A 57,671-nucleotide genomic window follows, 5' to 3' on the forward strand; every position below is an offset into this window, starting at 1 on the left:
CCAGGCCAGGGCCAGCAGGGCCAGCAGCACGGCTGCCGCATTGAGCGCGCGGTTGAGCGTGGCCGACGCGGGATGCACATGCGAGCCCTGCAGGCTGCCGTTGAGCACATGGGCCAGCATCTCCACGCTGGAGATGGGCCGCGCGCTGGTGCCCAGCGGTGCGGTGAAGCGGCTGCCCAGGCCGGTGGCCGTCGTGCCGATGAGCACGTATTTGCCGCGGAATGCCGCTGCAGGAATGCGGCCGCGCAGCACGTCGATGTAGGAATAGGTGGTGAAGGGCGAGCGGTCCCTGGCGCCTTGCTCCGGCCTGGCCTGTGCAAAGGCAATGATCTCCTGCTGGCGGCGTTGCCAGGGGGTTGCGTCGGGGTCCATGGGCGGCACGGGCTCCGGGCGGGCGCATGCGCGGCCGTTCTCGCCCACGCAGTGCAGGGCCAGCGCCATGTGCCACCAGGGCTGCTGCGCACTGCCTTCGATGGCATGGAAGCCGCGCACCGCGCCATCGGCGTCCACGGGCAGCTGGGTATGGCCCAGCGCCGCTGCCGCCTGTGCGAAGGCCGGCAGCGGACCGCTGCCTGGCGCCACGGGCAAGACGGTGCGGCCGCTGCGCTGCAGAACGCGCGCCAGCAGCAGGTCGTCACCGGGGTAGTCCAGGTCTTCCTCGCTGAGCATCACGTCCAGGCCTATGGCGCGCGGCGGTGCCTGGCTGATGCGTTCCAGCAGGCCGGCGTGCAGGGCGCGGCGCCAGGGCCAGCGGCCAATGGCGTCAATGCTGGCATCGTCGATGGCGACGATGACGATGTCCTGCGATGCCTTGGGGCGGTGCAGCCAGCTGGCCGTGTCCTGAACGAAGCCGTTGATACGGTCGAGCTGCCCGTCGCCGCTGAGCCAGAACACCAGGGACAGCAGGCCCGCCGCCAGCAGCAGCCAGTCCCGCCGCAGTCCACGGCCACGCGCAGGCGCTGGCTGCGCCGGCGTGGCGGGGCTGTCAGGCAGGGGCGGCTGGGTGGACAAGCGCGGTCAGGGAATGAACGGGCACGGCTACTGGCGCTGCAGGCGCTCTCCGTTGCCCGAATGCATCATCTCGCCGCTGGCATCGACGATCCAGCTGCCGGTGCGGAACTGGCGCGCGGCCGAGAAATCGCTGCGCAGGCCGTTGGCATCCTCGATCTGCAGGCGCAGGTAGTAGCTGCCTGCGGGCAGCTCCTCGGTGCTCCATTGCGGCTGGTCGGTCCAGAGGTCCACCAGCGGCGCGGTGAACTCCTGGTCGCGCGCCACCATCACATGGTATCGCTGGCCGGGCTCGCCGCTCCAGCGGATCTGGCGGCTGCCTTCGGCCGGGCCGTCACCCATCTGCAGCGCGCTGGCCGAGGGCTGGGGCGGAACGGCAGCCAGTTGCATGGCCTGGGCTGCGGCAAACGGGCCCTGGTCGGGCTGTCCATCGGCCAGCGTGCGAATGCTGGCGGCACGCCAGAGATAGCGTCCGGCCGGCAGGCGGGCCAGCGTGGTGGCGGGCAGTGTGCAGTCGTTCAGGTCGCGTGCATCGATGGCGGGCTCGGCAAAACCGGCCTGCGCATCGGCAGAGACGACCTGGATGCGGTAGCGCGCGGCGCCCACGACCTGGGTGCATTGCAGGCTGGCGCGGCCCAGGCCCACGGTGGCGCCGGCCTGGGGTGATTCATACAGCGGCGGCACGGGGTGGGCCTTGACGCGCAGGGCGCGGCGGCTGGCGGCGCCCGGAATGCCCTGGGCATCGATACCGCGCAGGGACAGCACGTAATCACCGTCCTCCACGCCCGCCAGGCGAAGCGGCGATGCCGTGGCCTGGAAGCTGGCGCTGCGCAGCACCTGGGTCATGTCGGCATCGCGCGACAGCTGTAGCTGGTAACGCACGGCGCCCGGCAAGCCGGGCAGGGGCAGGCTGATCCAGTTGGCGTCTTCCGCCAGCGCGGGCCACGCCGTGATGTCGGGTGCACCCAGCATGGGGCGGGGCTCGCCCACGCGGCCATTGACGGCCACGGCCACGCCCTGGCCCGGGCGCAGCAGCGCATCGCCAGTGTTCGCGCTTGAGGCGTCGGAGCCCACGGCGACAGTGCCTTCATCGACGGCGGCCGCCGTGCTGCCGGCGGCATCGGCCTGGACCAGGAAGCGGGTGCCGCGCACGCTGGTCGATGCAGCGGGCGTGCGGATCTCGAAGCGGCGCTGTGCGTTGCCGGGCTCGGGCGGCACCGAAGCCTCGACACCGCCCTCGCGCAGATCCAGCACGGACTGCAGGCTGCCGGCACGGCCCTTGCGGCGCATCTGGCGCAGCACCACATCGGACTGCGACTGCACGCGCACCAGGGAGCCATCGGCCAGGCGCACGGCGACGAATGCGTCCGGGGCCAGCTGCAGGCGCTCGCCTTCCTGCAGCGTCTGTCCCTTGCGCAGGGGCTGGCCCGCATCGTCTCCGGCCGCGCCCTGCGTATCGGCCAGGTGGTCCAGCGGGCGCGTGCTGCGTGCATCGCCCTGCACGAATTCCACGGAGGCGACAGCGGCGCGCAGCAGGCGCACGGGAATCTCCAGCACGGAGCCGGGCCGCAGGCGGTAGGGATTGGCCACGCCGTTGTGCTGCTGCAGGTCGGTCCACTGGCGGGCATCGCCCAGGTAGCGCGCCGCCAGCTGCTCCAGCGTGTCGCCGGCGACGACCCGGTGTGCCATCGTGTCGCCGTTGCGGCCCACGGGTTTGATCTGGGCCTGCGCGCCGCCCAGGCCCAGCAGGCCGAGAGCGGCCAGCATGCAGGCCCGCGATACGGGCCTGCCCAGGGCGGCAGGCATGTGTACGGTCATGATGCCTGCTGCAGCGCCTGCAGCGCTGCGTCGGGCACATCGAGGCGATAGCCATAGCCGTACACGGCACTGATGGCGTAGGGCTGTCCAGCGCGCAGGTTCAGCAGGGCGCGCAGGCGCGAGATATGCGTGTCCAGCGAGCGCGACTGCACTTCGGCGTTGTGTCCCCACACGGCTTCGCGCAGGTGCTCGCGCGACAGCAGCCGGCCCTGGTTCTGGAACAGGGTCAGGGCCAGCGTGTACTCGCGGTGCGTCACCTCGATGGGCTGGCCGTGCATTTCCAGGCTGTTGGTGGTGGTGAGGAAACGGTAGGGGCCGAACTCCAGCACGCTTTGCGTGTTCACCGGATAGGCGCGGCGCAACAGGGCGGCCATGCGCGCGCGCAGCTCGGCATGGCGCACGGGCTTGACCATGAAGTCGTCGGCGCCGCAGGACAGGCCCTCGACGATGTCGGCCTCTTCGCTGCGGTGGGTGATGATGAGGATGGGCAGCTCGCGGCTGACATGGCCACGCGCCCATCGCACCAGGTCCGTTCCTTCCATGTCCGGGAGGTGCCAGTCCACGATCAGCAGGTCGAAGCTCTCGCGGCGAAGCTCCAGTTGCAGGGCCGAGCCCGTCTGGTAGGTGTGGCAGCTGTGGCCCGTCTCCAGCGCGACCTGACGCAGCATCTCCAGTTGCAGCGGATCATCGTCCAGAGCAGCTATACGCATCCAAATGTCCTTTCACGCACGCGCCGCAATCCCGGCGCCGAGCCCGCGGGCAAGACTGCCCGCAAATAGGCGGTTTCTAAAGCGAAGCTTACCCTTACTCTGCGGCATCGCGCAGTTGCTGCAGGGCGGCCAGCACCAACTGGGGGTCTGCGGGCTGCAGCCGGGGCTGCAGTGCGGACAGGGCCGCCTCGCCTTCCTTTTGGAGCTGGCCAATGGCCTGGCCGGCTTCCTTGGGGGCGTCGAAGCCCAGGCTTTGCAGCAGCAGCTGGCCGTCGGCGGCGACGAGCTTGAAGTAGAACTTGCCGTCGGCTTCGCGGTATTGCTTGAACTGGGGCAGGGCCTGCCTGGCGGCCTTGGCCTTGGCGGCCACGGGCGCCTGTGCCAGGCTGCGCAGGCCGACGGCCGAGCGCAGTTCGCGGATCAGGGGCAGGGTCTCGCGGCGGGCCTTGGCGGCGCCGGCCTGCAGGATGTCCTCCAGCTCGGCAGGGTGGGCCACCAGGTGCTCGTAGCGCTCGCGCATGGGCGCCAGCTCGCGGTCGATGCGCTCGAACAGCTGCTGCTTGGCGTCGCCCCAGGCAATGCCTTCGGCGTATTGGCGGCGCAGCGCCTCGGTTTCCTCTTCGCTGGCAAAGCCCTGGTAGATCTGGAACAGGGCCGAGCCCTCGACTTCCTTGGGCTCGCCGGGCGTGCGCGAGTCGGTGGTGATGCTGCCGATGAGCTTGCGCAGCTGCTCGCGCGAGGAGAACAGCGGGATGGTGTTGTTGTAGCTCTTGCTCATCTTGCGGCCATCCAGGCCGGGCAGCGTGGCCACGTTCTCCTCGACCTGCGCCTCGGGCAGCGTGAAGAACTCGCCGCCGTAGATGTGGTTGAAGCTGGAGGCCATGTCGCGCGTCATCTCGATGTGCTGGACCTGGTCGCGGCCCACAGGCACCTTGTGCGCATTGAAGGCCAGGATGTCGGCCGCCATGAGCACGGGGTACATGAACAGGCCGGCGGTCACGCCGTCATCGGTCTCGGTGCCGTCCGCGTGGTTCTTGTCCACGGCCGCCTTGTAGGCGTGGGCACGGTTGAGCAGGCCCTTGCCGGTCACGCAGGTCAGCAGCCAGCACAGCTCGGGGATCTCGGGAATGTCGGACTGGCGGTAGAAGGTCACATGCTCGGGGTCCAGCCCCGCCGCCAGCCAGCTGGCCGCGATCTCGATGGTGGAGCGCTGCACGCGTGCCGGGTCCTGGCATTTGATCAGGGCGTGATAGTCGGCCAGGAAGTAGAAGTTCTCGACCTCGCGCGAGCGGCTGGCCGCGATGGCCGGGCGCAGCATGCCGGCATAGTTGCCGAGGTGCGGGGTTCCGCTGGGAGTGATGCCGGTGAGGAAACGGATAGTGCTCATGACGGGAGGCTTCGACAGGCAAGAGAGAAAAACAGGGAGCCGCAGAGACAGCCGGTGGGCCGTTCTGCAGCGCGTTCAGCGCAGCAGCGCGATCAGCGGGGTCAGCGCGAAGTCGATCACGGCGTAGCCCAGGTCCATCAGCGGGCGCAGCCACAGGCTGCCGACCACGCCGGCGATGACCAGGCCCATGACGATGAAAAAGCCCCAGGGCTCGATGCGCGCCACCCACTGCGCCTGACGCCAGGGCAGCAGGCCGACAAGGATGCGGCCACCGTCCAGCGGCGGCAGCGGAAACAGGTTGAAGGCCCACATCACCAGATTGACCAGGATGCCGGCGCGGCACATTTCTATGAAAAAGCGCTCGCCCACGCCCGATCCCACCAGAACCACCAGCAGCACGCCCCACAGCAGGGCCTGCACGAAATTGGAGGCCGGGCCTGCCAGGGCCACCCAGATCATGTCGCGCTTTGGGTTGCGCAACTGGTCGAAGCGCACGGGCACGGGCTTGGCGTAGCCGAACAGAAAGGCGCCCGAGGTGGCGAAGTACAGCAGCAGCGGCATCAGGATGGTGCCGATGGGGTCGATGTGCTTGATGGGGTTGAGCGTGATGCGTCCCATCATGGCGGCCGTGTTGTCGCCGAAGTGGCGCGCGGCATAGCCATGGGCTGCCTCGTGCACCGTGATCGCGAAGAGCACGGGCAGGGCATAGATGAGTACGGTCTGGATGAGGTTGGAGATGTCCACGGCGGGCATTGTCTCAGACGCTGGCCACCCTTGCCGCTGGCAGCCGCCAGAGCCCGTGCGCTGCGCTCTGGCCGCGTGGATATGGTGGTTTCCCGCAGATTGGCAATGCCCCATTCTGTGTTGCAAAATGAAACACCGATGGGATGATTCCCTCAACAGGTTTTTCACCAAGGCCCTCGGGCCATATGTACAAGAGGTGGCACGTGGGCGTACTGGGCTTGGGCAGGCTGCCGATAGGCTGGCGACTGGTGATTGCGTTCGGCGGTATCAATCTGCTGGTCTTCACGATGATGGCGGTCACGGTGTTTTCACTGGGGCAGGCCGAACAGGCGCTGGCGGCCGGGGGGGCGACCACGGTGGCCGAGCAGGCGCTGGTGCACACGCGCTGGTGGGTGCTGGGGCTGGGGGCTGCCGTTTGCGTGCTGGCCCTGGTGGCCTGGTTCAGCCTGCGGCGGGGAATCGTGCAGCCGCTGGGCCAGGCCATCCTGATTGCCGAGACCGTGGCGGCCGGTGATTTGAGCCAGGAGTTCTCGACCGAGCTGCAGGGCGACTTCGGCCGCCTGCTGGGCGCGCTGGGCACCATGGAGGACACGCTGACCGAGCTGGTCGGCCGCATCAAGCAGTCCACGGATTCCATCGGCCTGTCGGCCGGCGAGATCGACGCCGGCAACTCCGACCTGTCGCGCCGCACCGAGGCCCAGGTCTCGGCGCTGGCCCAGACGGCGGCCAGCATGGAGCAGCTCACCGCCACCGTGCGCCAGAACGCTGACCGCGCGCATTCGGCCAGCGGCCTGGCCGTCGATGCCTCGTCCACCGCCAGGCGCGGCGGGGCCGTGGTGAGCGAGGTGGTGCAGACCATGGAGGCCATCAGCGGCAGCTCGCGCAAGATCGTGGACATCATCCAGGTCATCGAAGGCATCGCCTTCCAGACCAATATCCTGGCGCTCAACGCGGCCGTGGAGGCGGCGCGTGCGGGCGAGCAGGGCCGGGGCTTTGCCGTCGTGGCCAGCGAGGTGCGCAGCCTGGCCGGGCGCTCGGCCGAGGCCGCCAAGCAGATCAAGGAACTGATCACCACCAGCGTGCGCCAGGTGGAAAGCGGAGCCGGCCTGGTCAACCAGGCGGGCGCCACGATGCAGGAAATCGTGGGCGCCGTGGGCCAGGTATCGGGCCTGCTGGGCGAAATGTCGCAGGCGCTGCGCGAGCAAAGCGAGGGCATCGCCCAAGTCAACACCGCCGTGGGCCACATGGACAGCGCCACCCAGGAGAACGCAGCCCTGGTGCAGCAGGCCTCGCGCGCGGCCTCGGCGTTGAGCGAGCGCGCCCAGGATTTGGAGCAGGCAGTGGGCGCCTTCAAGCTCGATGACGAGCCCGAGTCTGCGGCGGGCGCGGGGTTCTCGGCAGCGCAGGCCAGGCCCGCGCTGGCCCCGTCCGTTGCCGTGGCGCCCACAGCAAGTTTGCCAAGTTCGCCAAGGCCACAGCAGCGTGCGCCGACTCCTGCGGCCCGGCCGCTGCAGTCGCTGGAATTGGCCCAGCACTGATGTGCATCTTTCTCGTCAGCGTCCCTTCACAACACAAACGCCGGGCTTGCCCGGCGTTTGTCTTTCATGCGGTGCGGAGCATGGCCCCTGCTCGGGCCATCTTCGTCAGGCCATCTTCATCAGGCCATCTCAAGGCCCAGGGCGTCCAGGCTGCCCCTTCCCTGGCGCACCACGGTCGGCGGATTGCCCAGGGCCATGGGAACCAGGTCGATCACGGTGGTCGGCTCCGACGGGCAGGCGCCTGCATCGACGATGGCGTCAAGCTCGTGGGGAAAGCGTTCCAGGATGGCGTCCGCGTCGTGCAGGGCCTCGGTCTCGCCCGGCGGGATCAGCGTGGTGGCGATCAGCGGCTCGCCCAGTTGCTCCAGCAGCAGCTGCGTGCCCTTGCGGTCCGGCACGCGCAGGCCGATGGTCTTGCGCGAGGGATGGCTCAGGCGCTTGGGCACTTCCTTGGAGGCTTCCAGGATGAAGGTGTACGGCCCCGGCGTGGCCAGCTTGAGCAGGCGGTACTGGCGGTTGTCCACGCGCGCATAGCTGGACAGCTCCGACAGGTCGCGGCACAGCAGCGTGAGATGGTGCTTGTCGTTGATCTGCCGGATGCGGCGAAGCCGCTCCACCGCAGGGCGGTCGTCCAGATGGCAGACCAGCGCGTAGCTGGAATCCGTGGGAATGGCCAGGATGGCGCCCTGGCGCAGCATGTCGGCGGCCTGCTTGATGAGACGGGGCTGGGGATTGTCGGGGTGGGCTTCGAAGCGTAGGACCATGGTGTGCGTTGTTGGCGGGAGGAGCTCAGGCCAGCTGTATGCGCTCGCTCAGCAGTTCCCATACCGGCGTCAGCTGGCCCGGCAGGTAGGGCAGGTCGCCCAGATCGGTGTGCGATTCCTCGGGGCTGTGGAAGTCGCTGCCGCGCGATGCGGCCAGGCCGAATTCGCGCGCCATGTCGGCATAGATGGTGTATTCGCTGGGCCGGTGGCTGCCGGTGACGACCTCTACGCCCTGGCCGCCATGGGCCTTGAACTCGGAAAACAGCGCGTATTCCTCGTTGGCGGTGAGCGCGTAGCGGGCCGGATGGGCGATCACCGCCACACCACCGGCCTGCGTGATCCAGCGCACGGCATCGGCCAGGCGGGCCCAGGTGTGGGGCACGTAGCCGGGATGGCCTTCGGTCAGGTAGTGACGGAACACCTCGCCCGTGTCGCGGCAGCGGCCGGACTCCACGAGAAAGCGTGCGAAATGGGTGCGTGAGATCAGGCCGGGATTGCCGGCGAAGCGCAGCGCGCCTTCGTAGCTGCCTTCGATGCCGGCCAGCTCCAGCTGGCGGGCCATCTCGCGGGCGCGTGGGCCTCGCCCGTCGCGCGTGGCGTGCAGCCCTTCAAGCAGGGCGGGGTCGTCCGCGTCAAAGCCCAGTCCCACGATGTGCACGGTGGCACCTGCAAAGCTCACCGAGATCTCGGCGCCCGTCAGGTAGTCCATGCCGCAGGCGCGCGCGGCGGCGGCGGCGCGGTGCTGGCCGCCGACTTCGTCATGGTCGGTCAGCGCCCACAACTGCACGCCCCGGGAGGCGGCGCGTTCGGCCAGTTGCTCCGGCGTCAGCGTTCCATCCGAGACCACGGAGTGGCTATGCAGATCGGCGTTCAGATAGGACTTGGGCACCGGTCCATTGTAGGTGTCGGTGCTTTTCCGAGCCGGGCAGTGCGGCTGGGGGACTTCCCTGAGTGCGGGTTAACAGGGCTCAATAGTGACGGATGCATGACGATGATCAGCCAGGCGCCGTCAAGGGTGGACAAGAATGGTTTCCGGAGCGATGGGCGGCAGGGGCGCCATGGCCTGGCTCCGGCATTGTTATAAAAAAGATCGGTTTTTCCATGAATCTGAATCAAATCACGGTCGCCCAGAAGCTGTGGGCCCTGGTGCTGGGACTGCTGGTGAGCATGCTGGTGGTCAACGGCGGCATCCTGGTCTATCTGCACGGGGTCAACGAGAAGATCAACACCGATGTGATGACCGCGCAAAGCGGCGCCACGCTGGCGCGCGAGTGGCGGCATCTGACGCAGATGAGCGTGGAGCGCTCCATCGTCGCGGCCATGTCGCCCGACGAGACGCTGGCAGCGCAGCAGCGCGCGTTGATGAGCAAGGGCATAGAGCGCATCAACGTGCTGCAAAAGCAGGTGGGCGACCTGCAGCTGGGCACGCAGTCCAAGCAGGCGCTGGACGCCGTGGCGGCCGAGCGCCGCGAGACGCTCAAGGCCAACTCGGCGGCCCAGGAGGCGCGCAAGGCCAGCGATTTCGCCACCACGTTCGACATCGTTGAAAAGCAGCTGCGCCCGGCGGCCGAGCGCTACAACAGCGCGCAGGAAGCCTTCGTGCAGCAACTGGAGCGCCAAAGCGAGCTGGCGCGCGAGGAAGGCGTGGCCCATCGGCGCCAGGCGTACTGGATCGGTGCGCTGGCCAGTGCGGTCATCGTGGCCCTGGGCCTGTTCATGGGGGTGGCCATCATGCGGTCGATCACGCGGCCGCTGGACCAGGCCGTGGCCCTGGCCGACGGCATTGCCGCAGGCGACCTCACGGGCTCGGTGCAAAGCAACCGGGGCGATGAGCTGGGCCATCTGCTGGGCGCACTCAACGGCATGGCGCAGCGGCTGCGCGGCGTGGTGGGCGAAGTGCGCTCTGGCGTGGAGTCCGTGTCCACGGCCTCCAACCAGATCGCCAGCGGCAACCAGGACCTGTCCTCGCGCACCGAGCAGACAGCGGCCAACCTGGAGGAGACGGCGGCCAGCATGGAAGAGCTGACGGCCACCGTCACCCAGTCGGCCGACACGGCGCGCCAGGCCAACCAGCTGGCGGCCACGGCCGCGCAGGCGGCCGAGCAGGGCGGTGCCGTGGTGGCCCAGGTGGTCACCAGCATGCAGCAGATCACGGACAGCAGCCGCAAGATCGCCGACATCATCGGCGTGATCGACGGCATTGCCTTCCAGACCAATATCCTGGCGCTGAACGCCGCCGTGGAAGCGGCCCGCGCTGGCGAGCAGGGCCGGGGCTTTGCCGTGGTGGCGGGCGAGGTGCGTTCGCTGGCCCAGCGCAGCGCCGAGGCGGCCAAGGAAATCAAGCTGCTGATCACCACCAGCGTGGACAACGTGCAGTCGGGCTCGAAGCAGGTGGAGCAGGCGGGGCGTTCCATGGAGGAAATCGTCTCCAGCGTGCGCCGCGTCAGCGACCTCATCGGCGAGATCACGGCCTCGTCCACCGAGCAGCGCGACGGCATCGGCCAGGTCAACCAGGCCGTGACCCAGCTCGACCAGATGACCCAGCAGAACGCGGCCCTGGTCGAGGAATCCAGCGCGGCTGCGCTGGCCATGCAGGACCAGGCGCGGCGCCTGTCCGAGGTGGTGGCAGTGTTCAAGCTGGGGCAGGAGGGCAGCGCACTGGCGCCGGCCAGGGCACACGTGCCGACCACCGCAGCGGCACGCCGGCCGGCATCTATCGGTGCAACCGGTGCAACTGCTGCGGTGCGCCCTGCGCCTGCGGCACCCGCACGTCCAGCGCCGGCCGTGCGCAATGCACCGGCGCCCCAGAAGATCCAGCAGCCCGTGGCGAAGGCCCCCGCCAGGACAGCGGCCAAGACCGGGGCGGACGACGACTGGGAGACCTTCTGAGCGGGAGGAGCGGGGATGCAGGCCGGCGTGCAAGTCAGCGCCGGCCTGCAGGCCTTCGTCAGTTGCGCGGCTTGCCGTAGTCGGGCGAGCGCGGGCCTGGCAGCAGTCCGCGCTGCGCCATGGGCGACAGCAGGCGCTGGTTGGCGATGGAGGCGATCTGCACGCTGCGGTCGTTCATGGTGTCCAGGATCTGGTTGAGCAGTGCCGTCACCAGGATGCCGACCAGTCCGCCGCCTGAGCTTTGTCCTTCGGCGCTGGAGGCCGTGGCACTGCCATCCCACAGCTGGGTGCCGGTGCGCAGGTCCACCAGCCTGGCCTCCAGCGTGACCACCGAGGCGCTGCTGATCACCGCATAGCTGGTGCCGTAATTGCGGATGTTCAGGTACAGGGCCGCATCGGCGCCAAAGATTTCACGGAGCTTGGCCACGGGCAGTTCCTGGGCGTCGTCGGCGCTGACGATGCCGTTCTGGCGGAACATTTCCTCGGTGACCGCCACGGGCAGAACGTAGTAGCCGGCCTCGGCCAGCGGCAGCGTGATCTGGGACAGCACGCCCGCCGGTGCATTCACTTCCGGGGACTGGTTCAGCGCAGGCATGACCAGGATGGAGGCAGGCTTGGATGCCCGCAGCGCCGAATAGTCATAGGGCGCGGTGGTGGCGCACCCGGTCAGCGCCACGGTCATGGCAAGAGCCAGGGTCTTGATGTGATCGGTCAGGCGCATGTCAATTCTTGCGGGCCGTGAAGGTTTGCAGCAGCGTGTCCATGAAGGTGGCGGACTCTGGGAAATGCTGTTTTTCCTCGGCCAGTTGCTCCACCGTCTTTTCGTTGTTGCCGGTTCGGGAATAGAGCATGGCCATATGGGCGCGGTAGCCGGGCGGCAGCGCCTTTCCCTCGGCCTGCACCTTCAGGCGGGCTTCTTCCAGCTTGAGCAATTGGTCCTCGGCGCCGGTACTGCCGTCATCCTTGAGGTATTGGTAGACCTGGGGCTGGTAGTCATTCCAGGCATACAGCGGCTGGCGCGGCGCAGCGCAGCCGGCCAACGTGGCGCAGATGGCCAGCGCGGCCAGGGCCGTTGCCGAATGGACGGGGCGCTTCATTGCGCGGGCTTCCATGCGCCGCTGTCAATGCCGGCGGCCAGCTTATCCACGGCTTCGCGGATGGCCAGATCCAGTACCTTGCCGTTGAGCGTGGAGTCATAGCCGGCCGTGCTGCCGAATCCCACGATTTCGCGGTTCGACAGGCTGTATTCGCCGGCACCCTGCACCGAATAGACGACTTCGGAGGTCTGCACCCGGACGATGTTCAGGCTGACCTTGGCATAGGCCACCTGCTCCTTGCCACGGCCGAGCACGCCGAAGAACTGGCGATCCCCGACCACCTTGCGGCCGAACTCGCTCACGTCGCCGGTCACGACGTAGGTGGCGCCCTTGATCGCTTGCTCCTGCTTGTTGAAGCCCGCTTCCTGGCGGGTCTCGGACATGTTGTCGCGGTCCAGCACGCTGAATCGGCCGCTTTGCTGCAGGTGGGTTACCAAGATGGTTCTGGCCTGGCCACCGAGACGATCGACGCCGTCCGAGAAAATGCCGCGCTGAAAGCTGGAGCGGTTGTCGAATTTGCCCACGGAAATGGGGCTGCGCGGGCCTTGATAGGCGCTGGATGCAGAAGCGGGCTTGGCTGTTTCAAGCGTGCGCGATTGCTCGGTGGTGGCGCAGCCGGAAAGGCCGGCGGCCAGGGTGATGGCAATGGCCGTGCAAGGCCACAGGCGAGAGATCATGAGTATTTCCCCGGTTTTCTTGGAATGAATTTGCAATAATTTGTTGCAAAAACCGGGGATATTAACCGAGGGGCACCGTGAATGGCGCCCCGGGTCTCTAGGACGCGTCCGAATGCACTCCCTCGATCAGGAATTGCACCTTGCGCTCTCCGCGCCATTCATTGATGTCCATGCGAAAGGCAATGCAGGCCGATGGCGGCAGCGGGTCGGTATGGCCGAACCAGATTCCGTCCACGGTTTCGCCCTGATGGCGCAATTGCAGTTTCAGGTGCTTTTCACCGACCAGGCGTTGTGACAGCACTTCCAGCTGTTCGCTGAAGGTGGGCGGGGCAAAGCCCTGGCCCCAGACCGCGAGATTGAGCTGCTCGACCATTTCGGGCTTGCGGAAATCCGGGTCCAGCGGTCCGTCGGTCTCTATGCGGCGCGTCAGCGTGGCTGCGTCCAGCCATTCCTGTGCCACCTGGGCCAGGGCCTTTTCGAACACCGCGAAACCGGCCTCGGCAATGGTGCAGCCGGCCGCCATGGCGTGGCCGCCAAAGCGCAGCAGCAGGCCGGGGTGGCGCTTGGATACGAGGTCCAGCGCGTCGCGCAGGTGAAAGCCGGGAATGGAGCGGCCCGAGCCCTTGAGTTCATGCTCGTGCCCCGGCGCGCCGCTGGCGGCGAAGACGAAGCTGGGCCGGTGCATGCGGTCCTTGATGCGCGAGGCCACGATGCCGACCACGCCCTCGTGGAAGTCGGGGTCGAACACGCTGATGGCGGCCGGCGGCGTCATGCCGTCCTCGCACAGGCCTTCGGCCATGAGCAGGGCCTGCTCGCGCATGCCGCCTTCCAGTTCGCGGCGTTCGCGGTTGATGGCGTCCAGCATCTGCGCCAGGTTGGCGGCGCGGCCCGCATCGTCCGTGGTCAGGCACTCGATGCCGATGGTCATGTCGGACAGCCGGCCTGCGGCATTGATGCGCGGGCCCAGGGCAAAGCCGAAGTCGAACGTGGTGGCCGCAAAGGCCTTGCGGCCAGCGGCTTCGAACAGGGCCAGCAGGCCCGGCTGCATCTGGCCACGGCGAATCTGCTTCAGGCCCAGGGCGACCAGGCGGCGGTTGTTGGCGTCCAGCCGCACCACGTCGGCCACCGTGCCCAGGGCGACCAGGGGCAGCAGGGCCTCCAGACGGGGCTGGCTGGCCTTGTCGAAGCGGCCGCGCGCGCGCAGCTCGGCACGCAGGGCCAGCAGCACGTAGAACATCACGCCGACACCGGCCATGGACTTGCTCTCGAAGCTGCAGCCGGGCTGGTTGGGGTTGACGATGGCATCGGCCAGCGGCAGGTGGTTGCCGGGCAGGTGGTGGTCGGTGACGACCACCTGCAGTCCCAGGGCCTTGGCCTCGGCCACGCCTTCGACGCTGGCAATGCCGTTGTCCACGGTGACCATCACCTCGGCGCCGGTTTCCTTGACACGGCGTGCGATGGGCGGCGTCAGGCCGTAGCCGTCCACCACGCGGTCGGGCACCAGGTAGCTGACCTCGGTCGCGCCCAGCATGCGCAGGCCGCGCCAGCCCACGGCGCAGGCGGTGGCGCCGTCGCAGTCGTAGTCGGCCACGATGCACAGGCGCAGGCCGCGCTCTATGGCATCGGCCAGCAGCTGCACGGCGGCCTCCATGCCCAGCAGGCCGGAGGGGGCCAGCAGGCGTGCAGGCGTGTCGTCCAGTTCGTCGGCGGAACACACGCCGCGTGCGGCGTAGAGCTGGGCCAGCAGCGGGTGAACGCCGGCCTGGCGCAGTGCCGAGGCCTGCTGCGCAGGGATCTCGCGGGGGATGATTTTCATGGGCAATGTGTCAGAGCATGCGGCCCAGGTCGGGCAGGGCGCGGGGGCCGAAAAGGCCCGTCAGCCTGTCCAGCCAGCGCGGCGGGCGGCTGCTCCATGCGATGGCATGGCGTTCGCCGCACAGCGTCAGCGTGAGCGGGTGGCCTGCGCGCACGCGCTCCAGCAGGCGGGCGATGAGCCCGGCGTCCAGCGCCTTCCAGGCCTCGCGCCACGCAGCGGGGTTGCCCTGCAGGGCTGCGGCGTGAAGGTCGTCCAGGCATTGCACGGCGGCCTTGACGCCGGTGGCCGTGCCGGGCTGCAGGCGCCCGGCGCCGTGGACCCAGAAGGCGTTGATGGGCACCTGGCCGCGGGCGGCGCGGGCGTCGTTGAAGACATGGGTGTAGAGCAGCATCTGCACCTCGCTTTGCAGGCGGTGCAGGGCGCGCGCCTGCTGCGCATCGGGCAGCCAGGGCCGCACGTCGCGGCCGATGACGCGGTCCATGGAGGCCGTGGCCAGGTCATCGAACAGCGCACCGCGCGCCAGCCAGCGCTGCGGCTGCTGGTACTCCAGCACGATGCCGTCGTCAGCGAACCAGGGCGCCAGCAGGGCCAGCAGCTGGCGGGATTCCTCATCGCTGAGGGGTGTGGTGGCGGGATCGCTCTGGTGGACCTGGTCTGCGCCTATGTGCCAGTGGCAGGGCGTGACATAGGCGCAGGCCTGCGCCGTCTCACCGGCCTGCCAGGCGGCCCAGGCAATCAGGCCCGGCGCATCGGGCAGGCCCAGCGAGCGAGCCAGGGCGCTTTCGTGGGGGGGAGAAAAATCCATCTCCGTGCCGGTCTGTGCGGGCGCGGGCTGCATCAGCGCCAGCAGGGATTGGAGATGGGGCAGCTCCAGTCCGCCCCAGACGGCCGCGACGGCAGCGTCATCCGCTGCATCCGAGGACGGACCGCCGGCATAGGGAATGATCCATTCGGTCGTTTCCTCCAGCGGGGCTTGGGTGGAGGACACCAGGGGCGCGGTCAAAAGCATGGCCGCTATTGTCGGGCATGGGGTGCCGCAGTGCCGACGCCTTCGTTTTTCCCCTTGGAGCGCGGTTCAGCGCTGGGGCATGTCCCGGGCCGAAGAGACCAGGCTGACCGTGGCGTCCTCGGGGATGGGCGGCATGCCCTGGTTCCAGTCTTCCCAGGCGCTGCGCATGGCGGCCAGACGCTCGGGCGCGCGCGCTGCCTGGTTGGCGCGCTCGCGCTCATCGGCCGCAAGGTCGAACAGGTAGTCGATGCCGTCCACGCGCAGGTATTTCCAGTCGCCATCGCGCAGGGCACGTTGGCCGCGGTGCTTCATGCGCCAGTGCAGGGTGCGCGGGAATTCGGCATCTTCGGCGCGCAGCACGGGCAGCAGCGAGATGCCGTCCAGCGCATGGCCCTCTGGCGCCTGCACGCCGGCGGCATCCAGCACCGTGGCCGACCAGTCCATGCTCATGCAGTGCTGGGGGCTGCTGCGGCCCGGCGCGATGACGGCCGGCCAGTGCGCGATCCAGGGCACGCGTATGCCGCCCTCGGTCAGGTCCATCTTGCCGCCGACCAGGGGCCAGTTGTCGGAGAAGCGTTCGCCGCCGTTGTCGCTGGTGAAGACGATGAGGGTGTTGTCCAGCTGCCCGTTGGCGCGCAGCGCCTCGACGATCCAGCCTATGCCTTCGTCCATGTGGTGGATCATGCGGCGGTACTGGTGGATGTTGCCGCCGTCCAGATGGGCAATGCCTGCGCCCAGCGCCTCGGCCGTGCTGCGGTCCTCGCGCGTTTCCCAGGGCCAGTGCGGCGCCGTGTAGTGCAGGCTCAGGAAGAAGGGCGCATCGCCTTGGGCCATGCGGTGGACGAAGTCCACGCTGCGCTGCGACAGCAGGTCGGTCAGGTAGCCCTCGTCATGGTGTTCCTCCTCGCCCACCCACAGGTCGTGCTGCCCCGAGCTGCTCAGGTGGGTGAAGTAGTCCACGCCGCCCGACATGGGGCCGAAGTATTCCTCGTAGCCCGAGCGCAGCGGGCCGAAGTGCGGCGGGTAGCCCAGGTGCCATTTGCCGATCAGCGCCGTGCGGTAGCCCGCATCCCTGAGCATGGAGGCGACGGTGGGCATGTCCGGCGGCAGGCCCAGCTTCTCGCCCAGCGGCGTGCCGCGTGTCTTGCTGTTGATGGGCTCCTCGGCCGCACCGCGCAGGCGGTACTGGTAGCGCGCCGTGGCCAGGGCAAAGCGCGTGGGAGAGCACACGGGCGAGTTGGCATAGCCCTGGGTGAGCCTGAGGCCGCTGGCGGCCAGGCGGTCAAGCACGGGAGACACCGGGCCGAAGTCGGCCGCGCGGCCGCCGTAGCAGCCGAGGTCGGCATAGCCGAGGTCGTCGGCCACGATGAAGAGGATATTGGGACGGGACATGGAAATGCGCTCTGTGCAGGGTCGTGGGCGGGAAGCGGCGGCGCTCATTCCATCTTCATTCCGGTGGACTGGATCACGGTCCGGTAGCGGTCGGCCAGCGCCTGTATGCGTTCGGCGGCGGCCGGGCCGGTCAGGCCTTCGTAGAACAGGTCGTTGGCGCGCATGCGCTCGCGCAGGGCCGGATCCTTCATGGCCTTTTCCAGCGCGGACTGGATTCTTGCGACCAGGGGCTCGGGCGTGGCGGCAGGCACCCACAGGGCGAACAGCACTTCCTGCTCCAGGTCCTTGTGACCCAGCTCGCCCACGGTGGGCACGCCGGGCACCAGCGGGTTGCGCTGGCGCGTGGTCACGGCCAGCGGCACGACCTTGCCGGCCGCCACCTGGCCCAGCATGGCCGAGGAGCTGATGATGCCGCCGTCCACCTCGCCCGCCAGCACGGCCGTGCTGGCCGGGGCGTTGCCCTTGTAGGGCACGTGGCTGACCTTGGCGCCCGTGGCATGGGTCAGGATGGCCGAGGCCAGGTGGCCCGGCGTGCCGTAGCCGGCCGAGCCCAGCGTCAGGCCGCTTCTCTTGCCCTGGGCGATGAACTGGTCCAGGGTCTTGAGGCCGGTGCGCGGGTTGACGGCCACCATCATTCCCTGCGAGGCAATCATCATCACGGGACGCAGGTCCGCGCCCTTGAAGGGCATGCTTTTGTAGATGAAGGGATTGACGGTGAAGGTCGTGTCGATGCCGACCAGCAGCGTATAGCCGTCGCCGGGCGCCTTGGCCGCGTTGTCGGTGCCGATGTTGCCGCCCGCGCCGGGCCGGTTGTCCACGACGAAGGGCTGTTTGAGTTCACGCTGCAGTACCTCGCCCAGGCTGCGCGCCAGGATGTCGGCGGCGCCGGCGGGCGCGAAGGCGACGACGATGCGCACGGGTTTGGCGGGCCAGGCCGAGGCATCGGCGGCCGCATCGGCCCGGGCGCCAGCGCCGGAGCCCAGGCCCAGCAGAAGGGCCAGGCCGGCCCGCAGCAGCGGGCTGCGCAAGGCATGGGTGGCATGGGTGGCTTGGAACAGGGAAAACATGGTGGCGAACTTTCTGCGCTGCGGGGGCGCCGGGCTTTGCGAGAATCCCCAGGCCGGCTCCGGACGGTGGCTCCCGTTGTCTCCTTTCCGGACGGGGCCACTGTAGAAGTCCCCGCAGCAATTGATCTAATCAACTGTTCCCCGTGAATACCCGTCCCGCTCCCACCTCCATCCAGCAGATGCTGCTGTTTCGCATCAACCGCTACTTCGGTGCAGCGGGCGGCGTGGCCATGCGCATGTGCGAGGCGCATTTCGGCATCACGCGCCGCGAGTGGGGCGTGATGGCCACGGTGGCTGCCAACGAGGGCCTGCTGTCGTCGGAGCTGGCCGAACGCGCGCAGCTGGACCGCGCACGCACCTCGCGCGCCCTCAGCGGGCTGGAGGAAAAGGGCTGGGTGCAGCGCAGCCCCATGCCCGGCGACCGCCGCCGCGTGGCCGTGTCGCTGACCGCCGAGGGGCGGCGCATGTACGGCCTGATCCTGCCGCGCATGGCCCAGATCCACCTGGACCTGGTGTCCGTGCTCAGCGACGAGGAACTCGCACAATTCGATACCTTGCTGGCCAGGCTGCAGCGCCATGCGCTGACGCTGGAGGCGGAGGGCCGCTACGACGCCCTGCCGCGTGTGGACCGCGGACGGCACCGGCGCTGACACGCCGACGGCAAAGCCTGCCGCCATGCAGGGCCTGTGGGCGATGACACAATGCATGCCCATGCAATTTCCCTACGAACTGGCCGTCGGCTGGCGCTACACCCGGGCGGGGCGTGCCACGCGCCGCAACGGCTTCATCTCGTTCATCTCCGGCGTCTCCATGCTGGGCATCGCCCTCGGTGTGGCGGCGCTGATCATCGTGCTCAGCGTGATGAACGGCTTCCAGAAGGAAGTGCGCGACCGCATGCTCAGCGTGGTCTCGCACATCGAGATCTTCGCGCCCCAGGGTGCGGCGCTGCCCGATCTGGAGCGCACCATGCGCGAGGCGCGCGCCAACCCCGACGTGCTGGGCGCCGCCCCGTTCGTCGCGGCCCAGGCGCTGCTGGCGCGTGGCGAGGACATGAAGGGCACCCTGGTGCGCGGCATCGATCCGGCGCGCGAGGGCGAGGTCACCGATGTGGCCGCCACCAATGCCGAAGTGCTCAAGCGCCTGGTGCCCGGCGAATTCAACGTGGTGCTGGGTGTGGAGCTGGCGCGCTCGCTGGGCGTGCGCCAGGGCGACATGGTCACGCTGATCGCCCCGGGCGGCCAGGTCACGCCGGCCGGCGTGGTGCCGCGCCTCAAGCAGATGCATGTGGTCGGCACCTTCGACTCCGGCCACTACGAATACGACTCGGCCCTGGTGATGATGCATTACGAGGACGCGCAGCGCCTGTTCCGCCTGGAAGGGCCGACTGGCATCCGCCTGAAGCTCAAGGACCTGCACGAGGCGCCGCGCGTGGCCATGGAACTGGCCCACACCATCACCGACCGCCTGCTGATCCGCGACTGGACCCAGCAGAACCGCACCTGGTTCGCGGCCGTGCAGCTGGAAAAACGCATGATGTTCATCATTCTCACGCTCATCGTCGCCGTGGCTGCGTTCAACCTGGTGTCCACGCTGGTGATGACGGTGACCGACAAGCGCGCCGACATCGCCATCCTGCGCACGCTGGGCGCCTCGCCGTCCAGCATCATGGGCATCTTCATGGTGCAGGGCGCCATGGTGGGCGTCATCGGCACCTTTGCGGGCCTGCTGCTGGGCCTGGGCATCGCCTTCAACATCGATGTCATCGTGCCGGCCATCGAGCGCCTGCTGCACGCCAACTTCCTGCCCAAGGACATCTACCTGATCAGCAAGATGCCCAGCGATCCGCAGTACAGCGACATCATGCCCATCGCCGTGATCTCCCTGGTCCTGGCCTTTGTCGCCACCATCTATCCCAGCTGGCGCGCCAGCCGCGTGAACCCCGCCGAGGCGCTGCGCTATGAATGAAGTGAATGTGATGCCCGGTTTCGAAGTGTCCCAGCAGGGCGCCGTGGTCCTGGATGCGCGCGGCCTGACCAAGCGCTTTGCCGAAGGACGGCTCAACGTGCAGGTGCTGGCAGGTGTCGACCTGCAGGTGCGTGCGGGCGAGACACTGGCCATTGTCGGCGCCTCGGGCTCGGGCAAGAGCACGCTGCTGCACCTGCTGGGCGGGCTGGACGCCCCCACCAGCGGCAGCGTCACCCTCAAGGGCGAGCCCCTGCATGAACTCAGCGCCCAGAAGCAGGGCGCGCTGCGCAACCGGCACCTGGGCTTCATCTACCAGTTCCACCATCTGCTGCCCGAATTCAGCGCCCAGGACAACGTGGCCATGCCGCTGCGCATACGCCGCGACGACAGGGCCGAGTGCATGGAGCGCGCCGCACGCATGCTGGCGGCCGTGGGCCTGGGCGAACGCATGCTGCACCGTCCGGCCGAACTGTCGGGGGGCGAGCGCCAGCGCGTGGCCATTGCCCGTGCCCTGGTCACCCAGCCGGCCTGCGTGCTGGCCGACGAGCCCACCGGCAACCTGGACCGCAGCACGGCCGACACCGTGTTCCGCCTGATGCTGGAGCTGGCGCGCAGCCATGGCACGGCCTTCGTCATGGTCACCCACGATGAGCAGCTGGCGGCGCGCTGCGACCGCATGGTGCGCCTGGTGCAGGGCCAACTGGCCTGACCGGCAGGCCTGAGTCTGGACTCAGGCCATGCGCAGCAAGGTGCCCGGCAGGCGCTGAGCGCCTGCGGGAAGCACGGCCGCTGCCGGGGCCGACTTGATCTGCGGCGCAGCGGGAACGATGGATGCCGGCAGCGGCTTGCGCTGCGCCTGGTCCCTGGATGCATCCGCGACGGCCGCGCTCTGCGCCGTCAGGTCGGCCGTCACCTCGCGCAGGCGTGCCGACTGGGCCATGGACGCCTGCACCACATCGCCCATGATGGCCGTGACCTGGTGGGAGGAGTCCACGATCTCCTGCATGGTGCCGCCGGCCTGGCGCACCTGATTGGCGCCCAGTGCCACCTGCTCCACCGAGGTGTGGATGAGCTGCTTGATTTCCTTGGCGGCGGCGGCGCTGTTCTGTGCCAGTGCCCGTACCTCGCCCGCCACCACGGCAAAGCCCCGGCCCTGCTCGCCTGCGCGGGCCGCCTCCACGGCAGCGTTGAGCGCGAGGATATTGGTCTGGAAGGCGATGCCGTCCATCACGCCGATGATGTCGCTGATCTTGCGCGAGCTGGCGCTGATGGACTCCATGGTGCCCATCACCTCGTGCACCGTGCGTCCGCCCTGCTCGGCCACCAGGCAGGCCTGGCGGGCCAGTTCGTTGGCCTGGCCTGCGTGCTCGGCGCTTTCGCTCAGGCCCTGCATGGCCTCGCCCAGGGTCTGCGCGGCCGTGAAGCGGCGCGTGATATCGCGGGCGTACTTGACCACCTTGAAGGGCCGGCCGTCGGCATCGAGGATGGGGTTGTAGCTGGCCTCGATCCAGACCTGGCGGCCGTGCTTGCCGATGCGCAGGTACTGGCCCGCATCGTGCTGGCCGCTGGCCAGCTTGCGCCAGAACTGCGCATATTCTGGGCTGTGGCGTTCATGGGGCTGGACGAACATGCTGTGGTGCCGCCCGACGACCTCGTCCAGCGTGTAGCCCATGGCCTGCAGGAACAGGCGGTTGGCATGCAGGATGTTGCCCTGCAGGTCGAACTCGATGATGGCCTGCACCTTGGAGATGGCGGCCAACTGGCCTTCGGCGTCGGCGTTGCGGCGCTGCTGCTCGGTGATGTCGGTGGCGTACTTCACCACCTTGAAGGGCCTGCCATGGCGATCGAAGATGGGGTTGTAGCTTGCCTGCAGCCAGACATCGCGCCCGTCCTTGGCAATGCGGCGGTAGCGCCCCGCGTCGTGGATGCCGCTGCCCAGGCGCTGCCAGAACGCGGTGTATTCAGGCGACTCGCTCATCTGGTGGTCCACGAACATGCGGTGGTGCTGGCCGATGACCTCGTCCTCCTCATAGCCCATGGTGTCCAGGAAGTTCTGGTTGGCGGCCAGCACATGGCCTTGCAGGTCGAACTCGATCACCGCCTGGGACTTGTGTATGGCGGCCAATTGCCCGTCAAGCTCCGCCTTGCGGCGTGCGCCACCGAGGTCCAGGATTCGACTCCATGCTGAGCGCTTCATGGGAATTCCTCTCTCCAAAGCATGCCGGCCGGTGATGCGGGAGCCCGATGCGGGGTGTAAGTGTTACTTTATGTATTTTTATGGAGGCGCAAGCCATTCGTGTATTGATTTTGTCAAACGGAGCCGACTCGCAATAAGCCAAGGGTTTGCCCTTGCTCCGGGCCTCGTCTGCCCCTTGGACGGGCGCCGCCCGGGCCGGTGGCATGATGCGGCCATGCCCGCCTGGATAGACACCCACTGCCACCTCGATGCTCCCGAATTCGACGCCGACCGCGACGCCGTGCGCGCGCAGGCGGCCGAGACAGGCGTTGCGCATCTGGTGATTCCGGCCGTGGCGCGCGAGCACTGGGACACGGTGGTGGCGCTGGCGCGGCGCCATGGCGACAGCTATGCGCTGGGCATCCACCCGCTGTACACGCCCAATGCTCGCGAGCAGGACATTGCCGCATTGCGCGAGACGCTGGCGCGGCTGCGCGGCGATGCGCAACTGGTGGCCGTGGGCGAGATCGGCCTGGACTTCTTCGTGCCCGGGCTGGATGCGGAGCGGCAAATCTGGTTCTACGAGCAGCAGGTCGCGCTGGCGCGCGAGTTCGACCTGCCCGTCATCCTGCATGTGCGCAAATCCAGCGACCGGCTGCTCAAGACCTTGCGCGCGAGGCCTGTGGCGGGCGGCATTGCCCATGCCTTCAACGGCAGCGGGCAGCAGGCCCAGGCCTTCATCGACCTGGGTTTCAAGCTGGGCTTTGGCGGGGCAGTGACCTATGACCGGGCGCTCAAGCTGCGCGAGCTGGCAGCCGCCCTGCCGCTGGATGCGCTGGTGCTGGAAACCGATGCCCCCGACATTCCGCCGCACTGGCTCTACACCACGGCCGGGCAGCGTGCCCAGGGCCAGGCCCAGGGCCGCAACACGCCGGCCGAGCTGGCAGGCATTGCGGACGTGATTGCGCAGTTGCGCGGCATCACGCCCCAGGCCCTGGCCGAGGCCACGGGCCGCAACGCGCGTGCCGCGCTGCGAGGCCTGCCCGCCATGGCCTGAACCAGGCTTGAGCGGAACCTGAACCTGAGCGGTCTTGCCGCCCGCTGCCAGCAGCCCGGCGACCGCTGGGCGACAATGCCGGCCATGTCCTTGACCGTTCCCGACCTGCCGCCCCCCGGCACCCCGCGCTGGCAGGGCCTGGCGCCGGTGGCCGATGCGCGGACCCGGGCCCTGGTGCTGGGCAGCTTTCCGGGCCTGCGATCGCTGCAATTGCAGCAGTACTATGCCCATCCGCAAAACCAGTTCTGGCCCTTGCTCCAGGCCCTGTGGCCCGGGCATCCGCAGCCCGGCCGCGACGACTATGCGGGCCGCTGCGAATGGCTGCTGGCCCGCGGCCTGGGCCTGTGGGACGTGTATGCCAGCTGCGAGCGCGAAGGCAGCCTGGACAGCGCCATCCGCGCGGCCGAGGTGAATGATTTCGTGGCGCTGCGCACGCATTGTCCGCAGCTGGCGCTGGCCCTGCACAACGGTGGCGAGAGCTTCAAGCATGCCGGCCGCACGCAGGCCCTGGGCCTGGCCGCCGTGAAGCTGCCATCGACCAGCCCGGCCAACGCGAGCTGGAGTTTCGAGCGCAAGGTCCAGGCCTGGCGCGAGGTGCTGGCTGCCCATCAATTGCTCTGATTTTTTGACTGTTCCCGACGTGATACGCAAGACCCGCGGCGCCGCCAAGGCAGCCCCATCCTCTTCCTCCAACGGCACCACCGCCGCAGACATCGAGCTGCCCGAAGTCAGCGTCTCTGACGATGGCGATGTGCGCCACCTGCACCTGGGCACGCCCTGGATCCAGGGCTCCATGCGCATACGCGAGCCGTTCGAGATCGAGCTCGAATACGTGCAGCGCATGATGGGCTGGCTGCTGTTCATGGAGCCCGCCAGCGTGGCCGGCCGCCATGCCATGCAGCTGGGCCTGGGCGCGGCCGCCATCACCAAGTTCTGCCACAAGAAGCTGCGCATGCGCACCACGGCCATCGAGCTGAACCCGCAGGTGCTGGCCGTGTGCCGCAGCTGGTTCAAGCTGCCGCCCGACAGCGACACGCTGCGCGTGGTGCTGGCCGATGCGGCCCAGGAAATCCGCAAGAGCCAGTGGCTGGGCACGGTCGATGCGCTGGCCGTTGATCTCTACGACCACGATGCGGCCGCGCCCGTGCTGGACAGCGCCGAGTTCTATGCCGACTGCCGCAATCTGCTGACCGAGGACGGCATCATGACGGTCAACCTGTTCGGCCGCACCTCCAGCTACGAGCGCAGCCTGGCACGCATGGCCGAAGCCTTTGGCGAAGAGGCCATGTGGGCCTTCCGCCCCACGCGCGAGGGCAACACCGTGGTGCTGGCCCAGCGCACGCCGCGCGCGCTCGACCCCGCTGCGCTGCAGGCTGCCAGCGCCCAGGTGCAGGCCCGCTGGGACCTGCCCACCACGCGCTGGCCCAAGATCTTCGTGCGGCCCTGGTAGAGCCGCCCTGGTAGAGAGCGGCTGGTCGGGCAGTGCGGCCGGCAGGCTTACCATAGGGCGCAGTTCAGCTTCCGGCCCAACGCCATGTCCGATCCGACCTCCACCACGCAGCCCAAACCCGCCGTTGTTCCAAGCAATCCTTCGGGGCCCCTGGACTGGCGCAGGCTGGTGCAGTGGCTGCTGGCCGATGGCGTGATCACGGCCGAAGAGGCCCAGCGCACCGTGGCGCGCTGCTCGCAGGCCGAGAGCACCCAGCACCCGCTGGTCCGGCTGGCCAACGTGGGCGTGGCCCGCGCCGGTGACGGGCGCGCGCTGGACATCGAGGAGCTGACCCAGTACCTGGCAACCCGCAGCGGCATGGCCTACCTGCGCATCGACCCGCTGCGCGTGGATGCGGGCCGCGTCGGCGAAATCATGAGCGCCAGCTATGCCGAGCGCCACAAGGTGCTGCCCGTGCAGGTATCGCCGCAGGAAGTGGTGGTGGCCACGGCCGAGCCCTTCATCGACGACTGGGTGGCCGAGGTCGAGCGCCAGGCGCGCCGCAAGGTGCGCCGCGTGCTGGCCAGTCCGCTGGACCTCAAGCGCTACACGGGCGAATTCTTTGCGCTGGCCAAATCGGTGCGCGCAGCCGAGAAGGCGGGCGGCGCAGCCAGCGCGGCCAGCTTCGAGCAGTTGGTGGAGCTGGGCAACAGCAGCAAGCAGCTCGACGCCAACGACCAGGGCGTGGTGCGCGTGGTGGACTGGCTGTGGCAATACGCCTTCGACCAGCGCGCCAGCGACATCCACATGGAGCCCCGGCGCGAGCAGGGCGTGATCCGTTTTCGCATCGACGGCGTGCTCCACCCGGTCTACCAGGTGCCCATGGGCGTGCTCAATGCCATGGTCTCGCGCGTGAAGCTGCTGGGGCGCATGGACGTGGTGGAAAAGCGCCGCCCGCAGGATGGCCGCATCAAGACCCGCAACCCGCGCGGTGACGAGGTGGAAATGCGCCTGTCCACGCTGCCCACGGCCTTTGGCGAGAAGCTGGTGATGCGGATCTTCGATCCCGACAACACGGTCAAGGACCTGGATGCACTGGGCTTCACCAGCCATGACGCCCAGCGCTGGAACGAGCTGGTGCGCCGCCCGCACGGCATCATCCTCGTGACCGGGCCCACGGGCTCGGGCAAGACCACCACGCTGTACTCCACGCTCAAGCGCGTGGCCACGGAGGCGGTCAATGTCAGCACCGTGGAAGACCCGATCGAAATGATCGAGCCCAGCTTCAACCAGACCCAGGTGCAGCCGCAGCTGGACTTCGGCTTCACCGAGGGACTGCGCTCGCTGATGCGCCAGGACCCGGACATCATCATGGTGGGCGAAATCCGCGACCTGGCCACCGCCGAAATGGCCGTGCAGGCCGCGCTGACCGGCCACCTGGTGTTCTCCACGCTGCACACCAACGATGCGCCCAGCGCCGTGAGCCGGCTGATGGAGCTGGGCGTGCCGCCCTACCTGATCAATGCCACGCTGCTCGGTGTGCTGGCCCAGCGCCTGGTGCGCACGCTGTGCCCGCAGTGCAAGCAGCGCGACGAGGAGACCTCGGCCGCCACGCTGGCCGAGGCCGTGCGGCCCTGGAAACTGTCAGGCAGCTACCAGCCCTACAAGCCCGTGGGCTGCGTGGAGTGCCGCATGACGGGCTTTCGCGGGCGCATGGGGCTGTACGAGCTGCTGACCGTGAGCGAGGCGCTCAAGCAGCAGGTCCACACCTCGCCTTCCATGGATGCGCTGCGCCGCCAGGCCGTGCAGGACGGCATGCGCCCGCTGCGCCTGGCAGGTGCCCTGCGCGTGGCCGAAGGCGTGACCACGCTGGACGAGGTCATGGCCAGCACGCCCTTGCTGGGATGATGGGCAGGCGATTGGTGGGTTGGAGCGTGAGTGCCTGCTCTGGCGCAGGCCTTTGAAATGGATGGATCGGGTGCCCCCTGCTGGCACCTTTTTTCATTCATGCGGGTAGGACATGAGGGTATGCCCTTTGTAGGTGGAATCCACATCCAGACACAGTTTTTCTGAACGCAAAATCGCCGGGTCGTGATTCCGTAAGGAGACATTCTCGTGAAAATCAAGAGTCAGAAAGACTTTTTTTCGGGCGTGATGTTTTTGGTTATCGGCCTCGCTTTTGCGATCGGCGCTACCAACTACACCGTCGGCACCGGTGCCCGCATGGGCCCGGGCTATTTCCCGCTGATCCTGGGTGTGCTGATGTCCATTCTGGGCACGGCCATCTGCTTCACCGGCCTGACCAAGGGTCCTTCGGGCGGTGACAAGATCGGCAAGTGGGCGTGGAAGCAAGTGTTCTTCGTCCTGGCTGCGAACTTCGCGTTCGGCGTACTGCTGGTCGGCGTTCCCAATCTGGGCATTCCCCAGTTCGGTCTGATCGTCGCCATCTACGCGCTGGTGTTCATCGCCAGCCTGGGCGGTCATAGCTTCAAGTTCAAGGAAGTGGCAATTCTGTCCACCGTCCTTGCTGTGGGCAGCTATGTGGCCTTCGTGTGGGCACTGAATCTTCAGTTCCCCGTCTGGCCCAGCTTCATCACCGGTTAAGCAGGAGCATCGTCCGTGGAACTTTTTCAGAACCTGGCGACCGGCTTCGGCGTCGCCTTCACTTTCCAGAACCTGATCTACTGCTTCGTCGGCTGTCTGCTCGGTACGCTCATCGGCGTGCTTCCAGGCATCGGCCCCGTGGCAACGATCGCCATGCTGCTGCCAGCAACCTACGCCCTGCCTCCGGTGGCGGCGCTGATCATGCTGGCCGGTATCTACTACGGTGCGCAGTACGGTGGCTCGACCACCGCCATTTTGGTGAACCTGCCTGGTGAATCCTCGTCCGTGGTGACCGTGATCGACGGCTACCAGATGGCAAGAAAGGGGCGAGCGGGACCCGCTCTCGCTGCCGCAGGCATAGGCTCGTTCTTCGCAGGTTGCGTGGGCACCGTGATCCTGGCCGCCTTCGCGCCTCCGCTGACGGAAGTCGCCTTCAAGTTCGGCCCTGCCGAGTACTTCTCGCTGATGACCCTGGGCCTGATCGGCGCCGTGGTGCTGGCTTCGGGCTCGCTGCTCAAGGCCATTGCCATGATCGTGCTGGGCCTGCTGCTGGGCATGGTCGGCACCGACGTGAACTCCGGCGTTGCCCGCTACAGCTTCGACATTCCCGAGCTGACCGACGGTATCGACTTCGTCGTGATTGCCATGGGTGTGTTCGGCTACGGCGAAATCATTGCCAACCTGTCCAAGCCTGAAGACGAGCGCGAAGTGTTCGCCGCCAAGGTGACGGGCCTGATGCCCACGAAGGAAGACTTCAAGCACATGATTCCGGCCATGCTGCGCGGCACGGCCCTGGGTTCTGCCCTGGGTATCCTGCCCGGTGGCGGTGCCATGCTGTCGGCCTTTGCTGCCTACACGATCGAGAAGAAGACCAAGCTCAAGCCGGGCGAAGTCCCCTTCGGCCAAGGCAACATCCGCGGCGTGTGCGCTCCCGAGTCGGCCAACAACGCCGGTTCGCAGACCTCCTTCATCCCGCTGCTGACGCTGGGCATTCCGCCCAACGCCGTGATGGCGCTGATGGTGGGCGCGATGACCATCCACAACATCCAGCCGGGCCCGCAGGTGATGACCAGCAACCCCGAGCTGTTCTGGGGCCTGATCGCCTCGATGTGGATCGGCAACCTGATGCTGATCGTGCTGAACCTGCCGCTGATCGGCATCTGGATCAAGCTGCTGACCGTGCCTTACCGCTGGCTGTTCCCGTCCATCGTGCTGTTCTGCGCGATCGGCGTGTACGGTACCAACAACAACACCTGGGACGTGTGGATGGTGGGTATCTTCGGCTTCGTGGGCTATGTGTTCCACAAGCTGGGCACTGAACCGGCTCCCTTGCTGCTGGGCTTCATCCTGGGCCCGATGATGGAAGAGAACCTGCGCCGGGCGCTGCTGCTGTCGCGTGGCGACTGGAGCGTGTTCGTGACCCGTCCGATCTCGGCCGGCCTGCTGCTCGCCGCCGTGGTGCTGCTGGTGGTGGTGCTGATGCCTGCAGTGAAGAACAAGCGCGAAGAAGCATTCGTAGAGGATTGATCGCCTCAGCGTTGCAACCATGTTGCTTGACGGCCCTTCGGGGCCGTTTTTTTTTGGTCAACAAGCGATCCCGGTGGAAAGCTGTTGATCCCGGATGCCTGGGAGCCGACGCGCCCGTGACTGCACAATAGCGCGCAGTCTTTCGAGGTCACGATGTCCCCACTACTGTCATCCCAGCACCCGCAGCGCGTGCTGCTGCACAACGAGATCCACGCCCGCCCCGCCGAGGAGATGCAGGCGCCGCTGGCCATCACCCACGTGGTGATGCTCACCGATGCGGCCCAGCGCGAGGCCAGCCGCGCCCATGTGGCCACCCTGCTGCGCAACCACCACCTGCCGCCGCCCGATGCGGCGACCACCCATGTGTTGATCGACCTGGGCGCCTTTCACCTGCGCTGGGAACTGCACACGGAGTTCGTCTGCTGGACCTTCAGCAAGCCCATGTCGCAGGCCGGCATGGACGATGTGCGCGAGCCCGAGGCCGCCATCGACTACGTGCCGCGCGACTGGCTGGCTGCCTTGCCCGGCCAGTGCCTGAGCGGCCTGCACCTGTGGGCCTTGCAGGAGCAGGCAATCAATGAGCCGCATCTGGTGCGCCACCTGCTGCAGGAAGACACGCTGGTGGGTGCGCGCGTGGCCGGCGATGCGGGCAAGGTCTACACCGACTTCGCCATCCATGCCGATGGCTTCTCGCGCATGCTGCTGCTGGCCGGCGAGTCATTGTCGCCACGCCGTCTGGGGCGGCTGGTGCAGCGGCTGCTGGAGATCGAGACCTACCGCATGGCGGCCCTGCTGGGCCTGCCGGCAGCCCGCCAGGCAGCTGCCGTACTGGCCACGGCCGAGCGGGATCTGGCGGCCCTGGCCCATTCCATCCGTCTTGCCGACCGCGATGCCGAGCCGGCACTGCTGGACCGGCTGACACGCCTGGCCGGGCAGGTGGAGAGCGAATACGCCACCACGCATTCGCGCTTTTCCGCCAGCGCGGCCTATTTCGAACTGGTGGACAAGCGCATTCAGGACATCCAGGAATCGCGCATCGACGGCATACAGACCATCCGCGAGTTCATGGACCGGCGCCTGACGCCGGCGCGCAGCACCTGCGAATGGGCAGCGCGGCGGCAGAACGCGCTGTCCGAGCGCGTCTCGCGCGTCAGCAGCCTGCTGCGCACGCGGGTGGAGATCGAGCAGCAGCAAAGCAGCCAGCAGTTGCTGGGCGCCATGAACCAGCGCCAGGACATGCAGTTGAAGTTGCAGTCCACGGTGGAAGGCCTGTCCGTGGCCGCCATCACCTACTACTTCACGGGCCTGATCAGCTACCTGGCCAAGGGCGCCAAGACGCTGGGCTGGCCCTGGTCGCCGGAGAGCACGGCCGCCGTCGCCATTCCCGTGGTGGCACTGGGCGTATGGTGGTCGCTGCGCAGGCTGCACCACAGATTGTTCCGTGGCCAGCACGGGTCCGGCACGCACTGAAGGGAGCTCCCGCAGCCCCGTCCATGCGCCTGTGTTCCCCTGCACCGGCGTTTTCGCGTTTTCACACGTTTGGCGTGAAAGCATCGAAGCCTCGCGCACAATGTGCGCTGCCGTTCTGCAAGGATCGAGCAAGGCTTTTTTTGTTCAGGAGTGAGACATGGATCTGGGAATCGCGGGCAAGTGGGCCCTGGTATGTGGCGCCAGCAAGGGCCTGGGCTTTGGCTGTGCCAAGGCGCTGGCGCAAGAGGGCGTGAACCTGGTGATCAATGCGCGCAATCCCGAGGCCCTGCAGGAGGCTGCGGCCAGCCTCGCCGCCCTGGCGCCGCAGGTGAAGGTGCTGGCCGTGGCGGCCGACATCACCACCGAGGAAGGCCGCGCCGCCGTGCTGTCGGCGGCCGGCGGCCCGGGCGTGGATTTCGACATCGTCGTCACCAATGCCGGCGGCCCGCCGCCCGGTGATTTCCGCGACTGGGACCGCGCGGCCTGGCTCAAGGCCGTGGATGCCAACATGCTCACGCCCATCGAGCTGATCAAGGCCACGGTGGACGGCATGGCGGCGCGCGGATTCGGCCGCATCGTCAACATCACCTCCAGCGCCGTGAAGGCGCCCATCGACATCCTGGGCCTGTCCAATGGCGCGCGCAGCGGCCTCACGGGCTTTGTGGCGGGCCTGGCGCGCAGCGGCATCGCGGCCAAGGGCGTGACCATCAACAACCTGCTGCCCGGCAAGTTCGACACCGATCGCCTGCGCACCACCTTCACGGCCGCCGCCAACAAGAGCGGCAAGAGCCTGGACGATGTGCGACTGGTGCAGCAATCCCAGGTGCCGGCCCGCCGCTTCGGCACGCCCGATGAATTCGGCGCCATCTGCGCCTTCCTGTGCAGCGCGCACGCAGGCTACATGACGGGTCAGAACATCCTGCCCGACGGCGGCCTGTACGCAGGAACCTTCTGATGCGCCGGTGCACTGCCTCCATGAACGGGTCCAGGGCCGGCAAGGCCCGGGAAATGGTCCCTTGCATGGCTGCGCAGTGCCGAGCGGTCCATGGGCAGGGGCGGCCTTGAAAGTCCCGTTCCTGCATCGTGGCCAGCGGCCTTGCCGCAGCCTGCCCATTCCAAACGCCATGCAGGGAGCCCGGAGATGACGGGCCAGCCCCATCAGACGGACTGGGCAGCGGCCGACCCCGTCCGCGCGCCCGGCCCGGCAGCGGCCGCAAGCCCTGCGGGCATGCGCCATACCCTGGCGCTGATGCTGGTGCTGCTGACGGTGGCCCTGGCGGCCGCCATGGTCTGGCTGCTCAGCGGCATGCGGACCACGGCGCAGGAAGAGGCTTCGCTGCGCCTGGTGCGCTTTGTGCTGGGCACCGAGGCGGCCATCAGCCGCAGCCTGGAATCCCTGGATGCCCTGGCGCTGGGCGTGGACGAACTGCTGGGTTCGCGCAACCCCGCATCAGCATCGCAGCCGCAACTGCAGGAAATGCTGCACACCATGGTGCGGCAGAACACGCTGGCGCAGCGCGCCTCGGTGCACGATATCCAGGGCCGGGAACTGGCCGCTTCGGGCGATGGCCCGTTCATCGACCTGCCTGCGCAGGCCTGGGAGCGCCTGGCGGGCCAAAGCCGCTCCGAATTGCTGGCAAGTCCACCCTCCGTTGCGCCGCAGGTGCCGGGTGGCGAGCGCATCCTGTACCTTGTGCGGCCCCTGAGCCGGGCGGAGCAGGGCGGCTATGTGCTGATGCAGGTGCCGGCTGCGGCGCTGGGCGCCGTGCTGGCCCAGGGTGGTGTGCTGGACGGCCTGGAGGTCACGCTGGAGCAGGGCAGCGGCGAGCTGCTGCTGTCCATGCCCCAGTATGGCGATGTCGCCGCTGTGCGGCTGCTGCCGACGACGTCGCAGCTGCCGTCCAGCGGCGTCATGCACATGGCCGCACGCCTGAGCCGCGTGCCCGCCCTGGTGGCTGCGCATCCGCTGCCCAAGGGACATCTGTGGGTCACGGCCAGCCTGCCCATGTCCTCCGTGCTGGCCAGCTGGCGCGTGGCTGCCTGGCTGATGGTGCTGGCCGTGATGATCTTCGGCGTGCTGCTGGCCGTGCTGGGCTGGACTGTGCACCGCTACATGGACCGCCTGCATGCCGCGCGGCGCCAGGCCCAGCGGTCCGAGCAGTGGCTGGACCAGGCGCTGGACAGCATGGTCAGCGGCTTTCTGCTGCTGGATTCGCAGCAGCGCGTGCTGCGCTGGAACCGCTGCTACGAGGAAATGTTCCCCTGGCACGCGGACCAGCTGGAGCCTGGGCGGCCCCTGCAATCGCTGCTCGATTCCTGCCCCAGCGCCGTGGGTCTGGCGGCGGCGCCGGCGCAGGCCGACGAGGCCAAGGACCTGCACCGCCAACTGGTGCTGCGGCCTGGCGTGCCCTTTGAGCAGCAACTGCCCAGCGGCCGCTTTGTCCAGATGACGGCACGGCTGGCCGCCGAGGACGGCGTGGTCATCACCTACAACGATGTCACCGATATCCGGCTGGCCACGGCCGAGATCGAGAGCCTGGCCTTCTACGATCCGCTGACCAGCCTGCCCAATCGCCGCCTGCTGCTGGACCGCCTGGCCCAGGCCACAGTGCTGGCCGCACGCGAAGGCTGGACCGGGGCGCTGCTGTTCCTGGACCTGGACCAGTTCAAGATGCTCAACGACACGCTGGGCCACGAAGTGGGCGACCAGCTGCTGCAGCAGGTGGCGCACCGCCTGCGCAGCGCCGTGCGATCTTCGGACACGGTGGCGCGCCTTGGGGGGGATGAGTTCGTGGTCATGCTCTGCGAGCTGTCGCACGAGCCTGCCGAGGCGGCCACGCTGGCCCAGCGCATCGGCGAGAAGATCCTGGCGCGGCTCAACCAGTCCTATGTGCTGGGCGCCCACCTGCACCGCAGCGCCTGCAGCATTGGCGCCACGCTGTTCGGCCGCCAGCCGCAGTCGGCGGCCGAGCTGCTCAAGCAGGCCGATATCGCCATGTACCAGATCAAGGCGCGCAACGGCAGCGGCCTGTGCTTCTTCGATCCGCAGATGCAGGTGGAAATCCACCAGCGCGTGCGCATGGAAGGCGACCTGCGCCAGGCCCTGGCGCAATCCCAGTTCGAGCTGCACTACCAGCCCCAGTTCACGCTGGCCGGCGAGGTCATAGGCGCCGAAGCCCTGCTGCGCTGGCGCCACCCCGAACGCGGCCTGGTGCCGCCCGGCATGTTCATTGCCGTGGCCGAGGAAAGCGAGATCATCGTGCCGCTGGGCATGTGGGTGATCCGCACGGCCTGCGAGCAACTGGCGATCTGGCAAAAGGATGCGCGGCTGCGCCATCTGCAGGTGGCCGTGAATGTCAGTGCCCGCCAGTTCCGGCACCAGGACTTCGCCTCCCAGGTCATCGAGCAGGTGCGCAATGCCGGCATTGCGCCCCATCTGCTCAAGCTGGAGCTGACCGAGTCGCTGGTGATCGAGAACGTGCAGGAGTCCATCGACAAGATGAAGCAGCTGCGCAGCCATGGCGTGTGCTTTTCCATGGACGACTTCGGCACTGGTCACTCCTCGCTGACCTATCTCACCCAGTTGCCGCTGAACCAGCTCAAGATCGACCAGTCCTTCGTGCGCCACCTGGGCTTGCGCCATACCGATGACGTGATCGTGCAGACCATCATCGGCATGGCGCGCAACCTGAACCTGGATGTGATCGCCGAAGGCGTGGAGACCCTGGAGCAGCGCGCCCTGCTCGCGCACTACGGCTGCGAGTATTTCCAGGGCTACCTGTTCAGCCCGCCCGTGCCCATACGCGCGTTCGAGCAACTGCTGGCCAAGGTGCCCGTGCGCACCGTGGCGCATGGCCTGCCCAAGGCTATGCCCGGCGCGAAGACACCATGATGCCGCCCACGATGAGCGCGAAGGCCAGACCGTGGTACAGCTGCGGCGTCTGGCCCAGCAGCGGAATGGACAGCAGGGCGGTGAACAGGGGCATCAGATTGCCGAAGAAGCCCGCCACCGCAGGGCTGCTGCGCTGCACGCCCAGGCCCCAGAAGCGATAGGCCAGGATGGCCGGCCCGACGGCGATGAACAGCAGGGCGCCCAGCAGCGGCCACCCTGCCTGAAGGTGAAACCGTCCCGATGCAGCCTCCAGTCCCGTGAACAGGCCGGACCACATCAAGCCGAAGACCATCTGTGCCAGCAGAAAGCCCGACCAGTCCGCGCGCAGCTGTCCTGACACGCTGGTCCTGGACAGCAGCCACGTATAGAAGGCCCACAGGATCGTGGCCAGCACCATGAACAGGTCGCCCGGCACCAGCTGCAGCTGTCGCAGCACCTGCGGATCGCCGCGCGACAGCACCACGGCCACGCCCAGCACCGACAGCGCAGCCCCCAGCAACTGGCGGCGGCTCACGGAAATGCCCCAGCAGATGCGGCCCACGGCCAGCATCCACACCGGCATGCTGGAGCCGACCAGGGTGGCATTCAGCGGCGTCGATGTTTTCAGCGCCAGGTACAGCAGGGCGTTGTAGCAGCCGATGCCCAGCAATCCCAGCAGCGCGAACTGGCGCCACTGCGGCCAGACGGCGCTGTCCCGGCGCAGCACCCATCCCGCCAGCGGCAGCAGCAGCATGAAGGCAATGGCCCAGCGCAGGAAATTCAGCGCGAAGGGCGAGATCAGGTCATGGACCATGCGGCCCACGATGGCATTGCCGGCCCACAGCAGCGGCGGCAGCGTCAGGATGGCGGCGGTGGAAGGCTTCAGCGGCTGGCTCATCGGGATCATCCGGCTTTCGGGCTCGCCACTATAGGCGTTGCGCGCTCTTTGCGCCGACCATGCGCTGCCGTCTTCCGCGAGGCGGGCCGAAACATGGCACGATGCCGCTCTTGTCGCTTTTTGCAGGAGTGCTCCCATGGGTATTGCAGTGCAGATCCGCCACAACGGCGGCCCCGAAGTCCTGGAGCTGGTGCAGGTCGCCGTGGGCGAGCCCGGGCCAGGCGAGGTACGCATACGCCACCATGCGGTGGGCCTGAACTTCATCGATGTGTACCAGCGCTCCGGCCTGTACTCGCTGCCCATGCCCCTGAGCCTGGGCATGGAAGGCGCAGGCGTGGTTGAAGCCGTGGGGGCCGGCGTGCAGCACCTGGGCGTGGGCGATCGCGTGGCCTATGCCAGCAATCCGCCGGGCAGCTACAGCGAAGTGCGCGTCATGCCCGCCATGTGCGTGTGCCGCCTGCCCGATGCCATTGCGTTCGAGACGGCTGCCGCCATGATGCTCAAGGGCCTGACCGCGCAGTACCTGCTCAAGAAATGCATTCCGGTCGAGGGCCTGGCACCGGGTGATGCCGTGCTGTTCCATGCGGCGGCCGGTGGCGTGGGCCTGATCGCCTGCCAATGGGCCAGGGCCCTGGGCCTGCAGCTCATCGCCACTGCAGGCTCGGACGAGAAGTGCGCGCTGGCCCTTGCCAACGGTGCAGCCCATGCCATCAACTACCGCAGCGAGAACTTCGCCGAGCGCGTGCAGGAGATCACGGGCGGCCAGGGTGTGAAGGTGGTCTACGACAGCGTGGGCAAGGACACATGGGAAGGCTCGCTGGCCTGCCTGCGGCGCTTCGGCCTGTTGGTGAGCTTCGGCAACGCCTCGGGCCCCGTGGCGCCTTTCGCTCCTGCCGTGCTGGCGGCCAAGTCGCTGTATGTGACGCGCCAGACCCTGTTCTCCCACATCACCAGCCGCGAGGCCACCCAGGCGATGGCAGACGATCTGTTCGCCGTGGTGGAAAGCGGTGCCGTGAAGATCCATATCGACCAGCGCTATCCGCTGGCCGAGGTGCGCCAGGCCCACCTGAACCTGGAGGCGCGCAAGACCACCGGCTCGACCATCCTGCTGCCATGAGTGTGTCAAAGCACCTTGCCGACCCAGCCGTGAATGCCTGGCTGGACCGCCTGCGTGCCGACACGCGCCAGCCCGCGCTGCAGCCGCGCCGGCCGTTGCTGGTGTCGGGGCAGGAAACTGGTTCGCTGGAAGATGGCCTGGCCGCGCTGCTGCCGGACGATGTGATGCATGCCCACGGCGTGGCGCTGCGCCTGCAGGCCGGCCAATGGCATCTGCAAGGCCAGGGCGATGCCACGGTCCTGCTCAACGCCCTGGCCCGGGTGCTGCGTGCCACGGGCCACAGCGGCCCCTGGCGCGATGAGCAACTGGCCGTGTGCAACGTCCAGGGCCAGCGCATTGCCACCGTGGAGCGCGGCGCCGTGCGCCCGCTGGGCATTGCCACCCAGGCCGTGCATCTGGTGGGCGAGACGGCCGATGGCCGCATCTGGGTGCAGCAGCGCGCCGACAACAAGCCCACCAACCCCGGCATGTGGGACACGCTGATGGGCGGCATGGTGGCCGCTTGCGATACCGTGGCCGAGGCCGTGGAGCGTGAAACCTGGGAAGAGGCCGGCCTGCGCGTGGCCGAGCTGCAGGGCCTGCGCCATGGCGGCCATGTGCTGTTCGAGCGCCCCAGCGACGAGGCCGAGGGCCGGGGCTTCATGCGCGAGCGCATCGACTGGTTCAGCGCCACCGTACCGCCGGCGCTGGAGCCCGGCAACCAGGATGGCGAGGTCCAGGCCTTTGCGCTGATCGAGCGCGACCAGCTCGTCGAATGGCTGCTGCGGGGCCGCTTCACGCCCGAGGCCGCCCAGGTGCTGGCGGCCTGGCTGGGCTGGTGAAACGCTTCAGCGCGCCGTCTTGTTCAGTGCCGATTCCTTGAGCCGGCTGGGCGCCAGGGCGCCGGCCGATTCGAGGATGGGGTAGGCCACCGAGCACAGCAGCGAGTTGATGCGCTTGAGGTCACTGATCAGGTCGATGTGCAGCGAACTGGTCTCTATGCTGGAGACGGTGTTGTCGGACAGGCGCGCCAGGTGGGTGGCCGAGTAGGCCAGCTCCAGGTCGCGGAAACGCGCCTTTTCCTCCAGCAGCTTCTGCGCCTCGCGCACATTGCCGTTGAGGAACACGCTCATCGCCAGGCGCAGATTGTCCAGCAGGTGGTGCAGCAGCTCGCGGATCTCCTGCGTGCCGGCCTCGGAGAACTGGCGGCCCTTCTTTATCTTCTTGTCCTCGATGTCCAGCAGCACGCGCTCGATGATGTCGCCGATCTGCTCCATGTTGATGGTGAAGCTGATGATTTCCGTCCAGCGCTGGCCCTCGCGCTCGTCCAGTTCGGCGCGCGAGATCTTGGTCATGTAGTACTTGATGGCCGAGTACAGATCGTCCACCGTGCCTTCAAGCTCGCGCAGCTCCTGGGACAGCTTGAGGTCGTCGGTCTCCAGCACCCGCTGCATGCCGATCAGCATGGACTCGACCATGTCGGCCTGGTGCAGGGCCTCGCGCGCGGCGCAGGAAATGGCCAGTGACGGCGTGCTCAGCGCCGACGGGTCCAGGTGGCGGGGCCGCAGCAGGCTGGTGGAGCTGGCCTCGGGCTTGGGCAGCAGGGCCGTCACCCAGCGAGCCACGGTCTGCGTCAGGCCGATGAAGCACAGGCTGTTGAAGATGTTGAAGGCCAGATGGAACAGCACGATGTTCTGGCCCTTGCCGTCGATCATCGGCATCACGTAGGTGGCCCACAGCCCCAGGAAGGGCGCGACGATGGCCACCCCCATGATCTTGAAAAGCATGTTGCCGATGGTGACCTGGCGCACTTCGGTGCTGGACTTGGCCGTGGTCAGCACGGCCACCAGGCCGCTGCCGATATTGGCGCCCAGCGTCAGGCCGAGCGCCACTTCCATGGGAATCGCGCCCGAGCTGGCCATGGCCGCGATCAGCAGCACGATGGCCAGGCTGGAATAGGCCATCACGGCCAGCAGCGCACCCAGCAGCAACTCCATGAAGATATCGCTGGTGACCGAGCCCAGCAGGGTGCGCACGGCGGGGGCTTCCAGCAGCGGTTCGGTGGCCTCGACCACCAGGCGCAGGGCCAGCAGCATCACGCCCAGGCCGATCAGCACGCGGCCTATGCGCCCGGCCGTGGTGTCCTGGCGGGTGATGAACAGCACCACGCCCACGAAGATGAACAGCGGCGACAGCCAGGACAGGTCGGTGGAGAACAGCACGGCCATCAGCGCCGTGCCCACGTCGGCGCCGCGCATCACGGCCAGCGCGGCCGGCAGCGAGATCAGGCCCTGGCCCACGAAGGCCGAGGTCATCAGCGAGGTCGCCGTGCTCGACTGCACCAGCGCAGTCACACCCAAGCCCGACAGCGCAGCCGAGAAACGGTTGCTCATGCTGTGGGCGAGCAGGTCGCGCAGGTTGGCGCCGAACACCCGCAGCACGCCGGTGCGGACCATGTGCGTGCCCCAGACCAGCAGGGCGATGGCGGCCAGTAGATTGAGTAAGTGCTTCATGTGCTGTGAGCGGAGAAGCGGACCAATATAACCCCGGTCCCGGCTTGCGCGCAGGAGAGTCGGCCGCATGAGCGCACAGTTTGGTGCGAAATAAAGAAAATTGTAGAAATAAAACGAATCAAAAAGAATTTCGGTTGACCAAAAACGCACTCAGGAAAACCCGAGGAGAAAGCCCGTCGGCACGCAGTTGGCGGCAGCCTCCATGAAAAAGCCCCTCGCAGGAGGGGCTGGGCTGGCTGTCGTGGCGTGCGCCGCGGCGGGGATCAGGTTCCTTTGGCCCGCCGTGCGCGCAGCACCTCGTCCAGGATCAGCAGGCCCGCGCCCACGCTGATGGCGATGTCGGCGGCATTGAAGGCCGGAAAGTGCGAACGGCCCCAGTAGAAGTCCAGGAAGTCCACCACGTAGCCGTGCTGCAGGCGGTCCACCACGTTGCCGATGGCGCCGCCCAGGATGCTGGCCAGCGAGAAGCAAAACAGCTTCTGCCCCGGATGCTTGCGCAACTGCCAGACGATGAGCAGCGTGGCCGCCACGCCGATGCCCACGAACAGCCAGCGCTGCCAGCCGCCCGCTCCGGCCAGGAACGAGAAGGCAGCGCCCGTGTTGTGCGCCCGCACGATGTTGAAGAAGCCCGTGATCGGCGTCCAGTCGCCCAGCTGGTAGGCACCAAGGATCAACTGCTTGGTGAGCTGGTCGATGGCGATGATCGCCAGCGACCAGGCCAGCCAGGGCCAGATGCGGCTGTTGCGGGATTCGGGGACCGCAGCAAAGGTAGGGGTCATGGCAGCGCCTCAGGGGTTGATTACGCCTTGTGGCGCTCTTCGCCAGCACCGTGCAGGTTGCTGTCGCAACGGCCGCACAGGCTGGGGTGCTCGGGGTTGATGCCCACGTCGGCACGGTAGTGCCAGCAGCGGTCGCACTTGGCGTGGCTGCTGGGTGTGACGGCGGCCTGCAGGGCCTCGCCCGCCAGGGCCTCGGCCGCCGAGGTGATGAAGACGAACTTCAGGTCGTCGCCCAGGCTTTGCAGCAGGGCCAGGTCTTCGGGCTGGGCCGAGACACTGACTTCGGCCTGCAGCGAGGAGCCGACCCGGCCTTCGGTGCGCACGGCCTCGATGTCCTTGTTCACCACGTCGCGGATCTCGCGCAGGCGCGCCCACTTGGCCAGCAGGGCCTCGTCACCGGCCGGCAGGTCGGTGTAGGTCTCCAGGAAGATGGACTCGCTGTCGCCGAAGACCTTCCAGGCCTCTTCGGCCGTGAAGGACAGGAAGGGCGCCATCCAGCGCAGCATGGCATGCGTGATCTGGTGCAGGGCGGTCTGGGCGCTGCGGCGGGCCAGGCTCTTGGGCGCGCTGGTGTACAGGCGGTCCTTGAGCACGTCCAGGTAGAAGCCGCCCAGGTCTTCCGAGCAGAACAGCTGCAGCTTGGCCACCACGGGGTGGAATTCATAGACCTTGTAGTGGGCCAGCAGCTCGGCCTGGAACTGGGCCGCGCGGGCCAGGGCCCAGCGGTCGATTTCCAGCAGCTCTTCGGTGGGAACCGAGTCCTGCGCAGCATCGAAGTCGCTGACGTTGGCCAGCAGGAAGCGCAGCGTGTTGCGGATGCGGCGGTAGGCATCCACCACGCGGGCCAGGATCTTGTCGTCGATGCCCAGGTCGCCCGAGTAGTCGGTCGAGGCCACCCACAGGCGGATGATCTCGGCGCCCATCTTGTTGCTCACGTCCTGCGGGGCGACGGTGTTGCCCAGCGACTTGGACATCTTCTTGCCCTGGCCGTCCACGGTGAAGCCGTGGGTCAGCAGGCCGCGGTAGGGCGCGCGACCGAAGATGGCCGAGGCCAGCAGCAGCGACGAATGGAACCAGCCGCGGTGCTGGTCATGGCCTTCCAGGTAGAGGTCGGCCTCGGGGCCCTGGTCGTGGTGCATGTCGGCGTGCGTGCCGCGCATCACGTGCCAGAAGGTGGAGCCGGAGTCGAACCAGACTTCGAGGATGTCGGTGCTCTTGGTGTAGTGCACGGCCTCCTCGGCGCCCAGGATGTCCTCGGCCGTCACGCGGCTCCAGGCCTCGATGCCGCCCTTCTCGACCATGGCGGCCGCCTGGTCGATGATCTCCATGGTGCGCGGGTGCAGCTCGCCGCTGTCCTTGTGCAGGAAGAAGGGCAGGGGCACGCCCCAGCTGCGCTGGCGCGAGATGCACCAATCGGGGCGGCCGGCGATCATGTCGCGCAGGCGGGTCTTGCCGTTCTCCGGGTAGAACTGGGTGTGCTCGATGGCCTCCAGCGCGATCTGGCGCAGCGTCTGCGCGGGCTTGTCGCCGGGCTTGGTGAACACGCCCTCGCCCTCGTCCATGCGGATGAACCACTGGGCTGCGGCGCGGTAGATCACGGGCGTCTTGTGGCGCCAGCAGTGCGGGTAGCTGTGGGTGATGGTCTTGGTGTCCATCAGGCGGCCGGCCAGCTTGAGCGCGTCGATGATGGCGGGCGTGGCCTTCCAGATGTGCTGGCCGCCGAACAGCGGCAGCTCGGGCGCGTAGACGCCGTTGCCCTGCACGGGGCTCAGGATGTCTTCGCGCGTCATGCCGTTGTTCATGCAGCTGTTGAAGTCGTCCACGCCATAGGCGGGGGCCGAGTGCACGATGCCGGTGCCGTCATCGGCCGTTGCGTAGTCGGCCAGGAACACGGGCGAGACGCGGTCGAAGCCCTTGTCCATATCGGCCAGCGGGTGCTTGAACTGCAGGTGGTCCAGCTTCCTGCCCACGGCGGTGGCGACGACCTGGCCTTCGAGCTTCCAGCGTGCCAGGCATTTCTCGACCAGGGCCGAGGCCACGATCAGCAGGCCGCGCTCGGTGTCCACCAGGCTGTATTCCAGCTCGGGGTTGACGTTGAGCGCCTGGTTGGCGGGGATGGTCCAGGCCGTCGTCGTCCAGATGACGATGAAGGCTGGCTTGGCCAGCGAGGGCAGGCCGAAGGCGGCCGCCAGCCTGTCGGGCTCGGCCGTGGGGAACATCACGTCCAGCGTCTGGCTTTGCTTGTCGGCGTATTCGATCTCGAACTCGGCCAGCGAGGAGCCGCAGTCAAAGCACCAGTACACGGGCTTGAGGCCGCGGTAGACGAAGCCACGCTCCATGACGCGCTTGAGGGCGCGCAGCTCGGCGGCCTCGTTGGCGTAGTTCATGGTCTTGTAGGGATGGTCCCAGTCGCCGAGCACGCCCAGGCGCTTGAAGTCCACCATCTGCTGGGCGATCTGCTCTGTGGCGAAGGCGCGGCTCTTGGCCTGCATCTCGTCGCGCGGCAGGTTGCGGCCATGCAGCTTTTCGATGGCGTTCTCGATGGGCAGGCCGTGGCAGTCCCAGCCCGGCACGTACAGCGCGTCGAAGCCTTCGAGCTGGCGGCTCTTGACGATCATGTCCTTGAGCGCCTTGTTCACCGCGTGGCCGATGTGGATCTTGCCGTTGGCGTAGGGCGGGCCGTCATGCAGGATGAACTTGGGCGCACCGTGGCGCGCGTCGCGCAGCTTCTTGTAGAGCCCCTTGTCCTCCCATTCCTGGACCCAGCCCGGCTCGCGCTTGGGCAGGTCGCCGCGCATGGGGAAGGGCGTGTCGGGCATGTTCAGCGTGGCGCGATAGCCCGCATTGGCGTTGGGGGAGACTTTCGAATCAGACATGGAGAACCTTGAAAGCAGGCCAGAGCCCGGACCGTCTGGTCCAGGCACGGAAAAAGGGGAGGGAAGCCTGGTGCGCACCCGCGCCCGGGCAGGTGACGGAGAGCGTCAAATTCGGTCGCGCGTGGTCTGGCGACGGGTCTCGGTGTAGATGGGCGTGTGGATGGTGGCGAAGAACGCGCGCGCGTCATCGCAGTCCTTGGCGATGCCGGCGGTGAGGGCGTCGAGACTGTCGTACTTCAGCTCGTCGTGCAGTTTGTGCAGAAGTTCCACGCGGATGATTTTACCGTAGGCCTCTTCGCCTCCCGGCGCGCCGGGCCAATCGAGGCAATGCGTCTCCAGCAGGACGCGCCCGCCGTTGACATCCGTCGGGTCCAGGGAAGGGCGTACGCCGAGGTTGGCCACGCCGCGCAGCGGTCGTTCATTCAGGCCATGGACCAGCACGGCGAAGATGCCGCTGGCCGCAGGCTTCCAATGGTTGAAGCGCAGGTTCAGCGTGCGAAAGCCGTCGCCCGCGCCCTGGCGGCTCTCGGCCAGGCTGCGGCCCAGCTTGCGGCCGTGCACCACATGGCCGGAGATGGTGTAAGGATGGCCCAGCAGCCGCGCGGCGTCCTGCATGCGCCCCTCGGCCAGGGCTGCTCGCACATGGGTGCTGGACACGCGCAGGCCGTGCACCTCGTAGCTGTTCATGCGGGCCACGTCAAAGCCCTGGCGCTGGCCTGCCGCATCCAGCATGGCGTAGTCGCCCGCACGCTGGGTGCCGAAGCGGAAGTCGTCGCCAACCAGCACGTATTTCGCGCCAAGGCCCGCCACCAGCACTTCGTCGATGAAGGCCTGCGGCGACTGGCTGGCCAGCGCCTGGTTGAAGGGCAGCACCACGGTCTGGTCCACGCCGCAGCGCTCCAGCTCCGACAGCTTGTCGCGCAACGTGCCAATGCGCGCCGGCGCGATCTCGGGCCGGCCCAGGATCTGGGCGAAGTAGTCGCGCGGATGGGGCTCGAAGGTCAGCACGCAGGTGGGCACGCCGCGCTGTGCCGCCTCGGCGGCCAGCAGGGCCAGCATGGCCTGGTGGCCGCGATGGACACCATCGAAATTGCCGATGGTGACGGCACAGGCCGATTCCCGCCCTGGATGGTTGAAGCCTCGAAAAATCTTCATGGGACGCTTTGTTTTCAATAGCGGCTGGCACGCGCGCAGCCAGCTCAGGCTGTCAATCCGACATGGAAACAGAGTATATTGCCTCGATAAGGCCTGCCTTGCAGGCCCTGTGCACTGGCTGCATTCCCGTTCACTTTGGTGTCAGAGGAGGCGTGTCGTGAAGGTCTTGAAGCTGTCGGCCCAAGGGCTGCCCCAATCCTGGATCACGCTGGAGCAGGCGGCGCTGCATTACGCGGCGGACGATGTGCGCTGGGAGTCCGGCGGAGAGGTCGCCTGTTTCCGCGGTGGTCACAATGCCGTCACGGGCTGCCAGTCGGTCATCCACATCAACAGCATCATCGGTACGCGCGGCGCGCCTGCCATCAATCCGCACAGCCTGCAGCCCGGCCTGACCAACGGCAAGCTGTTCGCACGCGACCGCTGCATCTGTGCCTATTGCGGCCGGGTCTTTCATGAAAACGACCTCACGCGCGAGCACATCGTGCCCATCTCCGCAGGGGGAGGCCACCAGTGGATGAATCTGGTGACGGCCTGCCGCTCCTGCAATCACCGCAAGGGTGCCCGCACACCTGAGCAGGCGCGCATGCCGCTGCTCTACACGCCCTATATACCCAGCCTCTGGGAAGACTTCATCCTGCGCAACCGGCGGATCCTGGCCGATCAGATGGAGTTCCTGCTGCTGCACGTGCCCCGGAGTTCGCGCTGGGCACGGGACGGATTCGCCGAGGGCGGTGGTGCGCCCACGCACGAGGTGGCGTGGGCTTGATGAAGGCCCGTCAGGCAGCGGTCTTGGTGGCCGTCACGACAAAGCCCTGAACCGGCTCGCCACCTTCCTGGCGCAGCACCAGTTCTTCCGTCGCCACACTGAAACCGGCTTGCTTGCACAGTGCCTCGATATGGCTGCGCTTGTGGGCGTAGCGGTGGCTGGATTGGAGGACCAGGTCGGGACCGTCTTCCGGGGCGGTTTCGCAGGAGAAGATAAGTTCGCCACCCGTCTTGAGAATGCGTGCGGCATTGGGGATGACCAATTGGGGGTCGCCAATGTAGATCAGCACATCAAGCAGGGTCAGTACATCGTATTCATTGGCCGGCGTGTTCTGAAGCGCACCCAACAGGTCCACATTGTGGAAACGGTCATAGACGCCGTGTTTGGCGGCTTCCTCAATCATCTTGAGCGAGCTGTCCACACCGATCAGATAGCCTTGCATCGGACCCAGGAACAGCCCCAGCAGGCCGGTACCGCAGCCCAGATCAAGCAGGTTGAAGTCCTTCTCCGGGTGGCGAGCAATCAATTGCCCTGCAACGATTTTCGGCAGTTGGTAGTTCAGGCCGAGAACCAGATGCCTGTCAAAGCGCTCGGCCATCTCGTCGAACATGGCTTGGTGCATTCCCACCGGAATATGTTGGGGAGTCTCGGCCCGTGCCAGTGCCGCGTAGTAAGCCAGTGTGGCGTCCTGTGGGAATTTTTCCTCAAGGGTGCGGATATCGTCCAGGGCCGCTGCGGGTTCGCCGCGTGCGATTTGAACCTTGATGCGCCCCATTTTGTAGACAGGCTGTTCCGGGAATTCATCCACCAGGGCGTTCCAAATCTGGAGTGCCTCGGTGTGTTCTCCCAATTCGCCCAGGTCAGCGGCCAGATGCTGCCGCAGCATGGCATCGTTTGGAAAAAGCTCCAGTCCCCGGCGCAGGTGCAGGACAGCCATTTCATGATTTCCGGCACGGTGCGCGATGTCCACGACGCCCGCAAGCACCTGCGGATTGCGGGGCTCGATGCGCGCCACCTTTTCCGCCATTTCAATGGCGAGATCGAACTGATCGCGCCGTGCGCGATAAAGGGCCGTTTCCAGGAGGCCCGGGCCCCACATCGGGGCGAGTTCAACGCAGCGATCGAAAGCCTCTTCGGCTTTGGCCAGGTTGCCGGCCTTTTCTGCCATCAGCCCGGCCAGCATGAAGACACGGGCATCGCTTGGCATCTTGCGATGGGCCTTGTTCAGAGTCAGTGCGGCCTTCTGCAGATCGCCGTTGGAGATCTGCTGGCGAGCCATTTCCAGGTGCTTGCGGTTGATGTCGGCGGGGATGGAAGTAGCGCTCATGGACAGGTGTGTGTTTATGGCCAAGGAGAGGCGGGCGTTGATTGCGGCATGTGCCGGCAGGCCACGCCAGTGGCGAACTTTTCATTATCGTGGATTCTTCGCCCGGCGATGTTTCAAGCCGATGCCTGCAAGGTCTTGGCCTGCGGTGCGGGCAAGGGGCGCGGTGGCAGCGTGAGCGTGAAGCGGGTGCCGCCCTGGTCTGATGGCGCTGCCTGTATGTCGCCGCCATGCAGGCGTGCAATGCGCCGGGCGACCCACAGGCCCAGGCCGAAGCCGCGGGCCTGGTCCGCGCGGTGACCGCGCTCGAAGCGCTCGAAGCGCTCGAAGATGCGTTGTGCCAGCTCGGGTGCAAGACCCGGGCCCTGGTCGCTGACAGTGAGTTCCAGCCGGCCGTGTTCGTCGGTGCGCGCGCGCACGGCGATTTCTCCGGCCTTGGCGTATTTCACCGCGTTGTCCACGAGGTTGGACAGGGCGATGCGGGTGAGCGTGGAGTCGCACTCCCATGTGGCGGGCGCATTGGCGCTGTCCAGATTCAGGTGGTGGCGGCGTGACCAGTGCACAAGCTGCGCGGCATCATCGACCAGCTCCATGACGGGCGCGCGGTGCAATTGCAGCCGGAAGGCGGGAGCATCCAGGCGGTCGCTGATCAGGCAGTTGTCCACCAGGGCCGTCAGGCGCCTGCAGGCGCGCCGGATCTGTGCGGCGCGTTCCAGCTGGGAGTCGATGTCGGGCGAGGGAAAGGACAGCTGCTCGGTGGCCGCGCTGTCCACCACGGCCAGCGGCGTGCGGAATTCATGGTTGACCATATTGAAGAACTGGCGCTGCTCCAGCCGCAGCGTGCGTTCGCTGTGCAGTGCCGCCTGCAGTGCGTTCTGGGCGCGCAGCAGCTCGGCCGTGCGCAGGCGTACACGCTCTTCCAGCGCATGCTCGGACTTGGCAAGGGATTCGAGCAGCTGTGCCTGGCGTGCCATGGAGTCGCGGAATTTCTGGATCAGACCGGCGCCCACGGCCACGGTGATCACGATGTTGACCAGCAAGGTGTTGAGCTGCCAGAACACGCTGGTTTCTATGGTCGGCAGGCTGGTCAGGCCGACATAGGCCGCCGTCACATACAGGCCCATCAGCCCATACATGGTGCTGGGAACCACCATCAGCACATGAACCAGATTGGCACGCTCGCGCAGCAGATTGCTCCATGCCACCACGGCGAACAGTGCGCTGATGGCCCAGGGCGCGCCCACCCCTATCCAGGCCCAGTCCTGGTAGCGGCCCAGCGGTATGCTGGGCAGGCACAGCAGCGGGATGATTCCCAGGGCGAGCAAGGCCCGATCCATGCGCCGCCAGCGTGTGTCGCGTGTCAGCAGCTCGCGCATCTGCCAGGCCAGGGCGGCGGGCAGCATCAAGGTGCCCAGGCTGACGCACAGATGGCCCCAGTGCGCGAGATGGTCGGGCAGCCAGATCTGCAGGTACCCCCGGTCGCTGGCGCCGTGGATCAGCACGGCCATGGCGGCCACTGCCATGGCGGCCAGATTGCGCAGGCGCAGGGCCAGGGCAGCGCCGATGATCAGCAGGGCCAGCATGAGGTTGATGCCCTGGTGGATGCCCGATGCCCATTCCACGGCCGAGAACTGCGTCATCAGGCCGCTGCTGCGCCAGAGCGTGGCGTCAAGCTGCATGGGGCTGGAGGTCTGCACGCGCAGGATGAAGGGCTGGCCCGAGTACAGCGGAAACACCAGCTGCCGAACATGCACGCGCGGTTCGTCGGTGGCCGTATCACCGCTGCTGCGCATGCGCCATGCGCCGTCAACGTGCTGGTAGAGCGCAACGCGGTCCAGATAACTGGGCAGGATTTCCAGCCACAGCGGATCGTGCTCGGGGTCTGCCTTGCCGGCGGCGATGTGAGGCGCCTGCACCTTGAGCCAATACACATCGCGCGTATAGCCCTTGTTCAGCGGTGTATCGAGCAGGGTGAAGGCCGTATCGGGCAGGGCTGCCACCTGATCGATGGTGAAGCTGCCTTGTGCATCGACGAGCGCCAGCATGGGCAGGTCCGTGCCCAGCTGCAGGCGCTTTGCCGGCAGGGACTGCCAGGCCGGGCTGAGAATGAAGCAGACCACCAGCACCAGCGAAAACACCAGCCAGCCCGGCAGCGCCAGCCGGTTCAGGATACGCAGCAGGTTCAGGATACGCATGGCGAGGCGGGCTGTGTTGCAGCTGTGGCAAGGCCGCTGTCTTCGGGAATGCTGCTGGGCAGCGTCAGCGTGAAGCAGGTGCCGCCGCCCGCAGCTGGCGTGACCTGCACATCGCCGCCATGCATCTGGGCCACGCGCCGGGCCACCCACAGCCCCAGGCCGAAGCCTCGGGTCTGGTCCGAACGCTCTCCGCGCTCGTGCAGCTCGAAGATGCGCTGCGCCAACTCGGGCGCCAGGCCAGGGCCCTCGTCGCTGACGGTGAGTTCCAGCCTGCCCTGTGCGTCCAGGCGGGCGCATACGGCGATTTCTCCGGCTTGGGCGTATTTCACGGCGTTGTCCACGAGGTTGGACAGGGCGATCCGTACCAGGGTGGGATCGCATTCCCAGGAGGCGGGGACGCCCGCAGTCTCCAGCTTTAGATGGTGGCGGCGCGACCAGTGCACGAGCTGCACGGCATCGTCGATCAGGTCCATCACGGGCACCCGGTCGAGCTGCAGCCGGAACGCAGGCGCGTCCAGTCGGTCGCTGACCAGGCAGTTGTCCACCAGGGCCGTGAGGCGCCTGCAGGCGCGGCGGATCTGGGCTGCGCGTTCCAGCTGGGAATCGATATCGGTGGACGGAAAAGTCAGTTGCTCGGTGGCCGCGCTGTCCACCACGGCCAGCGGCGTGCGGAATTCATGGTTGACCATGTTGAAGAACTGGCGCTGCTCCAGCCGCAGCGTGCGCTCGCCATGCAATGCGGCCTGCAGCGCGTTTTGCGCATGCAGCAGCTCCGCCGTGCGCATGCGCACCCGTCCTTCCAGCGCATGTTCCGACCGGGCCAGCGACTCCACCAGCTGTGCCTGCCTGCCCATGGAATTCTGGAATTTCTCGACCAGACTGGCGCCCACGGCAATGATGATGAGGATGTACAGCAGCAGCGATTCCAGCTGCCAGTACATGCCTGCCTCGATGTCGGAAGACACCAGTCCCGTATAGGCCGCAGCCACGTGGATGCCCATGACCGTGTGCAGCGTGTAGGGAATCAGCACCAGCAGGTTGACGATGCTGGGACCCTGGCGGAACAGGTTCTGCCAGGCCACCAGCGCACTCAGCAGACTGGCCATCCAGGGCACGCTGACCCCCAGCCAGGCCCATTGCGTGTAGTGCCCCGTCGGTATGCTGAGTACGGCCAGCAGCGGTGCCACGGTCAGCAGCATCAGCATGCGATCGATGCGGCGCCAGGCCGTGCCGCGCGTCAAGGTCTCGCGTGCCTGCCAGGCAAAGGCGGCAGGCAGCAGGAAGACGCCCACGCTCACCCAGACATCCGCATGCGGCGCCCAGGGCTCGGGCAGCCACAGCTGGGCATAGCCGCGCACATTGGCGTTGTGGGTCAGCACCACGAAGGCCAGCAAGGTCATGGCCATCAGGCTGCGCATGCGCAGGGCCAGGGCCGCGCCCGCGATCAGCAGGGTCAGCACCAGGTTCACACCCTGGTGCACGCCCGATGCCCACTCGACGCTGGACAACCAGGCCATCAGCCCCGTGCTGTGCCAGACCGTGGCGTACAGCTGCATGGCGCTGCTGGTCTCGATGCGCAGTACAAAGGGCTGGCCAGCGCGCAGTGGAAACACCAGCTGGCGCACATGGATGCGCTGAGCCATGGGCACGGTGTCACCGCTTTCCCTCGCCTGCCACAGGCCGTGCGCCTGCTGGTAGAGCGTGACCTTGTCCAGATAGGTGGGCGTGATCTCCAGCCACAGCGCATCGTTGTCGGCCAGCCCGCTTGTGGGCGCAAGGGCAGGCGCGGCAACCCTCACCCAGTAAGCATGGCGGGTATAGCCCTCGTTCAGAGGCGTGCGCCGGGTTTCGAAGGCATCATCGGGCAGGGCCGCGACCTGTTCAATGGTCATGCTGCGGCCCGCATCGGCAAGCACCTGCATGGGCAGGTCCTTGCCAAGACGCAGTCCCTTGTCAGGGGGAGGCATGGACGCCGGGCTCAGCACGAAAAATGCAAGTAACCCGAGCGAGACCATGATCCATGCAATAAATGTAAATTTTTGTGTGTTTCTCTGAACTGTGAGCATTCGAGAGTGTTCGTGCATGGCGGCGGACGTTCGCCCCAATGAAAATCCGCGCACCAATAGGCAAACATCATGCAGCAGACACTAGAGCCATCGATCGAGTTCACCGTCGCCGTCGTAGAGGACGACGAGGATATTCGTATCAATGTGTGTCGATTTTTAACAAAGTCTGGCTTGCATGCCTGGGGCACGGATTCTGCAGAAGACTTCTACATAAAGCTACTGCGCGAGAAGGCAGATCTGGTCGTCGTCGACCTGGGCCTGCCCGGCGAGGACGGCCTGAGCCTGGTCAAGCGCCTGGCCGAGCAGGAGATTCCCGTCGTGGTGCTCACGGCACGCGGCGATCTGGACAGCCGCATCGCCGGCCTCAATGCCGGCGCCCTGCAGTACTTCGTCAAGCCCACCGACATGAACGAGCTGGTGGCTGGCATCCGCTCCCAGCTGCGCCGCAACACGGGCCAGCCGGCCCGGGCGGCGGCACCTTTCCTGACTTGGCGCCTTGACCCCCTTTCGGCCTGCATGGTCGCGCCCAACCACCAGATCATTGCCCTGACCAGTCGCGAGCTGGAATTGCTCGGCTGCCTGATGGCAACCCCCGGAACCATGGTGGCCAAGCAGACCTTGATCGAGACCATGGGCTATGCCGATGTGGATGACGGCTTCCACCGCATCGAATCGCAGCTGACGCGGCTGCGCCGCAAGACCCTGGATATCTCCGGGCTGGCCCTGCCGGTGAGGGCAGTGTTCGGCCGAGGGCTGGTGTTCGTGCCTTAGGCGCCTTTTTCTTCTCCATTTCAGCTTTTTGAACCGCAGCCGTCCGGGCATGCGGAAGGGATTCGTTCGCCCTTTTTTTTGCTGCAGAAGCGCTTGGGCGGCTTGGTGCTGGCTGCGTGCGCAGGCGGACGGCGTGGGCCGTCGGAGTTTTCAACCGTGATCAAACACACATGAAGAGAGGAATGGTATGGCGAGACAGAGTTTGCATATCCGGCCCGCAGGGCCGCGCATGAAGGCCTGGAGGCAGGCCAGAAGTCTGGTTGCAGCCGGCACCCTGGCAATGGTGGGTGCAGTTGCGCAGGCGGCATTTCTGAATGGGGACTTCGAGGCAGGGGACCTGACTGGCTGGACCCCCCAGGCCTGGACCAACAATGGCACCCAGGCCAATCCGAAACGCTTGAGCGAGTTGCGCCTGCAGCCACCTGGCACCAAGTCCCATCTGGTCGAAATCGCCAGCGGCTCGGAAAGCGCCGCAGACGAAGTCCTGTTCCGGGGTGACGCTGGCCAGTCCGCCCTCAAACTGACTTTGGCAGGCTCCCACTCTGCCCGTATCAACCTCAAGGCGAACAGTGCCACCCCAGCCAGCAACGTGATACCGCGGTCCAGCAAGGTCACGGGGGGACTCGCCGGCTGGACCCAGCAGGTCAATACGGCAAGTTCCATCACCCAGGAAGTGACGCTGACTGCAGATGACATCGACCAGGACGGCAAGATCCACATCCGATTTGTCGCGGCGCCCGTGCTTGAGTACGCCAGCAATCACGGAGGCGAGGATCGCCCCTACTTTGCCATCTCGCTGGTCAAGACCTATGACGCCCAGACCTCCACGGATCTGACGGGCTCGCCCCAGGAGTTGTTCTTCAAGTACCACTACGGCGGCGAGCCGGGAGCACCCTGGAAGACCTTTACCGACAAGGGCGGTGCAATCCAGAACTACACCGACCCTCAGGCCTACGATGTCGCACCCGGCAATGCCTACCTGCGGGTAGGCGACAAGGTCAGGCTGCAGGCCGTGGCCTCGGCCTGCAGTGCCGGTGGCCACGCAGGCCATCTGTACGTTGACAACTTCGGCACGACCCTGCCCAAGACACTGTGGATCAGCGCGTCCGGGCCTGTCAGCGCGCCCAAGGCGGACGGCACGGAGATCACCTACACCTATACCTATACGAACAACGGCAGCACCCCGGTGAACAACGTGAAGGTCACGCCCGCGATGCCCGTGGGCACGGATGCGGGCATCAGTCCGACCACGTTCGTGTCACTGGCCGGCGATGGCGGCGCTTGCACGGCCCCGGCCGTGGGCAGTTCAGACCCTGCCCAGTGCGACTTTGGGACCCTGGCACCCGGGCAGTCGGGCACGTTCACGATGACCGTGAAGGTTCCTGCGGGCACGCCGTCAGACCAGATCAACAACGGCAACTACACCATCGGAGGCGACCTGACCTCGACCCTGCTCGGTGCCATGGTGCAGACCCAATTGCTGGCTCCCGCGGCGAGCAGCGACATGGTGCCTGATGTCTCCGGACTCCCGCCCACCGCCGTGGTCGGCGTGCCCTACACCGGCAGCTTCTCCTGCAAGAACGATGGTGCAGCCAGCGCAGGCCAGGCCATCTGCGATGCCTCCGGCCTGCCCCCTGGCGTGACGGCAGGCCAATGCACGATAGACGGCGCGGCCTGGATGCAGCCCGGCGTGGTGCCTGCGGGCAAGACGGTGGTCTGCCAGGTCTCTGGTACACCGACGGGTCCAGGCGGCAGCTCGACGGTCACGGTGACCACGGGCGGCGACAACGACCTGACCCCGGGCAACAACACGACCACGTCGAACATCGCGGTCACCACAACGCCGGACATGCAGATCAATCTGAGCGGACTGCCCCCCACCTCGCCGCTGAACATTCCCTATAGCGGCAGCTTCACCTGCAGCAACCAGGGCCTGGCCAACGCCGTGAGCGGCACCTCCTGCGCCGTCACCGGCCTGCCGGCTGGCGTGACGCAAGGCGCATGCTCCATCAGCCCCGGCAATGCCGCGTGGGTGGCGGGCAATGCGGTGCCGGTGGGAGCCACGGTCACCTGTCAGGTGAGCGGTACGCCCACGGCCGCAGGTTCGTCCACGGTCACGGGCACCACGGGCGCAACGGATGATTCGAATGCGGCGAACAACACCGCGACCATGAATGTGTCCACCGTTGCAGTGCCCGACATGGGCGTCGATCTGAGCGGCCTGCCGACCGCGTTCACGGCCGGCACGCCCTACAGCGGCAGTTTTGTCTGCAAGAACCTGGGTTCGGTCGATGCATCGGCAGGCACCTCGTGCGCAGTCACGGGACTGCCCGCCGGTGTGAGCCAGGGAGCGTGCCGCATCAGCCCTGCCAATGCAGCCTGGTCGGCAGGTGATGCCGTACCTGCGGGCGCCAGCGTGACCTGCACGGTCAGCGGAACGCCCAGCTCCGTGGGAGCCGTGACACTGACGGGCAGCACCGGTGCGACCGGAGATGCCAACCCGGCCAACAACACGGCTTCCCGCGCAGTGGCAGGAGGCGTGTCGCCGGCCTCCATCCCCACGCTCTCCGAATGGGGCCTGATCCTGATGTCCGGCCTGATGGGCATCATGGGCTGGGGCATGGCGCGCCGCCGCCGCGCCAACCCGCTGTGACCGGCAGTCGGTCGTGACACAGGGCGCCCTTCGGGGCGCCTTTTTTTTCATCTGGGCGCGGCCGCAGCCAATTGACTTGCTCAATGTGTGATCGAATAAGGGTTTGTACCTAGCGATATCCCCATGATCGTCCGTGATCGCCCCGCCGGCCTCAGGCTGTTTCTGATTTTGCGGGGCTCGGTGCTCCAGCGTATCCAGGTCACGCTGCTCGTGAACATCGTGTTCGCCGCCATCATCACTCTGGTGCATGGCAACCTGTTCGACGTGAAGATCACGGTGACGCCCATCCCTTTCACGCTGATCGGCCTGCCGCTGGCCATCTTCCTGGGCTTTCGCAACAACACCGCCTATGACCGCTACTGGGAAGGCCGCAAGCTCTGGGGCGAGATGGTGATCTGCGCGCGCACGCTGGCGCGCCAGTGCCAGAGCCTGATCGTCATCGATGGCGATCCGGACCCGGCTCGGCGCAGCAGCGATGTGCGCGTGCGCATGGTGCACCGGGCGATCGCCTTTGCGCATCTGCTGCGGACTCAGTTGCGCGGGCTGCACGAGGATGTGGCCGCAGGCCGCTGGCTGGTGGACAAGGAATGGCGCCAGCTCCAGGGCCTGCCGCTGGAGCAGCGCTGCGACGCACTGATGATGTCCATGGGCCGCGATCTGGCGCAGTGCGTGCGCCGTGGCGAGATGGACCCCTGCCTGGCCGCGTCCATGGACAAGACCTTCACGCGCATGACGGCGGCAGCCGCCTCGTGCGAGCGCATTCGCAACACGCCCATGCCGTTCTCCTATGCGCTGCTGCTGCACCGCACGGCCTATATGTACTGCTTTCTGCTGCCGTTCGGCCTGGTGGACACGACCGGGTTCATGACGCCCTTTGTCGTGGCCATCGTGGCCTACACCTTCTATGGGCTCGACGCCCTTGGCGATGAACTCGAAGAGCCCTTTGGCCTGGAGAGCAACGACCTGCCGCTGGACACCATCTGCCGCTCCATCGAGATCAGCCTGGGCTGCACGCTGGGCGAGACGGATCTGCCGGCACCGCTCAGGCCGGAGGGCTACCGGCTGACCTGAGGCGGCGGGCAGACATGGGCAAAGGCCCATGAAAAAAGCCCCGCAGTTTTCTGCGGGGCCTGGTGCGGTGCGGCGCGGTGAGGTCAGGCCTCAGGCAAACACGCCTGCCGTGTCCTGCATCTTCGCGGAGACGATGCCCAGGTGATGCAAGGTGTCACCGCCCGTCATCTCCATCTGCGTCAGGCGCTTGAAGTAGTGGCTGCCCGCGTACTCGTCGGTCACGCCGATGCCGCCGTGCAGCTGCACCGACTGCTGGCCGACAAAACGCAGCGACTGGCCCAGCTGGACCTTGGCGCGCGCGATGGCCACGTGGCGCTCGGCATCGGCCGCGCTCATCTTGAGGCTGGCGTAATAGCTCATGGAGCGGGCCAGCTCCAGCTGCATCTTCATGTCGGCCACGCGGTGGCGCAGGGCCTGGAAGCTGGCGATCACCGTGTTGAACTGCTTGCGCTGGTTCATGTACTCGGTGGTGAGCTTCAGCGTCTGCTCCATGGCGCCCACGCCTTCGGCGCACAGCGCGGCGTTGGCGGCGTCCTGGGCCAGCGTGAGGGCGGCCAGGCCATCGGCCGTCACCAGCGTGGCGGGGGCCGCCTGGCAGCGCAGCTCGGCCGCGCGGCTGCCGTCCTGGGTACGGTAGCCCTGGGTGCTGACGCCGCTGGCGCTGCGTTCCACCAGGAAGAGGGCGATCTTGCCGTCCAACTGGGCCGGCACCAGAAAGGCGTCGGCCGCGTCGCCTGCGGGCACCACGCTCTTGGTGGCGTCCACCGTGTAGCCGCTGCCGCTCTTGCTGGCCTTGGCGGCACAGACATCGAGGCGGTAGCGGGCCTGGCGCTCCTGGTGTGCCAGCACGACCAGGGCCTCGCCGCTGGCCACGCGCGGCAGCCACTGGCCGGCCACGGAGGCGTCGGCGTGCTTGCCGAGCACGCCGGCGGCCACAAAGGCCTGCGCCAGCGGCTCCATCACCAGGCCGCGGCCCAATTCCTCCATCACCACCATCACGTCGGTGGCGCCCAGGCCCAGGCCGCCGTGCTCCTCGGGCACGGTCAAGGCCGTCAGGCCCAGTTCGGCGAGCTCGCCCCAGACCTCGCGCGAAAAACCGCCCGCCTCGACGATGGAGCGGCGGCGCTCGAAGGTATAGCCCTTGTCCACCCAGCGGCGCACGGCGTCGCGCAGTTGCTGCTGGTCATCCGAAAAATCAAAGTCCATTTTCTGTCTCCCGAAGCTGATCGAAGCGCGTCCGGCGCACTTCCGGGTTCAGCGAAACTCCAGCCAAAATCAGCCCAGCACCGTCTGAGCGACGATGTTTCTTTGCACCTCGTTGGAGCCGCCGTAGATCGTCGTCTTGCGCATGTTGAAGTACGTCGATGCCAGCGGCGCGTTGTCCACCACGCCGCCGGGGAAGTCGCCCTGCCAGCCGGCTTCCATGGCCTCTTCGATGAAGGGCAGGCTGAAGGGGCCGGCGGCCTGCATCATCAACTCGGAGTAGCGCTGCTGGATCTCGCTGCCCTTGATCTTGAGCAGGCCGGCGATGTCCAGCGGATTCTTGCCCGATTTCTCGGCCGACAGCACGCGCAGCACCAGCATTTCCAGCGCTACCACATCGACTTCGAGCTTGGCGATCTCATCGCGGAAACGCTGGTCCTCGTAGACGCCTTCGGCCTTGGCGATGCGCTTGAGGCGCTCCAGCTCGCGCTTGGCGCGGTTCACGTCGGCGATGTTGGTGCGCTCGTGGCTCAACAGGTGCTTGGCGTAGGTCCAGCCCTTGTTTTCCTCGCCGATAAGGTTCTCGGCCGGCACCTCGACGTTGTCGAAGAAGACCTCGTTGACCTCGCACTCGCCGTCCAGCAGCTTGATCGGGCGCACGGTCACGCCGGGGCTCTTCATGTCCACCAGCAGGAAGCTGATGCCGGTCTGGGGCTTGCCCTCGTTGCTGGTGCGCACCAGGCAGAAGATCCACTCGCCGTACTGGCCCAGCGTGGTCCAGGTCTTCTGGCCGTTGACGATGTACTTGTCGCCCACGCGCTCGGCACGGGTCTTGAGGCTGGCCAAGTCCGATCCCGAGCCCGGCTCCGAGTAGCCCTGGCTCCACCAGACCTCGCCGCTGGCAATGCCGGGCAGAAAGCGCTGCTGCTGCTCGGGCGAGCCGTAGGCCATGATCACGGGCGCCACCATCACGGGGCCGAAGGGAATGATGCGCGGGGCGCAGGCCAGGGCGCATTCCTCCTCGAACAGATGCTTTTGCACGGCACTCCAGCCGGGGCCGCCGAACTGCTTGGGCCAGCCGTAGCCCAGCCAGCCTTTCTTGCCAAGAATCTTGGCCCAGTTCTGCAGGTCGTCGCGCGTCAGGCGCAGCGAATGGCGCACCTTGTGCGCGATGTCCTGGGGCAGGTTGGCCCGCACCCAGGCGCGGACTTCCTCGCGAAAGGACTGTTCTTCAGGGGTAAATGCCAGGTCCATGGACTGTGTCTCCTTCAATCCCGGCTTTTGTAGCACGCACGTTCTTTTTTGGACTGTCCAGGGCGTGACAACCTATGGCAATCCCTGATGCAACAAGCCCCGGGCAGCGGGACCGTCCGGGGCTTGTCGCTGGGGCGGCCTGAGCGCAGGCGATCAGCTGGATTGGCCGGGCTCCTCCAGCCCCAACTGTGCATAGACATGCGCAAGACGTGCCTGCAATTGCTGTACCTGGGCTTCGAGATCGACCACGCGCTGGGCCAGGGCATCGCCGCGTGCGCCTGCTGCAGCGGGGGGCTGGGCCATGGCGTTCACGTCCACGGGGCCGCACAGCAGATGGGCCCAGCGCTGCTCGCGTGCGCCAGGCGCGCGTGGCAGCAGCACGACCAGCGGGCCGCCTTTTTCCTCGCTGCGTTCGCGCAGCTCTTCCAGGAAGGCTTCGACGGATGAGATGTCGGCGAAGCGGTGCCAGCGCTCGGAGTTGATGCGCAGCTCGCCCGCCGTCTGCGGGCCGCGCAGCATCAGCAGGGACAGCAGCACGGCACTCTGGTCGGGCACCCCCACGCCGCGCGGGAAGTTGTGCTCCCAGCGCGTGGCGCGCGCGCTGCTGATCTGTACGGACATGGTGCGCAGGCGCAGGCTGTCCAGCGCTTCCTGGGCCTCGCCTTCGCTGACTTCCATCACCGGATCACGGCTGCTTTTCTGGTTGCAGCCCGTGACCAGCGCGTTGAGCGTGAGCGGGTAGCTGTCGGGCACGGTGCGCGCCTTCTCCATCAGGGTGGCCAGCACGCGGGCTTCGACAGCGGTCAGGGGGGTGGAGCGGGGATCGAATGGCATGGGGGTCTGAACGGAAGAGGTGACAAGGCCCGGCAGGGCCATGGGCCTTGCCGGGGCTGGCGCAGGCCGCGCGGCCTGCGGTGCGACAATCGCCGCCCATGAAAAATATCGTGATCCTGATCTCGGGCGGCGGCTCGAACATGGCTGCCATTGTGCGTGCTTCGCAGCAACAGGACTGGGCGCGGCGTTACGGCGCCCGCGT

The 57,671-nt window shown here is 67.2% G+C and carries 47 protein-coding genes (2 of these 47 cut by a window edge); 21 read left to right on the forward strand and 26 right to left on the reverse strand.

All coding sequences use genetic code 11. The annotated features are described in order from the left end of the window. The 5 genes from IB269_RS00530 to IB269_RS00550 all read right to left on the reverse strand — a co-directional run. Positions 1–1,011: the 5' portion of a CHASE2 domain-containing protein gene (locus IB269_RS00530; protein WP_099732920.1), read on the reverse strand. The gene continues 1,359 nt to the left of window position 1, outside the view; only the first 1,011 of its 2,370 coding nucleotides appear in the window; its start codon is at positions 1,009–1,011; its stop codon lies off the left edge, out of view. Between the two features lie 27 nt (positions 1,012–1,038). After that, complete coding sequence (locus tag IB269_RS00535; protein ID WP_225613930.1) at positions 1,039–2,826, reverse strand: FecR domain-containing protein; 1,788 nt, start codon at positions 2,824–2,826, stop codon at positions 1,039–1,041. Beyond that, positions 2,823–3,536, reverse strand: a complete 714-nt coding sequence (locus IB269_RS00540; RefSeq protein WP_012207214.1) for a response regulator transcription factor — start codon at positions 3,534–3,536, stop codon at positions 2,823–2,825. The genes IB269_RS00535 and IB269_RS00540 overlap by 4 nt, the downstream gene beginning before the upstream one ends. Positions 3,537–3,630: 94 nt before the next feature. Beyond that, a complete protein-coding gene (locus IB269_RS00545; RefSeq protein ID WP_043825000.1) occupies positions 3,631–4,923 on the reverse strand; it encodes a tryptophan--tRNA ligase in 1,293 nt (430 codons plus the stop codon). Between the two features lie 75 nt (positions 4,924–4,998). Next, positions 4,999–5,676 carry a site-2 protease family protein gene (locus IB269_RS00550; protein WP_013800873.1) on the reverse strand — a complete coding sequence of 226 codons (678 nt, stop codon included), beginning with the start codon at positions 5,674–5,676 and terminating at the stop codon, positions 4,999–5,001. A gap of 176 nt (positions 5,677–5,852) precedes the next feature. Here IB269_RS00550 and IB269_RS00555 point away from each other — a divergent pair, with 176 nt between their 5' ends. Continuing rightward, positions 5,853–7,205, forward strand: coding sequence for a methyl-accepting chemotaxis protein (locus IB269_RS00555; protein WP_192366185.1), 1,353 nt, complete (start codon positions 5,853–5,855; stop codon positions 7,203–7,205). Positions 7,206–7,324: 119 nt separating this feature from the next. On the opposite strand, the gene IB269_RS00560 is transcribed toward IB269_RS00555, so the two are convergent. Both IB269_RS00560 and IB269_RS00565 read right to left on the reverse strand, forming a co-directional pair. Next, positions 7,325–7,969 carry an L-threonylcarbamoyladenylate synthase gene (locus IB269_RS00560; RefSeq protein ID WP_012207210.1) on the reverse strand — a complete coding sequence of 215 codons (645 nt, stop codon included), beginning with the start codon at positions 7,967–7,969 and terminating at the stop codon, positions 7,325–7,327. Between the two features lie 25 nt (positions 7,970–7,994). Then, the gene (locus IB269_RS00565; protein WP_013800875.1) at positions 7,995–8,858 is read right to left on the reverse strand and encodes a 3',5'-nucleoside bisphosphate phosphatase; all 864 of its coding nucleotides are present in this window, start codon (positions 8,856–8,858) and stop codon (positions 7,995–7,997) included. A gap of 212 nt (positions 8,859–9,070) precedes the next feature. Here IB269_RS00565 and IB269_RS00570 point away from each other — a divergent pair, with 212 nt between their 5' ends. Beyond that, the gene (locus IB269_RS00570) at positions 9,071–10,858 is read left to right on the forward strand and encodes a methyl-accepting chemotaxis protein (protein ID WP_192366187.1); all 1,788 of its coding nucleotides are present in this window, start codon (positions 9,071–9,073) and stop codon (positions 10,856–10,858) included. Between the two features lie 58 nt (positions 10,859–10,916). Here the strand turns inward: IB269_RS00570 and IB269_RS00575 are convergent, their stop codons facing one another. The 7 genes from IB269_RS00575 to IB269_RS00605 form a co-directional block, all read right to left on the reverse strand. Further along, positions 10,917–11,579: a DUF799 domain-containing protein gene (locus IB269_RS00575; protein ID WP_013800877.1), complete on the reverse strand. Its 663-nt coding sequence runs from the start codon at positions 11,577–11,579 to the stop codon at positions 10,917–10,919. Position 11,580: 1 nt separating this feature from the next. Beyond that, positions 11,581–11,955 (reverse strand): DUF4810 domain-containing protein, encoded by a 375-nt coding sequence (locus tag IB269_RS00580; protein ID WP_012207206.1) that lies wholly within the window; start codon positions 11,953–11,955, stop codon positions 11,581–11,583. Beyond that, positions 11,952–12,632, reverse strand: a complete 681-nt coding sequence (locus IB269_RS00585; protein WP_192366189.1) for a CsgG/HfaB family protein — start codon at positions 12,630–12,632, stop codon at positions 11,952–11,954. Before IB269_RS00585 ends, IB269_RS00580 begins: the two co-directional genes overlap by 4 nt. Before the next feature lie 97 nt (positions 12,633–12,729). Further along, complete coding sequence (gene recJ / locus IB269_RS00590) at positions 12,730–14,448, reverse strand: single-stranded-DNA-specific exonuclease RecJ (protein WP_097201493.1); 1,719 nt, start codon at positions 14,446–14,448, stop codon at positions 12,730–12,732. 10 nt (positions 14,449–14,458) lie between these two features. Continuing rightward, positions 14,459–15,457, reverse strand: a complete 999-nt coding sequence (locus IB269_RS00595) for a phosphoglycerate mutase (RefSeq protein ID WP_192366193.1) — start codon at positions 15,455–15,457, stop codon at positions 14,459–14,461. Between the two features lie 66 nt (positions 15,458–15,523). Beyond that, positions 15,524–16,849 (reverse strand): sulfatase, encoded by a 1,326-nt coding sequence (locus tag IB269_RS00600; protein ID WP_192366194.1) that lies wholly within the window; start codon positions 16,847–16,849, stop codon positions 15,524–15,526. 44 nt (positions 16,850–16,893) lie between these two features. Beyond that, a complete protein-coding gene (locus IB269_RS00605) occupies positions 16,894–17,916 on the reverse strand; it encodes a tripartite tricarboxylate transporter substrate binding protein (protein ID WP_192366196.1) in 1,023 nt (340 codons plus the stop codon). Between the two features lie 179 nt (positions 17,917–18,095). On the opposite strand from IB269_RS00605, the gene IB269_RS00610 reads away from it, so the two are divergent. The 3 genes from IB269_RS00610 to lolD all read left to right on the forward strand — a co-directional run bounded on the left by IB269_RS00610 (position 18,096) and on the right by lolD (position 20,590). Continuing rightward, the gene (locus tag IB269_RS00610) at positions 18,096–18,566 is read left to right on the forward strand and encodes a MarR family winged helix-turn-helix transcriptional regulator (protein WP_034396824.1); all 471 of its coding nucleotides are present in this window, start codon (positions 18,096–18,098) and stop codon (positions 18,564–18,566) included. Positions 18,567–18,627: 61 nt separating this feature from the next. Next, positions 18,628–19,881 carry a lipoprotein-releasing ABC transporter permease subunit gene (locus IB269_RS00615; RefSeq protein ID WP_063328596.1) on the forward strand — a complete coding sequence of 418 codons (1,254 nt, stop codon included), beginning with the start codon at positions 18,628–18,630 and terminating at the stop codon, positions 19,879–19,881. Continuing rightward, positions 19,874–20,590: a lipoprotein-releasing ABC transporter ATP-binding protein LolD gene (lolD, locus tag IB269_RS00620; protein ID WP_013800885.1), complete on the forward strand. Its 717-nt coding sequence runs from the start codon at positions 19,874–19,876 to the stop codon at positions 20,588–20,590. The genes IB269_RS00615 and lolD overlap by 8 nt, the downstream gene beginning before the upstream one ends. A 21-nt stretch (positions 20,591–20,611) precedes the next feature. Here the strand turns inward: lolD and IB269_RS00625 are convergent, their stop codons facing one another. Further along, complete coding sequence (locus IB269_RS00625) at positions 20,612–22,078, reverse strand: methyl-accepting chemotaxis protein (RefSeq protein WP_192366197.1); 1,467 nt, start codon at positions 22,076–22,078, stop codon at positions 20,612–20,614. Between the two features lie 214 nt (positions 22,079–22,292). Between IB269_RS00625 and IB269_RS00630 the strand changes: the two genes are divergently transcribed. From IB269_RS00630 to IB269_RS00670, 9 genes are all read left to right on the forward strand, one after another. Further along, a complete protein-coding gene (locus IB269_RS00630) occupies positions 22,293–23,114 on the forward strand; it encodes a TatD family hydrolase (protein WP_192366200.1) in 822 nt (273 codons plus the stop codon). Between the two features lie 75 nt (positions 23,115–23,189). After that, a complete protein-coding gene (locus IB269_RS00635) occupies positions 23,190–23,735 on the forward strand; it encodes a DNA-deoxyinosine glycosylase (RefSeq protein WP_192366202.1) in 546 nt (181 codons plus the stop codon). A gap of 19 nt (positions 23,736–23,754) precedes the next feature. Further along, complete coding sequence (locus IB269_RS00640; RefSeq protein ID WP_099750557.1) at positions 23,755–24,564, forward strand: spermidine synthase; 810 nt, start codon at positions 23,755–23,757, stop codon at positions 24,562–24,564. A gap of 84 nt (positions 24,565–24,648) precedes the next feature. Next, the gene (locus IB269_RS00645; protein WP_065345789.1) at positions 24,649–26,451 is read left to right on the forward strand and encodes a GspE/PulE family protein; all 1,803 of its coding nucleotides are present in this window, start codon (positions 24,649–24,651) and stop codon (positions 26,449–26,451) included. Between the two features lie 207 nt (positions 26,452–26,658). Beyond that, on the forward strand, positions 26,659–27,147 hold the full coding sequence (locus tag IB269_RS00650) for a tripartite tricarboxylate transporter TctB family protein (protein WP_013800891.1): 489 nt from the start codon (positions 26,659–26,661) through the stop codon (positions 27,145–27,147). A gap of 15 nt (positions 27,148–27,162) precedes the next feature. Beyond that, entirely contained in the window at positions 27,163–28,674 is a 1,512-nt protein-coding gene (locus IB269_RS00655) for a tripartite tricarboxylate transporter permease (RefSeq protein ID WP_012207191.1), read from the forward strand. Positions 28,675–28,827: 153 nt separating this feature from the next. Continuing rightward, on the forward strand, positions 28,828–30,144 hold the full coding sequence (locus IB269_RS00660; protein WP_097201498.1) for a DUF3422 family protein: 1,317 nt from the start codon (positions 28,828–28,830) through the stop codon (positions 30,142–30,144). A gap of 157 nt (positions 30,145–30,301) precedes the next feature. Beyond that, a complete protein-coding gene (locus tag IB269_RS00665; RefSeq protein WP_013800893.1) occupies positions 30,302–31,099 on the forward strand; it encodes an SDR family oxidoreductase in 798 nt (265 codons plus the stop codon). Between the two features lie 186 nt (positions 31,100–31,285). Beyond that, complete coding sequence (locus IB269_RS00670; protein ID WP_192366204.1) at positions 31,286–34,036, forward strand: EAL domain-containing protein; 2,751 nt, start codon at positions 31,286–31,288, stop codon at positions 34,034–34,036. On the opposite strand, the gene IB269_RS00675 is transcribed toward IB269_RS00670, so the two are convergent. Beyond that, positions 34,011–34,913 (reverse strand): DMT family transporter, encoded by a 903-nt coding sequence (locus IB269_RS00675; RefSeq protein WP_192366205.1) that lies wholly within the window; start codon positions 34,911–34,913, stop codon positions 34,011–34,013. The genes IB269_RS00670 and IB269_RS00675 overlap by 26 nt on opposite strands. A gap of 136 nt (positions 34,914–35,049) precedes the next feature. On the opposite strand from IB269_RS00675, the gene IB269_RS00680 reads away from it, so the two are divergent. Both IB269_RS00680 and IB269_RS00685 read left to right on the forward strand, forming a co-directional pair. Next, the gene (locus tag IB269_RS00680; RefSeq protein ID WP_192366206.1) at positions 35,050–36,030 is read left to right on the forward strand and encodes a quinone oxidoreductase family protein; all 981 of its coding nucleotides are present in this window, start codon (positions 35,050–35,052) and stop codon (positions 36,028–36,030) included. Continuing rightward, complete coding sequence (locus tag IB269_RS00685) at positions 36,027–36,851, forward strand: NUDIX hydrolase (RefSeq protein WP_192366207.1); 825 nt, start codon at positions 36,027–36,029, stop codon at positions 36,849–36,851. Before IB269_RS00680 ends, IB269_RS00685 begins: the two co-directional genes overlap by 4 nt. A gap of 6 nt (positions 36,852–36,857) precedes the next feature. On the opposite strand, the gene IB269_RS00690 is transcribed toward IB269_RS00685, so the two are convergent. The 4 genes from IB269_RS00690 to IB269_RS00705 all read right to left on the reverse strand — a co-directional run bounded on the left by IB269_RS00690 (position 36,858) and on the right by IB269_RS00705 (position 43,332). Further along, entirely contained in the window at positions 36,858–38,522 is a 1,665-nt protein-coding gene (locus IB269_RS00690; RefSeq protein WP_013800898.1) for a Na/Pi cotransporter family protein, read from the reverse strand. A 263-nt stretch (positions 38,523–38,785) separates the two neighbouring features. After that, positions 38,786–39,301 (reverse strand): signal peptidase II, encoded by a 516-nt coding sequence (gene lspA, locus IB269_RS00695; RefSeq protein WP_192366208.1) that lies wholly within the window; start codon positions 39,299–39,301, stop codon positions 38,786–38,788. A gap of 20 nt (positions 39,302–39,321) precedes the next feature. Beyond that, positions 39,322–42,177 carry an isoleucine--tRNA ligase gene (gene ileS / locus IB269_RS00700; RefSeq protein WP_192366210.1) on the reverse strand — a complete coding sequence of 952 codons (2,856 nt, stop codon included), beginning with the start codon at positions 42,175–42,177 and terminating at the stop codon, positions 39,322–39,324. Between the two features lie 105 nt (positions 42,178–42,282). Beyond that, entirely contained in the window at positions 42,283–43,332 is a 1,050-nt protein-coding gene (locus tag IB269_RS00705) for a bifunctional riboflavin kinase/FAD synthetase (protein ID WP_192366212.1), read from the reverse strand. A gap of 157 nt (positions 43,333–43,489) precedes the next feature. Here IB269_RS00705 and IB269_RS00710 point away from each other — a divergent pair, with 157 nt between their 5' ends. Continuing rightward, positions 43,490–44,098: an HNH endonuclease gene (locus IB269_RS00710; protein ID WP_012207180.1), complete on the forward strand. Its 609-nt coding sequence runs from the start codon at positions 43,490–43,492 to the stop codon at positions 44,096–44,098. A gap of 10 nt (positions 44,099–44,108) precedes the next feature. On the opposite strand, the gene IB269_RS00715 is transcribed toward IB269_RS00710, so the two are convergent. From IB269_RS00715 to IB269_RS00725, 3 genes are all read right to left on the reverse strand, one after another. Continuing rightward, the gene (locus IB269_RS00715) at positions 44,109–45,425 is read right to left on the reverse strand and encodes a tetratricopeptide repeat protein (RefSeq protein ID WP_192366216.1); all 1,317 of its coding nucleotides are present in this window, start codon (positions 45,423–45,425) and stop codon (positions 44,109–44,111) included. A gap of 113 nt (positions 45,426–45,538) precedes the next feature. Further along, positions 45,539–47,617: an ATP-binding protein gene (locus IB269_RS00720; RefSeq protein WP_192366218.1), complete on the reverse strand. Its 2,079-nt coding sequence runs from the start codon at positions 47,615–47,617 to the stop codon at positions 45,539–45,541. Continuing rightward, positions 47,605–49,584 carry an ATP-binding protein gene (locus IB269_RS00725; protein WP_192366220.1) on the reverse strand — a complete coding sequence of 660 codons (1,980 nt, stop codon included), beginning with the start codon at positions 49,582–49,584 and terminating at the stop codon, positions 47,605–47,607. Before IB269_RS00725 ends, IB269_RS00720 begins: the two co-directional genes overlap by 13 nt. Before the next feature lie 168 nt (positions 49,585–49,752). Between IB269_RS00725 and IB269_RS00730 the strand changes: the two genes are divergently transcribed. The 3 genes from IB269_RS00730 to IB269_RS00740 all read left to right on the forward strand — a co-directional run bounded on the left by IB269_RS00730 (position 49,753) and on the right by IB269_RS00740 (position 54,178). Next, entirely contained in the window at positions 49,753–50,454 is a 702-nt protein-coding gene (locus IB269_RS00730) for a response regulator transcription factor (protein ID WP_013800907.1), read from the forward strand. 397 nt (positions 50,455–50,851) lie between these two features. Next, complete coding sequence (locus IB269_RS00735; protein ID WP_225613932.1) at positions 50,852–53,107, forward strand: IPTL-CTERM sorting domain-containing protein; 2,256 nt, start codon at positions 50,852–50,854, stop codon at positions 53,105–53,107. Between the two features lie 123 nt (positions 53,108–53,230). Continuing rightward, the gene (locus IB269_RS00740; RefSeq protein WP_012207174.1) at positions 53,231–54,178 is read left to right on the forward strand and encodes a bestrophin family protein; all 948 of its coding nucleotides are present in this window, start codon (positions 53,231–53,233) and stop codon (positions 54,176–54,178) included. Positions 54,179–54,268: 90 nt separating this feature from the next. Here IB269_RS00740 and IB269_RS00745 read toward each other — a convergent pair whose 3' ends face one another. The 3 genes from IB269_RS00745 to IB269_RS00755 all read right to left on the reverse strand — a co-directional run bounded on the left by IB269_RS00745 (position 54,269) and on the right by IB269_RS00755 (position 57,469). Next, complete coding sequence (locus IB269_RS00745; RefSeq protein WP_065345595.1) at positions 54,269–55,384, reverse strand: acyl-CoA dehydrogenase family protein; 1,116 nt, start codon at positions 55,382–55,384, stop codon at positions 54,269–54,271. Positions 55,385–55,453: 69 nt separating this feature from the next. Further along, on the reverse strand, positions 55,454–56,635 hold the full coding sequence (locus IB269_RS00750; RefSeq protein WP_096913863.1) for an acyl-CoA dehydrogenase family protein: 1,182 nt from the start codon (positions 56,633–56,635) through the stop codon (positions 55,454–55,456). A 153-nt stretch (positions 56,636–56,788) separates the two neighbouring features. Then, a complete protein-coding gene (locus IB269_RS00755; RefSeq protein ID WP_043796599.1) occupies positions 56,789–57,469 on the reverse strand; it encodes a YceH family protein in 681 nt (226 codons plus the stop codon). 98 nt (positions 57,470–57,567) lie between these two features. Between IB269_RS00755 and purN the strand changes: the two genes are divergently transcribed. Beyond that, on the forward strand, positions 57,568–57,671 hold the 5' portion of the coding sequence (gene purN, locus IB269_RS00760; protein WP_192366224.1) for a phosphoribosylglycinamide formyltransferase. It continues 475 nt past the right edge of the window; 104 of the gene's 579 nt are visible here — the first part of the coding sequence; the start codon lies at positions 57,568–57,570; its stop codon lies beyond the right edge, outside the window.

Origin of the sequence: Delftia sp. DLF01, from assembly GCF_014852125.1 — a bacterium.
Classification (GTDB): domain Bacteria; phylum Pseudomonadota; class Gammaproteobacteria; order Burkholderiales; family Burkholderiaceae_C; genus Comamonas; species Comamonas acidovorans.

Bases quoted from the DNA above. Each gene is read 5' to 3' on its own strand.
- IB269_RS00535 (WP_225613930.1), bottom strand. From the start codon at position 2,826: ATGACCGTACACATGCCTGCCGCCCTGGGCAGGCCCGTATCGCGGGCC.
- IB269_RS00540 (WP_012207214.1), bottom strand. From the start codon at position 3,536: ATGCGTATAGCTGCTCTGGACGATGATCCGCTGCAACTGGAGATGCTG.
- IB269_RS00545 (WP_043825000.1), bottom strand. From the start codon at position 4,923: ATGAGCACTATCCGTTTCCTCACCGGCATCACTCCCAGCGGAACCCCG.
- IB269_RS00550 (WP_013800873.1), bottom strand. From the start codon at position 5,676: ATGCCCGCCGTGGACATCTCCAACCTCATCCAGACCGTACTCATCTAT.
- IB269_RS00555 (WP_192366185.1), top strand. From the start codon at position 5,853: ATGTACAAGAGGTGGCACGTGGGCGTACTGGGCTTGGGCAGGCTGCCG.
- IB269_RS00560 (WP_012207210.1), bottom strand. From the start codon at position 7,969: ATGGTCCTACGCTTCGAAGCCCACCCCGACAATCCCCAGCCCCGTCTC.
- IB269_RS00570 (WP_192366187.1), top strand. From the start codon at position 9,071: ATGAATCTGAATCAAATCACGGTCGCCCAGAAGCTGTGGGCCCTGGTG.
- IB269_RS00575 (WP_013800877.1), bottom strand. From the start codon at position 11,579: ATGCGCCTGACCGATCACATCAAGACCCTGGCTCTTGCCATGACCGTG.
- IB269_RS00580 (WP_012207206.1), bottom strand. From the start codon at position 11,955: ATGAAGCGCCCCGTCCATTCGGCAACGGCCCTGGCCGCGCTGGCCATC.
- IB269_RS00585 (WP_192366189.1), bottom strand. From the start codon at position 12,632: ATGATCTCTCGCCTGTGGCCTTGCACGGCCATTGCCATCACCCTGGCC.
- recJ (WP_097201493.1), bottom strand. From the start codon at position 14,448: ATGAAAATCATCCCCCGCGAGATCCCTGCGCAGCAGGCCTCGGCACTG.
- IB269_RS00595 (WP_192366193.1), bottom strand. From the start codon at position 15,457: ATGCTTTTGACCGCGCCCCTGGTGTCCTCCACCCAAGCCCCGCTGGAG.
- IB269_RS00600 (WP_192366194.1), bottom strand. From the start codon at position 16,849: ATGTCCCGTCCCAATATCCTCTTCATCGTGGCCGACGACCTCGGCTAT.
- IB269_RS00605 (WP_192366196.1), bottom strand. From the start codon at position 17,916: ATGTTTTCCCTGTTCCAAGCCACCCATGCCACCCATGCCTTGCGCAGC.
- IB269_RS00610 (WP_034396824.1), top strand. From the start codon at position 18,096: ATGCTGCTGTTTCGCATCAACCGCTACTTCGGTGCAGCGGGCGGCGTG.
- IB269_RS00615 (WP_063328596.1), top strand. From the start codon at position 18,628: ATGCAATTTCCCTACGAACTGGCCGTCGGCTGGCGCTACACCCGGGCG.
- lolD (WP_013800885.1), top strand. From the start codon at position 19,874: ATGAATGAAGTGAATGTGATGCCCGGTTTCGAAGTGTCCCAGCAGGGC.
- IB269_RS00625 (WP_192366197.1), bottom strand. From the start codon at position 22,078: ATGAAGCGCTCAGCATGGAGTCGAATCCTGGACCTCGGTGGCGCACGC.
- IB269_RS00630 (WP_192366200.1), top strand. From the start codon at position 22,293: ATGCCCGCCTGGATAGACACCCACTGCCACCTCGATGCTCCCGAATTC.
- IB269_RS00635 (WP_192366202.1), top strand. From the start codon at position 23,190: ATGCCGGCCATGTCCTTGACCGTTCCCGACCTGCCGCCCCCCGGCACC.
- IB269_RS00645 (WP_065345789.1), top strand. From the start codon at position 24,649: ATGTCCGATCCGACCTCCACCACGCAGCCCAAACCCGCCGTTGTTCCA.
- IB269_RS00660 (WP_097201498.1), top strand. From the start codon at position 28,828: ATGTCCCCACTACTGTCATCCCAGCACCCGCAGCGCGTGCTGCTGCAC.
- IB269_RS00665 (WP_013800893.1), top strand. From the start codon at position 30,302: ATGGATCTGGGAATCGCGGGCAAGTGGGCCCTGGTATGTGGCGCCAGC.
- IB269_RS00670 (WP_192366204.1), top strand. From the start codon at position 31,286: ATGACGGGCCAGCCCCATCAGACGGACTGGGCAGCGGCCGACCCCGTC.
- IB269_RS00675 (WP_192366205.1), bottom strand. From the start codon at position 34,913: ATGAGCCAGCCGCTGAAGCCTTCCACCGCCGCCATCCTGACGCTGCCG.
- IB269_RS00680 (WP_192366206.1), top strand. From the start codon at position 35,050: ATGGGTATTGCAGTGCAGATCCGCCACAACGGCGGCCCCGAAGTCCTG.
- IB269_RS00685 (WP_192366207.1), top strand. From the start codon at position 36,027: ATGAGTGTGTCAAAGCACCTTGCCGACCCAGCCGTGAATGCCTGGCTG.
- IB269_RS00690 (WP_013800898.1), bottom strand. From the start codon at position 38,522: ATGAAGCACTTACTCAATCTACTGGCCGCCATCGCCCTGCTGGTCTGG.
- lspA (WP_192366208.1), bottom strand. From the start codon at position 39,301: ATGACCCCTACCTTTGCTGCGGTCCCCGAATCCCGCAACAGCCGCATC.
- ileS (WP_192366210.1), bottom strand. From the start codon at position 42,177: ATGTCTGATTCGAAAGTCTCCCCCAACGCCAATGCGGGCTATCGCGCC.
- IB269_RS00705 (WP_192366212.1), bottom strand. From the start codon at position 43,332: ATGAAGATTTTTCGAGGCTTCAACCATCCAGGGCGGGAATCGGCCTGT.
- IB269_RS00715 (WP_192366216.1), bottom strand. From the start codon at position 45,425: ATGAGCGCTACTTCCATCCCCGCCGACATCAACCGCAAGCACCTGGAA.
- IB269_RS00720 (WP_192366218.1), bottom strand. From the start codon at position 47,617: ATGCGTATCCTGAACCTGCTGCGTATCCTGAACCGGCTGGCGCTGCCG.
- IB269_RS00725 (WP_192366220.1), bottom strand. From the start codon at position 49,584: ATGCCTCCCCCTGACAAGGGACTGCGTCTTGGCAAGGACCTGCCCATG.
- IB269_RS00730 (WP_013800907.1), top strand. From the start codon at position 49,753: ATGCAGCAGACACTAGAGCCATCGATCGAGTTCACCGTCGCCGTCGTA.
- IB269_RS00740 (WP_012207174.1), top strand. From the start codon at position 53,231: ATGATCGTCCGTGATCGCCCCGCCGGCCTCAGGCTGTTTCTGATTTTG.
- IB269_RS00745 (WP_065345595.1), bottom strand. From the start codon at position 55,384: ATGGACTTTGATTTTTCGGATGACCAGCAGCAACTGCGCGACGCCGTG.
- IB269_RS00750 (WP_096913863.1), bottom strand. From the start codon at position 56,635: ATGGACCTGGCATTTACCCCTGAAGAACAGTCCTTTCGCGAGGAAGTC.
- IB269_RS00755 (WP_043796599.1), bottom strand. From the start codon at position 57,469: ATGCCATTCGATCCCCGCTCCACCCCCCTGACCGCTGTCGAAGCCCGC.